Here is a 55,147-nt window from a genome sequence, read left to right as displayed (position 1 = left end):
TGCTGCAGTACGCCACGGCCAAGGTGGGCGCCATCCTGGTCAACGTCAACCCGGCCTACCGTAGCCATGAACTGGAGTTCGTGGTCAAGCAAAACGGCATGCGGACCCTTGTGACAGCCCCTTCCGACCGGAACAGCGACTATGTGGGGATGGCACGGGCAGCGCTCGCCAAGTGCCCGGACCTACGTGAACTCGTGTTCCTGCCCGCCCCCGGCGGCGGGGAATCCGCCGACGCCGCCGTCCCGCTCAGTGACGCGGAACTGACCTATGCCGAACTGCTCAAGCGCGCTGACGCCGTCGGACATTCCGCCCTCAAGGACCGGATGGCAGAACTGGACCCGCACGATCCCATCAACCTGCAGTACACCTCCGGCACGACAGGTTTCCCTAAGGGTGCCACCCTGACCCACCACAACATCCTGAACAACGGGTATGCCATCGGGGAACTGCTGGGCTACACCGAACACGACCGGGTGGTCATCCCGGTGCCGTTCTACCACTGCTTCGGCATGGTGATCGGCAACCTGAACGCGCTCAGCCACGGAGCCGCCACCATCATCCCCGGCCGCGGCTTTTCGCCCGCCGCCGCCCTGGAAGCGGTGCAGGATTTCGACGGGACGTCCCTGTACGGGGTGCCCACGATGTTCATCGCCGAGCTCGCCCTGCCGGACTTTGACACCTATGACCTCTCGACGCTTCGCACGGGCGTAATGGCTGGTTCCCTGTGCCCGGTCGAGGTGATGACCCACGTCATCAACGACATGCACATGAAGGACGTGGCGATCTGCTACGGCATGACCGAAACGTCGCCGGTGTCCACCATGACCCGGCAGGGGGACACGCTGCAGCACCGGACGGAAACTGTGGGGCGGACCATGCCGCAGCTGGAGAGCCGCATCGTGGATCCGGCCACCGGGGAGGTCCTGGAGCGCGGCCAGGTCGGCGAGCTGTGCACCCGCGGGTACGCCGTGATGGCGGGGTACTGGGACCAGCCGGACAAGACCTCCGAGGCCATTGACGCCGAGGGGTGGATGCACACCGGGGACCTGGCCCGGATGGACGACGAGGGCTACCTGGTGATCGAGGGGAGGATCAAGGACATGGTGATCCGCGGCGGGGAAAACATCTACCCGCGCGAGATCGAAGAGTACCTCTACACGCACCCGGCCATCCAGGACGTGCAGGTGATCGGGGTACCGGACGCGAAGTATGGCGAGGAACTCATGGCCTGCATCATCCTCAAACCGGGGGCCGAGCCGCTGGACGCAGCGGCGCTCGCCGAGTTCTGCCGCGGCCATTTGGCGCACTACAAGATTCCCCGCTACGTGGAGGTCCGCAGCAGTTTCCCCATGACGGTTTCCGGAAAGATCCGCAAGGTGGAGATGCGCGAGGAGGCGGTGGCCCGGCTTGGGTTGTAGCCCTCAGCGGATGTCGCGGCCGATGGTCCTGATGCCCACCACAAGTCCGACGGCGGCAGTCGCCGCGGCTGCCACAAATCCCCCGAGCGTGTCCGCCCCGAGGTTCCCGGCGAACAGTTCGCGCTCGGCGTTGACCAGGTACGTCAAGGGGTTGAACAGGCTTGCCGTCTGCATCCAGGCCGGGCCGGCCTCGATCGGCAACATGATTCCGGACAGGATCATCAGCGGGAACAGCAGGGTCTGCTGCACGCCCCAGAAAATCCATTCCTTGTTCTGCGACACCAGGGCCAGCGCGTAGGACAGCGCCCCGAGCCCGATCCCGAAGATCCCCAGGATAACCAGCCCGAGGAGCACATGCAGCGGGTAGAAAACGAAGCCGAACGGGATGCAGACCAGGGCGATGAGCAAGCCCTGCACCACCAGGGGTGCCCACTCCTTCAGCGCCCTGCCGATCATCAGGGACGAGCGGGACAGGGGAGTGGCGAGGATCCGCTCGTAGGAGCCCGTCATCAGCTCGTACTGCAGGTTCGAACCGGTCATCGACGTTCCGAACAGGGCGATCATCACCACCACGCCGGGGAGGAACCACTGCAGCGTCGACTGCCCGCCGAAAGCCGGGGCCCCCACCGAGGCGCCGAGCAACGGACCGAACAAGCCCAGGAACACCAGTGGCTGGAGCAACGAAAAGATCAGCGAAAACGGGTCCCGCAGCGGCAGCAGCATCTCCCGCCAGAACACGTACCTGGTGTCGCGCAGGACCCGCCCCAGCCCCGGCGTTTTGGCCACGTAGCCGGAACCCGCCGCGCGGGCCGCCCCGGTGCTCATCGGTTCGCTCCTTCCCGCAGGTTGCGCCCGGTCAGTTCCAGGAACACGTCATCCAGCGTGGGCGGCTTCAGCTCCAGGGACTGCGCGGGAGCACCGGCGTCGTTCATCTCCTTCAAAAGGCCCGGGGCGATCCTGGCGCCCTCGGGAAGGCGCAGCCGGAAGGTCACGACGCCGTCGAGCCGGTTCTCCTGCACTTCGCCGCCCGCCGCGGCCCTGCCCAACAGTCCGCGCACGCCGGCAGCTGCATCGGCCGCCACCTCGACGGCCAGCAGGTCGCCTGCGAGATTCGCCTTCAGCCGCGCCGCCGTGTCGTCGGCGATGATCCTCCCATGGTCGATGACAATGACCCGCTCGGACATGGAATCCGCCTCATCCATGTAGTGGGTGGTGAGGACGATGGTGGTGCCGTGCTCCTGGCGCAGCCGCGTGATGTGGTCCCACAGGTTGGCCCGGTTCTGCGGGTCCATTCCGGTGGACGGCTCATCAAGGAAGAGCAGGCCGGGGGAGTGCATCAGGCCCAGCGCCACATCCATCCGCCGCCGCTGGCCTCCGGAAAGTTTGATGACCGTGCGCTTGGCCAGGTCGGTGAGGTCCAGGGACTTGAGGAGTTCCTGCGCCCGTACGGTGGCGTCGGTGGTGTTCATACCGTAGAAGCGGCCCTGCATCACGAGTTCGTCGATCACCCGGAAGCTGTGGCCGCCGCCGTTGCCCTGGCCGATGTAGCCGATCCGCGCCCGCACACCCGCAGGGTCGGCCGTGACGTCGACGCCGGCCACGGTGGCGGAGCCGGACGTGGGCCGCAGCAGGGTGGTGAGCATGCGCAGCGTGGTGGACTTCCCGGCGCCGTTGGGTCCCAGGAACGCCACCAGTTCGCCGGCGGCAATGTCGATGTCCACGCCCTTGACGGCCTCCACGGTTTCCTTCTTGGCCGTGAACGTCTTGGTCAGTTTTTCCGTGTGGATCATGCTGGCTCCAGGGGATGCTTGCGGGGTTAGTGCCGGCGGTGGTCCTGGATCGTCATCCGGGGGCCGAACGTGGGCTTGCGGAAGCCGGTGCTCTGGATCATGCGGACCACGCGCTGACGGTGCCCGCTCCACGGCTCGAGCAGCCGGAGCATGCCTGCGTCATCCGTCCGCCGGCCGGTCAGAGCCGCGCCCACGTACGCTGCCAGGTGGTAGTCGCCCACCGAGATCGAGTCCGGGCAGCCGTGGGTCCGCTGCACCACCTCGGCGGCGGTCCAGATACCAATCCCCGGGATGGTCTGAAGTTTGGCCCCCGCCTCGGCGGCGGGCAGGGCTGCCAGGCGTTCAAGCGCGACGGCGGAGCGCAGCGCGCGCATCACCGTTGCCGAGCGCTGGGGTCCCACGCCCGCCTTGTGCCATTCCCAGCTGGGAATGCGAAGCCACCCGTCGGCCGTCGGCCCCACCACCAGGCCCGGCGGCGTTGAGGCGCCGGCCCGCGGCGCCGGCGTTCCGTACCGGTGCAGCAGGTACCGGTAGGCCCGCCGCGCCTCGATAACCGTCACCTTCTGCTCAAGGATGATGGGCACCAGCTGGTCCACCATCCTGCCCGTGGCGGGAAGGCGCAGCGCCAGGTTCCGCCGCCGGGCCTCCCGGACCATCCGTGGAAGGGTGGCGTGAAACGCGGGCTCGTCGAAAGCGGCCCAGTCGTCGTCGGCGCCCAGCATCCGGGGGGCTGCCTCCGCGGCCAGCGCGGCACCGGGCCCCCAGGCCTGGATGTCCACCCGGACAGCCAGTGGCGTCCCGCCGTAGGCATCTTCTCCTGCCATGCCCCCGCCCGGGCTGAACCGAACGGTGGCCGGGCCGTCCGGCGTCGTAAAGGCGCTCCAGATGACGTCCCCCTGGACGCTGAAGGAAGGATCGCTGCTGCCGCGCAGGAGCGGCCCAAGGGTGCGTGCCAGGCTGTAGGGGCTGTCCGGGAACCAGCAGAGGGACACGTCCGCAGCGGCCGCAAGCCGGGGAGGTGCCTCTGCAATGGTCATGGTTCAATCGTCCCACGCCCCTGCGACAACGGACCCGCCGGGGATCAGCAGACTGCCGGCAGGTGCCGGAAAATGCCCCTTATCCAGCACCGCCGCCGGGACTAGACTCCACACTGTGGCGCGGACCGCCGCGCCCGGAGGCTCGAAAAACCGGGAGGCAACAATGGGTGGAGTAGTGCATTTCGAAATTCCCGCGGACGACCAGGAGCGGGCTAAGAAGTTCTACCAGGAAGCCCTCGGCTGGCGGATCGATCCCGTGCCGGGCATGGACTACAACATGGTGGTCACGACGCCAATGGACGAGTCCACCGGGGCGCCCACGGAGCCCGGTGCCATCAACGGCGGCATGTTCGCCCGTGAAGACGCCCTCAAAACCCCCGTCATCACCGTGGACGTTGAGGACATCAACGCCACACTGGCCACTGTTGAAGCCCTCGGCGGCGCCGTGGTCAAACCGCGTGAAACCATCCCCGGCATGGGCTCCTTCGCCTACTTCAGGGACACCGAAGGCAACGTGATGGGGTTGTGGGAGAACCTGCCCGCGGGGGACACCGGCGGGGGTGCGGGCACTGGATCAGCCGCGGACGGCTTCTCGATCTAGGCGCCGACGGAGCAGGGGCGAAGACATGGGCATCGTCGCGCAGGTGCTGGCGGTCATCACCGGTGTCCTTTTGATCGTTGTGGGCCTCCTTGAAGCCTTCCGCTACAAGGACCAGCGGCTCTACCCGATCTTCCTCATAAAGCCGGAGGACACCGCGGCCGTCCGGCTGTGGACGGTCAACGTGGGGTTCCACAATATGGTGTGGGGTGTGTTCGGGATCGTCGGCGTGGTGCTGGTGAACGCCGGGGAAGTCACGGTGGGCCGGACGATCGTGGCCATGATGTGCGTCGCGCACGTCATTGAGGGCATCGTCCTGATCATCAGTGAACGCCGGCTGTGGCTCAGTGGAATCGGGCAGGCGTTCCTGCCTGCAGTGATCCTCCTGCTGATGTTCGCCGGCTAGGCGGTAGCTTTGTATCCATGAAGTACGCCCAGTCCATCCTGGACCTCATCGGCAACACCCCGCTCATCAAACTCAACCACGTGACCGAGGGCATCAAAGCCACCGTCCTGGTGAAGCTGGAGTACCTGAATCCCGGCGGCTCCATCAAGGACCGGATCGCGGCGCAGATGATTGAGGACGCCGAACGGGAGGGCAAACTGCAGCCCGGCGGCACCATCGTGGAGCCCACCTCCGGCAACACCGGTGTGGGGCTTGCGCTGGTGGCCCAGCAGAAGGGCTACAAGTGCATTTTCGTGGTGCCGGACAAGGTGGGCGAGGACAAGCGCGCCGTGCTGGAGGCCTACGGCGCCGAAGTCGTGGTCACCCCCACCGCCGTGCCGCCGGACAGCCCGCAGAGCTACTACGGTGTCTCCGACCGCCTGGTCCGGGAGACCCCCGGAGCATACAAGCCGGACCAGTTCTCCAACCCTGCCGCTCCCGGCAGCCACTACAAGACCACCGGCCCGGAGATCTGGCGCGACACGGACGGCAAGGTCACCCACGTTGTCATCGGCGCCGGCACGGGCGGCACCATCACCGGCACCGGTCGCTACCTCAAGGAGGTCTCGGCCGGCAGGGCGGATGCCGACGGCGGACCGGTCCGGATCATCGGTGCGGATCCGGAGGGCTCGGTCTACTCCGGCGGGACCGGGCGCCCGTACTTTGTCGAGGGTGTCGGGGAGGACATGTGGCCGGCCAACTATGACAAGTCCGTCCCGGACGAGGTGATCGCCGTCAGCGACGCCGAATCCTTCGCCATGACACGCCGGCTCGCCAGGGAAGAGGGACTCCTGGTGGGCGGATCGTCGGGCATGGCCGTGGTGGCTGCGCTGCGGGCGGCGCGGGACCTCCCGGAAAGTGCCGTCGTCGTCGTCATCCTCCCGGACTCGGGCCGCGGCTACCTGGCGAAAATCTTCAACGACCAGTGGATGCGCTCCTACGGATTCCTGTCCGGCGGCGAGGAAACCTCAGTGGGCGAGGTGATCAAGTCAAAGAACGGCGAACTGCCGGACCTGGTCCACATCCACCCCAACGAGTCCGTCCGGGACGTCATCAACATCATGAACGAGTTCGGCGTCAGCCATATCCCGGTGCTGTCACAGGAGCCGCCCGTGGTCATGGGCGAGGTCCTGGGAGCGGTGGACGAGCGGACGCTGACCGCCAAGCTGTTCCGCGGCGAGGCCAAACTGACCGACAAGATCTCCGAGCACATGGGCCCCAAACTGCCCGTGATCGGGTCTTTGGAAACCATCTCGGCCGCCCGGGAACTGCTCTCGGACGTGGACACCGTCATGGTCACGTTCGTGGGTGCCCCCATCGGCATCCTTACCCGGCACGACCTGCTGGCCTACCTCAGCAACTAAAGGAGCATCATGTCCGCCAGTGAAAACCAGGGCTTCAACACCCGCGCCGTCCACGCCGGCCAGGCCTTCGAGCCGCGCACCGGTGCCGTGGTCCCGCCGCTGCACTTCAGCTCCACCTATGCCCAGGACGGCATCGGCGGCCTGCGCGACGGCTACGAGTACGGCCGTGGCGGCAACCCCACCCGCGATGCTCTCCAGGAACAGCTCGCAGCCCTCGAACTTGGCACCCACGCCTACAGCTTCAGCTCCGGCCTCGCCGCCGAGGACGCCCTCATCCGGGCCCTGACCCGGCCCGGCGACCACATTGTGCTTGGCAATGACGCCTACGGCGGGACCTACCGGCTGATCAGCCGGGTCCTTGGCGACTGGGGGATCGGCAACACCCCCGTGGACATGGCCAACCTGGACACCGTCCGGCAGGCCGTTCGTGCGAACAAGACCCGCTTCCTGTGGGTGGAAACGCCTTCAAACCCGCTCATGAAGATCACGGACATCGCAGCGCTCGCAGACATCGCGCACGACGCCGGAGCCCTCCTCGTCGTCGACAACACGTTTGCGTCTCCATACCTGCAGAACCCGCTCGCCCTGGGTGCCGACGTCGTGGTGCACTCCACCACCAAGTACATCGGCGGGCACTCCGACGTGGTGGGCGGCGCCGTTGTGGTCAAGGATGCGGAGCTCGCGGAGAAGATCGGCTTCGTCCAGTTCGCAGTCGGCGCGGTGTCCGGTCCCATGGACGCCTTCCTCACCACCCGCGGACTCAAGACCCTCGGCGTGCGGATGGACCGGCACAGCCTCAACGGCCAGGCCGTGGCCGAATGGCTGCTGGAGCGGTCGGAGGTGGAAGCCGTGCTGTATCCGGGCCTGCCGACCCACCCCGGCCACGAACTGGCCAAGCGGCAGATGCGGAGCTTCGGCGGCATGGTCTCGGTGCAGTTCAAAGGCGGCGAGGCGGCGGCGCGCAAGGTCGCCGAATCCACCACCGTCTTTACGCTGGCCGAGTCCCTGGGCGGCATCGAATCGCTGATGAACTACCCCTCCGAGATGACCCACGCCTCGGTCAAGGGCACCGAGCTGGCTGTCCCGGTCAACCTGCTCCGCCTCTCCTGCGGCATCGAGGACAAGGAAGACCTGATCGCGGACCTGGAACAGGCGTTCACTGCCATTCGCTAACGGGCAGGCCGATGCTGGCTTTCTTGAAGAAAGTCAGCTAGGGTTGCCGCTATGCCCCTTCGCTCCGACTGGTCCCTCCGCAACTGCAGCATCGCGCGCGGCCTCGACATCCTGGGGGACCCGTGGACCCTCCTGGTGCTCCGCGAGGTCTTTTTCGGCAACGGGCGGTTTGACGTCATCAAGGCGCGCCTCGAGGTGGCGGACTCCGTGCTCACCAGACGCCTGGCCGGGCTGGTTGACGCCGGGCTGCTGGAGAAACAGGCGTACGACGACGGCGGCCGCGCCCGCCTGGAGTACGTCCTCACGCCCAAAGGGGAGGATGTACTTCCGGTCCTGAACGCGGTCAGCATCTGGTCGGAGAAGCACCTGCCCGCGCCTTCGGGTGAAGCACACCTCGCCGTCATCCACTCCGGGTGCGGGAAGAGCACCACCTCGGCCGATACCTGCACCGCGTGCGGGGAGCGGCTCACCGCCGCCACCACGAGCTGGCACAGCCGGACCCGGTCCGAACAGCCCATCCAACTGTCCACCGCTGCCGGGAAGGGAGCCGCCGCGTGAGCACCCTCCCCGACGAAGCGGCCGACCAGCAGGAAACAACGCTCAGTCCCGGCACCGTCCCGGGCCGGCGGCGCCTGCACCCCGCCTGGATCGTCGCCGCTGTGGCCTTCCTGGCCCTGGTGGGAGCCGCCGGCTTCCGGGCAGCACCCGGCGTCCTCATGGTCCCGCTGCAGCAGGAGTTCGGCTGGTCCACCACCGTGCTGTCCGCGGCCGTGAGCATCAACCTGGTCCTCTTCGGCCTGACCGCCCCGTTTGCCGCCGCCCTGATGGAGCGGTTCGGCATCCGGAAGGTCACCGCCACCGCGCTGGTACTGATCGGCCTGGGCAGCGCGCTGACCGTCCTGGTCAACCAGTCCTGGCAGATCCTCCTGACCTGGGGACTGCTGATCGGCCTCGGCACCGGCTCCATGGCACTGGTCTTCGCCGCCACCATCGCCAACACGTGGTTCAGCAAAAGCCGCGGGCTGGTCATCGGCATCCTCACCGCCGGCAGCGCGGCCGGCCAGCTCGTGTTCCTGCCGTTCATCGCCCTGCTCGCCCAGGACCCCGGCTGGCGGCAGGCGTCCCTGCTGATCGCCGCCGGAGCCCTGGCGGTAGTCCCGCTGGTGCTGAAGTTCCTGCGAAACTCCCCGGCCGACGTCGGCGTCCTGCCCTACGGCGCCGACCCCGCCGTCGGGGCGCCCGTGCAGGCAGCCTCGGCGGACAACGGTCCGCGTGCAAACGCAGCCGTCCGTGCACTCCAGGTGCTGCGCCGGGCCAGCCGTGTCAGGACCTTCTGGGCGCTGGCGGGCGGGTTCGCCATCTGCGGCGCCACCACCAACGGGCTGATCGGCACCCACTTCATCCCGTCCGCCCATGACCACGGCATGCCCGAAACCACCGCCGCAGGCCTGCTCGCCGTCGTCGGCATCTTTGACATTGTGGGGACCATCGCCTCCGGCTGGCTGACCGACCGGTTCAACCCACGCATCCTGCTGGCCGTCTACTACCAGTTCCGCGGCATCGGCCTGCTGGTACTGCCGATGCTGCTGAGCGCCGAGGTCCAGCCCAGCATGATCGTGTTCGTGGTGATCTACGGCCTGGACTGGGTGGCCACCGTTCCGCCCACCGCCGCAATCTGCCGCGAGGTGTTTGGCGCGGACGGCAGTGTGGTGTTCGGCTGGGTGTTTGCCGCCCACCAGCTCGGCGCCGCACTGGCTGCACTCGCCGCCGGCGCCCTCCGCGATGCCACCGGCCACTACACGTACGCGTGGCTGGGGGCTGCAGCCATGTGCACCATCGCGGCGGTCATCAGCGCCACCATCCGCAAGCACCACGGTTCCGCTGATCGGAAGGCAGCGCGGCCGGCCGCGTGAACCGGGGGCGCCGCCGGCAACGTTAGGCTGAATCCCATGGAACCCGTGCCTGCAGCCCCTGCCCGCAACGTTGCCCTCATCACCGGGGCCGGCCGGCTGGCGGGCATCGGTGCAGGCATTGCCCGCCAGCTCGCGGCTGACGGCTGGGACCTGGTCCTGTCCTACTGGCAGGAGTACGACGAGCGGATGCCATGGGGGAGCGAACCCGAGGACGTGGTCCGCCTGACCGCCGAACTCGAAGCGATCGGTGCCCGGGTGTACAGCCTCTCCGCGGACCTGCAGGATCCCGGGGTGCCGGACAGGCTGGTGGCCGAGGCCGTGCAGCTTGCCGGGCCGCTGCAGGGGATGGTGCTGAGCCACGCGGAGTCGGTGGACTCGGGCATCCTGGATACCACCCTCGAATCCTTCGAACGGCATTTCGCCGTGAACACGCGTGCCAGCTGGCAGCTGATTGCCGCGTTCGCCCGGCAGGCAACGGACGACGGCGGCGCGATCGTTGCGCTGACCAGTGACCACACAGCCTTCAACCTGCCCTATGGCGCCTCCAAGGGAGCGCTGGACCGGATCGTGATCGCGGCGGCCCGGGAGCTGGGTCCGCGCGGCATCTCGGCGAACGCCCTCAACCCGGGCCCCGTGGACACGGGCTGGATGAGCGACGAAGTCCGGCAGGCCGTCGTCGAACGCCAGCCCACCGGCCGCCTGGGCACTCCGGCCGATGTCGCCGGGACGGTGGCGTTCCTGCTGTCCCCGGCCGGCCGCTGGGTATCCGGGCAGCTGATCAAGTCCGACGGCGGCTTCTCGGCGTAAATAAGTCCCGCCCCGGCCCACCTTTTCCCTGCCCCACCCAACTAGGTCGCAGTTGTTGTCGTTTTGAGCCCCCAAAACGACAACAAATGCCAGTCAGTTGGGGGGGGGGGGGGGGGGGGGAACGGGTCAGCGGAAGGCGGGGAGGCCGGTGATGTGCTGGCCGAGGACCAGGGTGTGGACCTCGTCCGTGCCCTCGTAGGTCCGCACCGACTCCAGGTTCGCGGCATGCCGCAGCGGCGAATAGTCCAGCGTGATCCCGTTGCCGCCCAGGACGGTCCGGGCCTCGCGGGCCACCTTGATGGCCTCGCGGACGTTGTTCAGCTTCCCCAGGGAGATCTGCTCCGGCCGGAGGGTCCCCGCGTCCTTGAGCCGCCCCAGATGCAGTGCCAGCAGGGTGCCCTTCTGGATCTCCACCAGCATGTTCACCAGCTTCTCCTGTGTGAGCTGGTAGCCGGCCAGCGGCCTGCCGAACTGCTGCCGCTCCAGCGAGTACGCCAGCGCAGCCTCGTAGGAATCGCGGGCAGCGCCCATGGCGCCCCAGGCGATGCCATAGCGGGCCTCGTTCAGGCAGGTGAACGGACCGCGGAGCCCAAACGCTCCGGGGAGCAGCGTCTCGGGACCCAGCCGGACGCCGTCGAACACCACATCACACTGGATGGAGGCGCGCATGGACAGCTTCTGCCGGATGGGCGTTGCCGTCACGCCGGGCATTCCGGCCGGGACCAGGAAACCGCGCACACCGTCCTCCGTCATGGCCCACACCACCATCACGCCGGCCACCGAAGCCAGGCCGATCCAGCGCTTGGCGCCGTCCAGCACCCACCCGGCGTCCTCGCCGGTACCGTCCCGGCGGGCCGTGGTCGCCATGGAGGACGGGTCCGAGCCGGCGGTGGGTTCGGTCAGGGCAAAACAGCCAATCACTTCGCCGGCGGCCATCCGCGGCAGCCATTCCTGCTTCTGGTCCTCCGAACCCCACCGATGGATGGCCGTCATGGCCAGCGAGCCCTGCACGGACACAAAGGTGCGGATTCCGGAGTCGCCCGCCTCCAGTTCCATCGCCGCCAGGCCGTATTCGACGGCGGAGCGGCCCGGGCAGCCATAGCCGTCAAGGTGCATGCCCAGGACGCCGAGCTCACCCAGTTCCGGCGCCAGCTCGAGGGGAAAGGCCCCGTCCTCGTACCACTGGGCGATGTCCGGCCGGATCCGCTGGTCGGTAAAGTCGCGGATCCTTTCCCGCAGGGCCAGCTCTTCTGCAGTGAGCAGGAAGTCCAGGGCCAGGAGGTCCGAAGCCGACGTCACGGCTTGGCCAGGAAGTAGCCGCGGGTGGACGGCGCGAACCGGCACACAACGGCCAGCACCACACCCAGGGCCAGCAGCACCACGCCGCTGACGAAGGCGCCGCCGACACCGAAGATCTCCGTGTCGCCGTAGGCCGGGTCCCACATCTGTACAGCCGAGACGAAGAACGCAGCGGTGAGTAGCACGGCGCCCAGCAGCGGGAAGACGCCCCGGAACCACAGGTTGCGGGCAGAATCGCGGAGGGTGCCGCGGAAGTACCAGAAGCAGGCGTATCCGGTCAGGGCGTAGTAAAACGCGATGAAGAGGCTGATGGCGCTGATCGAGTCCGCGAGCAGGTTTTCGCTGAGGAAGCTCATGGCCACGTAATAGGCGATGGCTGCCGCGCCCATGACCTGGGTGGAGAACCCGGGTGTCTGGTTCCGCGGGTGCACCTCGCCGAACTTCGCCGGCAGCGCCCCGTGCACACCCATGGACAGGGTTCCGCGGGCGGTGGGCAGGATGGTGGTCTGGGTGGAGGACAGCACCGAGGCGAGGACCGCGACGACGATCAGCCAGCCCCAGGGCCCCAGCACCACGTCCTTCATCGCCACGAACACGTCGTCCTGGTTGGCCTCGTTGCCCAGGCCGATGCCGTCGCTGCCGACCGTGGCGTACATCATCACCAGGAGCGCCACCGACACGTAGATGACCACCAGGACGAAGGCCGAGATGACGGCCCCACGGCCGGGTGTGGTGGTGGGGTTTTCGGTCTCCTCGTTGACGGCCAGGCAGGTGTCCCAGCCCCAGTAGATGAACAGTGCCAGCAGCGCCCCGTGCACCACGGCGCCGGGATCGGCGAACGCGCCCACCGGGTTGAACCACTCGAAATCGAAGGCCTGGATGGTGGTGTCTCCGACGGACGCGCCGCCCACAATCCGGATGACAATGGCCAGCGCAAAGATGCCCAGCGCGATGTACTGCACGTAGGTCAGCACCCGCTGGACGTGCTCGCCCAGCCGGATGCCGCGGTAGTTCACCAGGGTCATGACGGCGATGAACAGCACCCCCGTGGCGGTGACCAGTACCGTGTTATCCGCCAGCGAGCCGTCACCGACCAGGAGCCACAGGTACTGGCCGGCCACCTGCGCCAGGTTGGCCAGCACCACGATGCCGGCGAGGGCCACGCCCCAGCCGCCCAGCCAGCCCGCCCAGGGGCCGAAGGCGCGGCGCGACCAGGTGAACGTGGTGCCGCAGTCCGGGATGGCGCTGTTCAGCTCGCGGAACGCGTAGGCGATGAACAGGACGGGGATGAACCCGAGCAGCAGGATCAGGGGAGTGTAGTTGCCGTTCACGGCCACGATGAGGCCCAGGGTGGCCGCCAGCGAGTACACCGGGGCGGTGGACGCCAGGCCCAGCATCACCGAGTCGCCGAGGTCCAGGATGCCGGCGCGCAGTCCCTTTGCCGGGACCGTGGTGCCGGGCGCGCCGCCCTGGCCTCCCGCCGTCGTCATGTCTGTGCTCATAAGCTGATACCTGCTTTGCTGGAGGAGGCCACGGCCGAAAGCGGCGCCGGCGCGTCGATGGTGTTAGGCACGAAGCGGCAGAAGTAGTCAGTCACGGGGCCGTCCGATTCACGGATGCCGCAGCCCACGGACTCGCCGTCCACCACCCAGAGGCCCAGGACGGGATGGTTGCCGTCGAAGTCGGGCAGCTGCTGGTACTGCTGGTAGCACCAGCCTTCGCGGCCATACCCGCCGGGTTGTTCCAGGTTGATGCCGTTGGCATGGATCCTGATGTTGTCGCCTTCCCTGCCGTGCAGCGGCTTGGCCACCCATTCCTTCAGCGGGCCCGGCCCGTCGAGGTAGGCGGGCAGCAGGTTCGGATGGTCCGGGTACAGGTGCCAGAGGGCGGCGAGCAGGGCCTTGTTGGAGAGCAGCATCTTCCAGGCGGGCTCCACCCAGCGGGGGTTGTGGGCCCGTTCCAGCAGCCGGTGGCCGAATGGTTCCTTCATCATCAGCTCCCACGGGTAGAGCTTGAAGATGGTGCTGATCATGAAGTTGTCCAGGTCCACGAACCGGTTGAGGTTGGGGTCCCAGCCGATATCGGACATGTTGATGCCGATGGTGGTCCACCCGGCCTGGCCTGCCACGTCCCGCATGTAGGCGGCGGTCATCCAGTCCTCCCCGGATTCCTCCACTTCGGAGTGGGCCACGTGCAGGGTGCTCATTCCGGTGCGGTACTGGAACTTCTTCCACTGCCGGATCAGCGCCTCGTGGATGCCGTTCCACTGGTCCTTCTCCGGGAAGACATCCTGGAGCCAGAACCACTGCACGACGGCGGCCTCAATCAGTCCGGTGGGGGTGTCGGCGTTGTATTCGAGCATCTTGGCCGGCCCGCCCTGGCCGTCGTAGATGAAGTCGAACCGGCCGTAGACGTCCACGTCCCCGGCCTGCAGGGACTCGGCGGCGAGTTCAAGCGCCTGCGCGCCGATGCCGATGAGGCCCATGGCGCCGGTGGCCAGGTATTTGGCCGCCTCGATGCACATCCGGTGCATTTCCTCGGCGGTTTCCTCGAGGGCCTCTACCTCGTCCATCGTGAACTCGTAGTAGGCGGACTCGTTCCAGTACTCGATCTTCCGCCCGTCATCCATCGTGGTGGTGGAGAAGACCAGGCCCTGCTCTTCGATTTTCTGCTTCCAGCCGGGCCGGGGTTCAGACAACAGCCGCTTCATGCTCAGCCTCCCGAAACCTTTCCGCCGCCGCTGGTGCCGCTTTTGGCGCTCGTTCCGAAGCCGCCGCGGCTGACGGTGCCGCCCTGGGTGCTGTAGCCGGTGGAGGTTTTGGCGCCGCTGGGCACGGTGCGGGTGTAGTTGGGTGCGGTGGACCGGTTCTGGCCGACCGGTGGAACGTAGGCGCCGCGGGAGAAGAAGTACCAGGCGTAAACCCCGCCGCTGCGTCCGGCGGAGCTGTCGCAGTTGCGGTCTTCCACGCGCTCGCCGGTTTCGTCGTTGAAGCACACCTGCGCGTACTCGGGATCGTCCTGGTTGCTCGCTACGATGGCTGTGATGGTCCCGGCCAGCAGGGCGGTCACGCCCAGGCCAACGACGACGGTGCGGCGTTGGGAGCGCTTCTTCCGGGCCGCTGCCTCGTGGGCCTGCCGTTCCCGGTCCCGCGCGAACGGGTCCACGGGTTGGACGGGTTCGTTGAGCAGTTCCGGACGCAGTTCCGGCTTGGGCACCTGCCACGGTGGAGGCTTGGGACTGCCGCCCCCGCCAGGGGTCGACCCTCCGGCATCCGGTTTTCCGTCCGGCCCTTTGCTCTCCGGCCCTTTGGCGTTCGGATCCTCGGTGTTCGGGTCCACGGCGTCCCCCTCAGTTGTCAACGTGAATTGGGCACAGCGCTGCACCCCCAATTGCAATCCTGGAATCAGCGTAGCCCCTGCCCGTGTCTGCTGCGAGCAATGTGCAGGGGAGAACTGCCCACCGGCCGGGGGACGGATTGCTGACCCTAGACTGGAGCCATGGAAACCGCGTCCTTGCTTGCCGTCTGCCGTGTCCACCAGCTTCTGCCGGACGCGTCGAACGTAGGCGTCACGGCCATCGACAAGCGCCCGGCCGACGGCCCGGTCAAAGTCCATCGGCTGGGCCTGCAAGGCGACATCCAGGCGAACCGGGTCCACCACGGTGGCCCTGACCAGGCGATCTACGCCTACTCCCAGGCGGACGCCGACTACTGGGCCGGCCTGCTGCAGCGGGACGTGCCGCCCGGGGCGTTCGGTGAGAACCTCCGGGTCGCGGGGATCGACGCCACTAACGCGGTGATCGGCGAGCGGTGGCGGATCGGGCTCGACGTCGAGCTTGAAGTCACCTCGCCGCGGACCCCGTGCGCCACGTTCCAGCGGCGGCTCGGCGAGCGGCAGTGGGTCAAGCGCTTTGCCGATGAAGGGCGGGTGGGTGCGTACCTGCGCGTCATCAAGACCGGCAGCATCCAGGCCGGCGACCACATCCACCGGACCTACGTTCCCCGGCACGGGGTTACGGTGGGGAAGTGGTTCAGTGAACCTGACCTGGAGTCCATGGAGGCCCTGAAAGACGCCGACGCTGAAGGCGAGATCCGCCTGCAGCAACCTGAATTCGGCAAAAAGTTCGACGCCCTGCGGCGGCAGCTCGGCCTCTGACACGCTTAGCACGACGGCGGGAGGCGGGCGGTGTGCCCAACCTCACCGCCGCCGTCGTACTTTGGATTTAGGTACCGCACGCCCGGTGCCGTACACTTGAAGCATCCCCCACTCCGGAAATCCCTTTTTCCTGCCCAATTTTTGAGGCAGGACTGGCAAGTGTTGGGGCCCGCAACTGTGATGCGGGCATTTTCATAGGGAGAGCCGGCTAAAGAAAACGCTGTACAGACTGCTGGGATAGCAGCCAAGAGATGCAGCGCGAAGTCCTGCCACGGGATTGCGAAAGCGCCGGACTTCTGTGACCGGCCGGTCAGTGTTTGCCCGGCACCCACGGCACACGTACTGCGGCTCTCCTCACCCTGGGTAGTGCCGCCTGGCCCCCTATGGATGAGGAATATTCCCCTATGCCCGACATTGGGAACGACACCATCGACGCAGCCGTCATCGACGAAGCAGGCGCACCCGCAGTGCAGGACGAAGCCCCTGCAGCCCGTCCCGCAGAGGACTCCGACGACAACACCGTGAAGTTCGCGGACCTCGGCATCGACGGCCGCGTCCTCGCCGCGCTCCAGGATGTGGGCTACGAAAAGCCGTCCCCCATCCAGGCAGCCACCATCCCGCTGCTGCTCGAAGGCCGCGACGTCGTCGGCCTGGCGCAGACCGGTACCGGCAAGACTGCAGCATTCGCAGTGCCGGCACTGTCCCGCCTCGCCGAGCTGCACGACCTCAACGGCCCGTCGCGCAAGACCCAGGCCCTGGTCCTGGCACCCACCCGTGAGCTCGCGCTCCAGGTGGCCGAGGCGTTCACCTCCTACGCCAAGCACATCGACGACTTCACCGTCCTGCCCGTCTACGGCGGCTCCGCCTACGGCCCCCAGCTCGCCGGACTGCGCCGCGGCGCCCAGGTTGTCGTGGGTACCCCCGGCCGCGTGATCGACCACATCGCCAAGGGCTCCCTGGACCTGTCCGAGCTCCAGTACCTGGTGCTGGATGAGGCCGACGAGATGCTCCGCATGGGCTTCGCCGAGGACGTTGAGCAGATCTTCCAGCAGACCCCGGAGGACCGCCAGGTGGCGCTGTTCTCCGCGACTATGCCGGGCCAGATCCGCCGCATGTCCAAGCAGTACCTGAACAACCCCGAAGAGGTTTCGGTCAAGACCAAGACCTCCACGGGCTCGAACATCCGCCAGCGCTACCTGCAGGTCATGGGACCGCACAAGCTGGACGCCATGACCCGCATCCTCGAGGTGGAAGAGTTCGACGGCGTCATCGCCTTCGTCCGCACCAAGATGGCCACCGAGGACCTGGCGGACAAGCTGAAGGCCCGCGGTTTCCAGGCTGCCGCCATCAACGGCGACATCCCGCAGCAGCAGCGTGAACGCACCGTTGATGCGCTCAAGGAAGGCCGGATCGATATCCTGGTGGCCACCGACGTCGCCGCCCGCGGACTGGACGTCGAGCGCATCAGCCACGTCATCAATTACGACATCCCGCACGACACCGAGTCCTACGTGCACCGAATCGGCCGCACCGGCCGCGCGGGCCGCAACGGCGACGCGATCCTGTTCATGACTCCGCGCGAGAAGTACCTGCTGCGGGCCATCGAAAAGGCCACCCGCCAGCCGGTTGAGCAGATGCACCTGCCCACCGCTGAAACGGTGAACACGCTGCGCCTGGGCAAATTCGCCGACCGCATCACGGAGACCCTCGAATCCGAGGACGTGGCGATGTTCCGCGACCTCATCGCCTCCTACGAGGAAGAGCACAAGGTGCCGGCAGCCGAAATCGCTGCGGCACTGGCCGTGATGGCCCAGGGCGGACAGCCGCTGCTGGTCAAGGAACTGCCGGCAGCTCCTGAGTTCCAGAAGCGCGAGCGCGGCAAGGACGGCTTCGGCTCCCGCGGCCCGTCCCGCCAGCTCACCGAGGGCAACGCCACCTACCGTATCTCCGTGGGCCGCCGGCAGCGGGTCATGCCGGGCTCGATCGTGGGCGCCATCGCCAACGAGGGCGGCATCTCCTCCTCGCAGATCGGCGGCATCGACATCCGTTCGGACCACTCCCTGGTGGAGCTGCCCGCGGACCTGAGCCCCGAGCAGCTGCGTGCCCTGTCCCGCACCCGGATCGGCGGCGAGCTGATCCACCTCGAGCTGGACACGGGTCGCAAGCCCTCCGGCGACCGCCCCAGCTACCAGGGCAACCGCGGCGGCAACTTCAAGGGCAGCGGCGGGTTCAAGAAGGAGTTCCGGAAGAACGACGGCGAGCGGTCCTCAGCTGACCGCGGCGGCCGTGCGTACAGCGAGCGCCAGTCCAGCGACTCCCGCTACGGCGGCCACGGCGACGGCTCCCGCAAGCCGCGCCACGGCAGCGACGGCGGACACCGCGATTACAACCGCAAGGGCAAGTGGTAAACCTCCCTGCGGGTTGATGGGGTAACGACGGCGATGGGCCGGCTTTCGAGCCGGCCCATCGCCGTTTAACTTCCGGACGGGTGTGGGGCTGGACACATTTGCGCCCCGGAAGGCTCCCGGTACCCGCCCCGCAGGGCGTACCGGGGCGGCTCCCGAAGGCTGTTCCTCCCTGTATTGGCGCGGATTCTGGGGGTATTTTGCGGCCGGTACGCAACTGTTGCGCCGGCCCAGGACCGCACCGGCTCCCGATTTGTTGGTGCGGAAATCTTCCGGTAGAGTATTTACTCGTTGCCCCCCTAGCTCAGTGGTAGAGCGCGTTCTTGGTAAGAACGAGGTCACCGGATCGATTCCGGTGGGGGGCTCTGAATGAGGGCCTGTGTCAAGGCGGTTTTGACCGGCTTGACACAGGTTTTTCTCATTCGTGGCGGTGTAGCTCAGTTGGTTAGAGCGCACGACTCATAATCGTGAGGTCGGGAGATCGAGCCTCCCCACCGCTACAGGAAAAGCCTCCAGGATCCGCCAGGATCCCGGGGGCTTTCCTGTTTCCCGGATCCGCAGTAGCTTGGCAGCATTCGCGGACGGGGGACTGGATGGACTTCTTTGGTGAAGTGATGGAGCCGTTCAGGTGGCTGGTATCCGCCATCATGCTGGCCTTCCATGACGGCCTGGCCGCCCTGGGGATGCCCGCAGGAGGCGGCTGGACCTGGACGCTGGCCATCATCGGGCTGGTCCTGGTCATCCGGGCAGTCCTCATCCCGGTGTTCCTGGCGCAGGTACGGGCCCAGCGCCGGATGCAGGGCCTGCAGCCGGACCTGAAGGCGCTGCAGGAGAAGTACAAGGGCAAGACGGACCAGCTCTCCCGGCAGGCCATGGTGCAGGAGCAGATGGCCCTGTACAAAAAGCATGGCACCAACCCGTTCTCGGCTTGCCTGCCGGTGCTGATCCAAGCCCCGTTCTTCCTTGCCCTCTTCCAACTGCTGGCGGGTATTGCCGATGCCAGCGCCCAGGGCCGCGGCATCGGTGCAATGAGCCATGCCCAGGCTGTCCAGTTCGACGAGGCGGACATCTTCGGCGCGCCGCTGTCCGCCTCCCTGCTGCGCGGGGCCGGAGACCAGGCCGCCGTGGCGATCCTCGCCGTCGTGATGATCCTGGTGATGACCGCCTGCCAGTTCCTCACCCAGAAACTCGTCATGGCCCGCGCCATTGCGGTCCAGGGTGCGGAGAGCCCGTTCCAGCGGCAGCAGAGGATCCTGCTGTATGTTCTGCCGGTTGTGTTCGGCGCGGGCGGGATCATCTTTCCCATCGGCGTCCTGATCTACTGGACCGTCTCCAATCTCTGGACGCTCGGCCAGCAGTTCCTGGTGGGCCGGGCGCGCGGGCCGCAGGGGGCGTGACGCCCCGCTGGGGGCAGAATGGGTCCATGACCAGAATCGCCATCATCGGCGGCCACGGCAAAGTGGCCCTCCGCCTGTCCGCCCTCCTCACCGAAGAGGGCCACAGCGTCACCTCATTCATCCGCAACCCGGACCATGCGGCCGACGTTGCGCAAACGGGCGCCACGCCGTCGGTCCTGGACGTGGAAAACACGACGACGGCGGACCTCGCCGGGGCGCTGAAGGGCCACGACGCCGTGGTCTGGTCCGCGGGCGCCGGCGGCGGCAACCCGGCGCGCACATATGCCGTGGACAGGGACGCGGCGATCCGTTCGATGGACGCTGCTGCGCAGGCCGGCGTGGACCGCTACGTCATGGTGTCCTACCTGGGAGCAGGAAAGGACCACGGGGTGCCGGAGGACAACAGTTTCTTTGCCTACGCGGAAGCAAAAGCAGCCGCGGACGAATACCTGCGAAGGTCCGGCCTTGCCTGGACCATCCTCGGCCCCGGCTCATTGACGGACAAGCCGGGTACAGGTGCGATCGACGTCGACCCACCACGGAACGGCGGCAGCGAGACCTCCCGCGCCAACACTGCCATCGTGGCCGCCGCCGTACTCGACCTGCCCGGGACGGTCGGCCGGACCATCCAGTTCCGGGACGGCACACTGCCGGTTGCGGCGGCGCTGGGCAGCCTCAGCCAGTAGCCCGGGGGAGTTCCAGGTCCAGGGAGTGCTCTTCGACGTAGTCCAGCGCCTTCCGGACTGCCCCCACCGTGACCACCGAGCTGCCCAGCGGCGAGACGGCGACCCGGGGAGGCGTGGCCGTGTACTTGCCAAGGCGCGCGCCGATGGGCCCCAGCATTCCGCCCGCCGACGTTGCCACGCCGCCGCCGATGACCACCAGTTCCGGATTCCACATGGTGGACACCGTGCCGATTACCCGTGCCATCCGGTCCGCCAGCCGGTCCAGGATGGCCAGCGCCACCGCATCACCGGCCCCGGCCGCCGCAAAAACATGCTCGGCTTCGACAGGTTCCGGGGCGATGGCACGCAGCGTGGAAGGGGCAGGGCCGGCCAGCGCTTCGGCGGCCCAGGCCCGCGCCAGGTAGGCGAGGCCGAAGGTGTCACCCACCCCGTCCACCAGGTCGAGGTAGGCGAGTTCCCCGGCGCTGCCGCGGCTGCCGTGGACAAGCCGGCCGCCGTCGACCACCCCGGAACCCAGGCGTTCGCTGGCAAGGATCACCACGACGTCGTCCACCCCGCGTGCCGCGCCCAGCCAGCGGTCGCCGAGGGCTGCCAGGTTGGCGTCGTTTTCCAGCAGCACCGTCCAGCCCCTGCGCTCCTTCAGTGCCAGGCGCAGGTCAAGGTCGAACAATCCCCAGAACTCCTGGGTTGCCACCACGTCACCATGCCTGTCCACCGGAGCGGGCACACCCGCGCAGGCGGCAAGGACCGCCTCCGGAGCGGCTGCCGCACCGTGAAGCGCATGCATGGCCACGCGGTCAATGAGCCCGATGCGCCCTTCGGCGGTCAGCCCGGCAACATCGAACGGCAGGCTCGCGCGTCCCACCGTTTCACCCCGCAGGTCGGACGCCGCCGCCGTCACCTTCGAATAGCCGATGTCCAGGCCCAGGACCACCCCGGCGCGCTCATTCAGCTCGAACCTCCGGGCCGGGCGGCCCTTCTGGTAGTCCCCGACAAGACGCTGGTTCTCCAGCTCCCGGATCCAACCACGTTCCTTGAGGTCCTCGCAGACGGCAATGCCCGTGGCGCGGGTCAGCCCGGTAGCGTCCATGACCTCCGTGACCGTGACCGCACCGGCGGACCGCATGAATTCGAGCACGGCTCCGGCGCTGACCCTCCGCAGCAGCCGGGGAGTTGCAGGAACCCAGTCGGGCATGGTGTTGACCTTTCCGCAGACGGCGACTGATAATACTTGGGCAAGTAAATTTAGATCCAAAATAAATATACCGCGACGAGAAGAAAAGGATCATCCTTGTCCACCACCGCCACCCTGGCAACCCTGTCCGACTCCGATCGTCTGGCCGATCCGAACTGGTGGCGCCAGGCTTCCGTGTACCAGATCTATCCGCGCAGCTTCGCCGACTCCAACGGCGACGGCATCGGCGACCTGAAAGGCATCACCGCCAAGGTCCCGTACCTCAAGTCGCTGGGAATCGACGCCGTTTGGCTGAGCCCCTTCTACCCCTCCGCGCTGGCCGATGGCGGCTACGACGTGGACGACTACCGCGACGTCGACCCCAAACTGGGCACGCTTGAGGACTTCGACGAAATGGCCAAGGCCCTGCACGAGGCCGGCATCAAGCTGATCGCCGACATCGTTCCCAACCATTCGTCGGACCGCCACCAGTGGTTCCAGGAAGCGCTCGCGTCGCCCAAGGGGTCCCCGGCCCGCGACCGGTACATCTTCCGCGACGGCAAGGGCCCCGACGGCGAGTTCCCGCCGTCGGACTGGGACTCCGTGTTCGGCGGACCGGCCTGGGAGCGGATCACCGAACCCGACGGCACCCCCGGCCAGTGGTACATGCACATTTTCGCCAAGGAACAGCCGGACCTGAACTGGTCCAACCGGGAAATCCGCGACGACTTCCTCAAGACCCTGCGCTTTTGGTCCGACCGGGGCGTGGACGGCTTCCGGGTGGACGTGGCGCACGCGTTGACCAAGGACCTCACCGAGCCGCTGCTGTCCAAGCTGGAACTGAGCGCAGCGAACACCGGCGTTGACGGGTTCGACGACGGGACGCACCCCTTCTGGGACCGCGACGAAGTGCACGAGATCTACGCGGAATGGCGCGAAGTGTTCAACGAGTACAACCCGCCGCGCACCGCCGTCGCCGAAGCCTGGGTGCACGCCACCCGCCGCGCCCGCTACGCCAGCCCCGAGGGCCTGGGCCAGGCCTTCAACTTCGACTTGCTGCAGGCCGACTTCGACGCCGCCGAGTACAAGGAAATCATCACCCGCAACCTCGCCGAGGCCGCAGCGACAGGTGCCTCCTCCACCTGGGTGTTCTCCAACCACGACGTCGTCCGCCACGCCACCCGCTACGGCCTGCCGCAGGTCGCCAAGGAGAAGGCCGGAGCCAAGGGCCAGGACGGCAAGGACTGGCTGCTCGCAGGCGGACCGGCCGACCAGCTGGACGTGGAACTGGGCGAACGCCGTGCACGTGCCGCAACCCTGCTGATGCTCGCGGTCCCGGGCTCCGCGTACCTGTACCAGGGCGAGGAACTGGGCCTGCAGGAGGTCGCGGACATCCCGGAATCGGAGCGCCAGGACCCGTCCTTCTTCCGCAACAAGGGCGTGGAAATCGGCCGCGACGGCTGCCGCGTGCCGCTGCCCTGGAAGGTCGAGGGAACCTCCTTCGGCTTCGGCGACGGCGGCTCCCACCTGCCGCAGCCGGACTGGTTCAGCAAGTACGCCGTCGAAGCCCAGGACGGGACCGAAGGGTCCACCCTCGAGCTCTACCGGGCGGCCCTTAAGCTGCGCCGCGAACTGCAGACCGGCGAGGACCTCGAATGGGTCGACGCCGGCAACCCCGACGTGCTGCACTTCAAGCGCCCCAACGGCTGGCAGTCGGTGACCAACTTCGGCAACACCCCGGTCGACCTTCCGGCAGGAACGGTGCTGGTTACCAGCGCACCGCTGGAGGACGGCAAGCTCCCGGCCAACACCACCGCGTGGCTGCGCTGATGCCGGTTCCCGGCGCAACCGGGGAGTCCGCATGCAGGAGCTGATCTACGGCTGCATGGGCCTGGGCGGCAGCTGGTCGGACGAGCCGCATGGCCCAGGCCATGTGGACGAAGCCGCCACTGCCGTCCAGGCTGCCCTGGACGCCGGCATCACGCTGTTCGACCACGCCGACATCTACCGCAGCGGCAAGTCGGAGGCGGTCTTCGGCGAGGTGCTTGCCGCCACGCCCGGACTCCGGGACCGGATCCGGCTGCAGACCAAGTGCGGCATCCGGCTGAACGAACGCGGCCTGCAGACCCACTACGACCTCAGCCGGGACGCCATCCTGGAACGGGTCAACGGCAGCCTGCAGCGCCTGCGGACCGACCACGTTGACATCCTCCTGCTGCACCGCCCGGACCCGCTGGCGGACCCCGCAGAGGTGGCGTCCGCCGTCGGGCAGCTCATGGCTGAGGGAAAGGTGCGGCAGCTGGGCGTGTCCAACATGTCCGGATCCCAGATCGAGGTGCTGCAGGACAAACTGGAAACCCCGGTGGTCGCCAACCAGCTGGAGATGAGCCTGCTGAAGCGGGCCTGGCTGGAAAGCCAGGTGCTGGTGAACCATCCGGAGCACCTGGACTACAGCTTCCCGCACGGGACCGTGGAGTACTGCACCCGCAACGCCATCACCCTGCAGGCCTACGGGTCGCTGGCCCGCGGCCTGTACACCGGAGCCGAGCCGGAAAGCCCCACGTCCGCAGAATCGGCCACCGCTGAGCTGGTGTCCGAGCTGGCAGCGGAGCACGGGACATCGGGGGAGGCCATCCTGCTGGGCTGGCTGATGAAGCACCCGGCCGGCATCGCCCCGGTCATCGGCACCATCAACCCGGACCGGATCCGGGCCTGCGCGGACGCCGCCAGGGTGGCCGCTGCCCTGTCCCGGGCGGACTGGTACCGGCTCTGGGTCACCGCGCGCGGCAGCAACATCCCCTGACCCGCCCAACTGACTGGCAGTAGTTGTCGTTCTGAGGCTGCAAAACGACAACTACTGCCAGCTGGATTCCCCGGCGGCGGTCATATCGCGTTTAGTTCGTATTGAACCTCACACGGAGGGCATTTTCTTCGGCATGCCGGTTCCCGGCCGGATACGGTAGATACATGACGTCTACCATCGCCACCGAGACCGTGCGGCCGGAGCGCAACATCCCGGCAGAAATCGCCCGCTCCTGGCTCCTCGTTAATGCCATGAAGCCCGAGCTTTTCGACCAGTCAGCAGTGTCCCGCGCCGACTCGATCATCCTCGACATCGAAGATGCCGTGGACCCGTCCCAGAAGGACCAGGCCAGGAACAACGTCATCGACTGGCTGACCGCCGGCGGCAAGGCCTGGGTACGCATCAACGACGCCACCAGCCCGTTCTGGGCCGCCGACCTCGCCGGCCTGCGCGGCACCCCCGGCCTGCTCGGCGTGATGCTCGCCAAGACCGAATCCGCGGACCAGGTCACCGAAAGCTTCCACCGCATGGACGGCAAGACCCCCGTGATCCCGCTGGTGGAATCCGCCGTCGGCATCGAGGAAGCCAACAACATCGCCAAGGCACAGGGCGCCTTCCGCCTCGCCTTCGGCTCCGGCGACTTCCGCCGCGACACCGGCATGGCCGCCACCCCGGAAGCCATGGCGTACCCGCGCGCCAAGCTCGTGGTCGCCAGCCGCGTCGGCAACCTGCCCGGCCCCATCGACGGTCCCACCGTCGGCACCAACCACCCGATCCTGCGCGAGCAGACCGGCATCACGGTGATGATGGGCATGACCGGCAAGCTGTGCCTGGCCATCGACCAGACCCCGGTCATCAACGAAGTCATCAGCCCCACCCCGTCCGACGTCGCCTGGGCCACCGACTTCATGGCCGACTTCGAAGCCAACGGCCGCGTCATCCGTGACGGCTCCGACCTGCCCCGCCTGGGCCGCGCCGAAAAGATCATGAAGCTCGCAGTGGCCTTCGGGGTGCAGCCCGCGCTGTAATGGCCGCACCCGCCGCTTCAGAAGGCCCCGTGACCGACACCCGCTGTCTGGTCCACGGGGTCTTTTGGGATGGGCAGCCGGCCCAGGAGGAAGGGCACGACGGCGGCGCCCCCGTTTTGCGCCTCCAGTCACCGGCCGGGGACTTCCGGGACATTTCCCTCCACCCCGGCGCGAGGATTGGTTTCCGGGTGGAAGCTGAGGTGAAGTCATGCCTGGGGCACATCCGCGTCCAATCGTCTACGCGGCGCAGCCACGTTCCCTGTACTGCCGGCGCCCCGGCTGCCAGGGGCAGGCAATGTGAGCGCTGTTTTGTGCTGGACGAAGCCCGGCTGATGCATGACTTCCACCGCGGTGGCCGCGTCACACCCGGGCTGCACGACTACCTGATGCAGGAACACTGGCTCTACGTGGCCACCTTCGCCGGAGGTGCCTCGAAGGTGGGAACAGCCTCCGGCCCCCGCAAGTGGAACCGGCTCGCGGAGCAGGGAGCGGCGGCAGCCCGGTACGTGGCCCGGGCTGCAGACGGGCGTGCAGTGCGGATCCTTGAAGACCTCGTCACGGCGCAGGCGGGGCTCACCCAGCAGATCCGCTCCGCGGCAAAGGCTGCGGCGCTCCTGCGGCCGTTGCCTGCCGGCGAACTGGACGCCCTCAACGCCCGCGCAGCAAGCGAAGCGCGGGGCCTGCTGGCACGCACCGCCATCGAGGGCTGTGTCCCGGCGGATGACCGCTGGACCCGTCCCCGCCAGGCCGCACCCCTCTACGGGGCTGGGGCCCGCCACGGGTACCCGCACGCGTTGGACCGGGGGGAGCATGGCTTCACGGTCGCAGCGCTCAGCGGGCCGAACGCCCTGGTCCGGCTGGACGGGACGGACGCCTCGTTCGTGGTGAACCTGGGGCAGTTGTCCGGCCGCACCGTGGTCCTGGGCGGCTTCGCTTCGGCGGTGCCGGCCGTCCAGGAATCCCTGTTCTGATCGTCTGTCCTGGCGGCCGGTAAACTGGGACGGTGCTGAACGAATTCTGGAACACCGCGCCAACCCGCTACAAAGTCCTGGTCTTCGGCGCGATGGGCCTGATTGGCGTCGGCATCATCCTGAACCTGGTTGGCAACACCAGCGGCAACCAGGCACTGGCCATGGCATCCCTGCCGCTGATCGGGCTGGGCCTGGTCCTGCATGTCGCCGGTATGGTGGTCCGCGGGCAGGCCATCCGCAAGAACCTGCGCCGATAGGCCCCGCTGCTTTTCTGCCGCCTCCAGCCCGGACGATAGGCTGGAGGCCATGACTATCAATCCGGATCTGCAGGGCCGAAGCTACCCTGCCGCAGAGGTGTACGACGTTGGCCGCGAGAAAATCCGCGAATTCGCCCGCGCCGTGAAAGCCACCCACCCTGCACATTTCGACGTCGATGCGGCAAAGGCCCTGGGCCACAGCGACCTGGTGGCCCCGCCCACCTTCGCCATCATCATCGCCCAGCGCGCTGACGCCCAGCTTATCGAGGATCCGGAAGCCGGCATCGACTTCTCCCGCGTTGTCCACGCGGACCAGCGCTTCACCCACCACCGGCCCATCTTCGCCGGTGACCGCCTGGTGGCCGAACTTCACGTTGACGGCGTCCGTGCCATGGGGGGCGGGGCCATGATCACCACCCGCTCGGAAATCTTCGCCCTCGGCGATGGCGACGCCCGTGAGCAGGTCACCACCACCACGTCATCCATCCTGGTCCGCGGAGAGGGACAGTAACCATGAGCCCCAAGATCAGCGAACTCAGCGCCGGCCAGGAAATCGGCAGCCGCACCGTCGAGGTCACCCGCACGGACCTGGTCAAGTACGCCGGTGCCTCCGGCGACTTCAACCCCATCCACTGGAACGAAGCCTTCGCCACTGGCGTGGAGCTGCCCGGCGTCATCGCGCACGGCATGTTCACCATGGGCACCGCCGTGCAGCTGGTGACCGACTGGGCGGGCGACCCTGCCGCCGTCGTCGATTTCCAGACCCGTTTCACCAAGCCGGTCGTCGTCAGCGACACCACCGGTACCGGCGAGCCCGGCGCCACCATCGAGGTCAGCGGCACGGTCGGAAAGCTCGACGCCGATGCGGGCACCGCACGCATCGACCTCACCGTCGTCTCGGCGGGGCAAAAGGTCCTGATGAAGGCCCAGGCCGTCGTCAAGCTCTCCTGACCCTTGAGCGCTCAGACGGGAACCGGGACAACCTCCACCGAGGTTCGGAACTGGCGCAACGCCGTCGTTGTGGCCTACGCGGCCAGCGGCCTGGCGTTCGCCTCTTGGGTTTCCCGGCTCCCGGCCATCCGGGACGCCCTGGACCTGACCCCTGGTAACGTCGGCGTGCTCCTGCTCTGCATGACACTGGGATCGTTCGCGTCCGTGTCCGCCTCCGGGCTGATCGTGCTGCGGCTCGGGTCCAAACGGACCATCCGCACCGGCAGCATCATGGTGGGGGCAGGCCTGCTGCTGACAGGTCTTGGCACGTCCGTCCTTGCCAGCCCGGTGGCAACGGCGGTGGGCCTGGCGATCATCGGGCTCGGCACCGGCAGCTGGAATACCGCCTCCAACGTGGAGGGTGCCGCCGTCGAGCGCGCTGTCGGCCGGCACATCATGCCCCGGCTGCACGGGGCCTTCAGCCTCGGCACCGTGGCAGGCGCCGGTCTGGGGGCGGCGGCAGCCGCAGTTGCCCTGCCCGTCGCCTGGCACCTCGCGGCCGCCGGGCTGGTGGTCGCAGGCTCGGTGGCGACGGCGGCATCCTGGTTCCGCGCCGACGCCACCCCGGTTGCCGGTGAACGGAGCTACGCCCCGGATAATTTCGAGGACCCCAGCACCGGTCCGATCCCTGTCCTTCCTGCTGGTAACTCCTCCTCTGCGGAGGAACCGCTGGACAACAAGCGCAAGATCGCCCAGGCGTGGCGGCACCGCCGCACCCTGCTCCTGGGCGTGCTGGTGCTCGGGCTTGCCCTTGCCGAAGGCGCTGCGGGGGACTGGGTGGCACTGGCGCTGGCCGATGGGCATGGCCAGACCGACGCCGCGGGTGCCGCGGGCTACGGCCTGTTCGTCACGTTCATGACCATCGGCCGGTTCGCCGGAACCCTGGTCTTGGATCGGTTCGGCCGGGTGCCCGTGATGCGCTGGTGCGCTGCGCTGGCCGTCGCCGGCCTGGGGCTGTTCGTCTTCGCCCCGGCTCCATGGCTGGCCTTTGTGGGCCTCGCCGTCTGGGGACTGGGCGCTTCACTTGGATTTCCGGTCGGGATGTCCGCCGCGGCCGACGACCCCGCCAAAGCCGCAGCCCGGGTATCAGTTGTATCCACCATCGGCTACGGCGCCTTCCTCTGCGGGCCGCCGCTGCTGGGCCTGCTGGCCGAACACGTGGGCATCCTGCACTCGCTGCTGGCCGTCATGGTGATGCTCGCGGTGAGCTTCCTGCTGTCCCCGGTGGCCCGGAAGACTACCTAGCTTTCCCTAGTATTGTGGACGGGTGACTCCCACCCTGCTTTCCTCCCTGACAACGTCCGCCGTCGGCGGCCCGGCCGGCACGTTCATCGAGGCGCGGACCGAGGCTGAAATCATCGACGCCGTGCGGTCGGCCGATGCGGCGGGGGAGCAGGTCCTGATCATCAGCGGCGGCTCGAACCTCCTGATTTCCGACGACGGGTTCCCCGGCACGGTTGTGAAGATCGCCTCTGAAGGGCTCACCGTCAACGCCGAGGACTCCTGCGGCGGAGTGGCAGTAGTGGTACAGGCAGGACACAACTGGGACCAGCTGGTGGAGCACGCCGTCCGCCACGCCTGGTCCGGGATCGAAGCGCTGTCCGGAATCCCCGGGTCCACAGGCGCGACGCCGGTGCAGAACGTGGGTGCCTACGGCGCCGACGTCTCCCAGACCATAGCGGCCGTGCGCACCTGGGACCGGGAGCGCAATGCGGTAAAGACCTTCACCAATTCGGAGCTGAAGTTCGGGTACCGGGACTCCATCCTCAAGCAGACCACCGTCAACGGCTCGCCCCGGTACGTGGTGCTGACCGTGGAGTTCCAGCTGCCCCTGGGCCGGATGAGCGCCCCCATCCGCTACGCCGAACTGGCCCGTGCTCTCGGTGTTGAACCCGGCAAGCGTGCCTACGCCACCGACGTGCGCCGGGAAGTGCTGCGGCTGCGGGCCTCCAAGGGGATGGTGTGGGACGCTGCGGACCGGGATACCTACTCCACGGGGTCATTCTTCACGAATCCTGTTGTGGCTGCTGACGTGGCCGACGCCCTGCCCGACACAGCGCCCCGCTATCCGGCCGGCGCCGACGGGCTGGTGAAGCTCTCGGCGGCGTGGCTGATCGACCAGGCAGGTTTCGGCAAGGGCTTTGGGCTGGACCCGGACAGCGTCTCCGGCGGTCGTGCCTCGCTGTCCACCAAGCACACGCTCGCAATCACCAACCGCGGCTCAGCCAGGGCGGCGGATGTGGTGGCTGTGGCGCGCGAGGTGCGTGCCGGCGTCGTACGCCGTTTCGGCATTGAATTGCATCCGGAACCCCTGCTTATCGGCCTGGAGCTGTAACTTCCGGGACGTCCCGCCGGGCCTGCCGCTGTGTTGCCGCCGCCCCCATCAGGGCGGCCGCCCAGCCGGCCAGGACCAGGTAGAGGCCCATGAACAGCCAGACCAGCAGGCCCGGCGCCAACGGATTCACCGCCCCTGCCGCGATGCAGGTGGCCAGGCCCGCCACGGCGGTGGCGAGCGAGAGGACCCAGAGCAGGCGGCCGGACCGGGGGTGCTGCCGCCAGTCCCGGGCGACCCGGAGCCCATCGCCGCTTGTTCCGATCCCGGGGAACAACACCGCGTAGCCGCCGCCCAGGCTCAGGGCCAGGGACGGAAGGAGCAGCAGCGGCTCTGACTGTCCGTGGCGAAGGAAGGCCGCAAGCGAGGCGATCCCGAGTCCCGTTCCCGCCAGGACACACACTGTCCCGCCGACCATCCACCGCCTGGTTCCAGGCGCGAGCAACGGCCACAAACTCCCCAAAGTCATGGCTCCACCCTAGCGTCCCGTCGTGCCCGGTCAGCACGACCATAGGATGAGGGCATGACGGCACAGGGGCGGAAGGGCCTTGACGGCAAGATGGCGGGCCGGCTGCGGCTGGTGTCGCAGGGGTTGCTGCCGGCGGGGGAGCGCACGTCCAGCCCGGCCGAGGTCGTGCGGTGGATGACGGCGATGCAGGCGCAGGACCTGCAGGCGGCGCTGTGGGCCATCGGTGTCCGGTTGCCCCGTGCCGGTCTGGAGGGGGTCCGGGCTGCCCTTGATTCCGGTGCCGTGGTCCGGTCGTGGCCGATGCGCGGAACCCTGCACCTGGTGGCACCGGAGGACCTGCGCTGGATGCTCGACCTCACCGCAGAACGGCTTACGAAGGGGATCGCCGCCCGGCACCGGGAACTCGGCATTACCTGGGCCGACGTGGAGAAGAGCCGCGATGTTGCCCTGGCACGGATCGCTGCCGGCGGACCCGTCAGCCGTACCGATTTGTTCAAAGAGCTTGAGGCCGCAGGACAGGCAACTGCCGGGCAACGCGGCATCCACATCCTGGGAACCCTCTGCAGGCACGGCTGGCTGGTCCAGGGGCCGCTGGCCGGGAACCAGCAGCTGCTGGTGGCCTTCGACGACTGGATCCCGCACTCCCGGCGCCTGGACCGGGACGAGGCAGTGGCCGAGTTCCTGCTCCGCTACCTGCGCAGCCATGGACCGGCGACGCTGCGTGACTTCGCCTGGTGGACTCAGATCCCGCTGACGGAAGTCCGGGCAGCCTTCGAAGTGGTCAAAGGCAAGCTGGTGGAGCTGGAATTTGATGGCACCAGCTACTGGATGTCACCCCACACTGCCGCGCTACTGGATACCGGGGTTCCCGGTGCCCGCACGGTTCTGCTGCTGCCCGGCTTCGACGAGTTCGTTCTCGGATACCAGGACCGGAGCCTTGTCCTGCCGCCGGAGCACGCCAACAGGATCGTTCCCGGCGGCAACGGGGTGTTCAGGAAGGCGGTGGTTGCGGCCGGCGAGGTGGTGGGCACCTGGGCGCGGGAAAGCACCAGCCGGGCTGCCGCCGTCGTACCCGAACTCTTCGATGATGCCCAGCCGCTTGGCCCGGCAGCGCAGGCGGCTTTCGACCGCGCCGCCCGCCGCTACCTGGAGTTCCTGGAAACCTGACCGCACGCGCGCCAAAACCGGCCCTGTCCCGCTTAACCGTTGCCGGCCAGCAACGGTTAAGCGGGACAGGGCCGCTCAAGCTGCAGGCAGTCTCCACATACGGGAGGAGGGTTCTGGCAGCCCGCCTGCCGGCTGGGCACGCTGGCACCATGAAGCCCAACAAGATCCGTCACCTGGTGGAAGAGCGTTGGCCGAAATGTCATGTTGCCTCCGCCGCGCAACTGGCTGGCGCCGGGCTGGAAAGCCGGATGGTCGCCGCGGCGGTGGAACACGGAATACTTCTCCGGCTTCGCCGCGGGGCCTACGTCCGGCGGGCCTACTGGAACACACTTAAACCCTGGGACCGGGACCTGCTGCTGGTCATCGCGCACTACGAATCAACGGGCGGTTCAGCCCGCTACACGCATGCAAGCGCGGCAATGCTTCATGCCTGTGACGTCTGGGACATCGGCCCGCTCGTGCATGTGACAACGCAGTACTCCAACTCACGGACCAGCGCCGGAAGCGACGTCCGGACCCACCGGTTTCCGCTTTCGGAAGATGACCTGACGTCCTTGTGGACTCCGGATGGCCGCGAGATCCTGACCACCACACTCGAGAGAACAGTGCTGGACTGTGCACGGATACTGCCCCGCGACAAGGCTGCCGTCATTGGCGACCATGCGCTCCGAAACGGCGGGTCCATAGCTGCAATGAGACAGCTGCTGGCTGAAAGCACCGTGAAGCGCGGGAGCCGGCGCGCTTCGGACCTCCTCGACGTTCTGGACGGGCGATCGGAGTCAGCGGGGGAGACGCGGACCAGGCTGCTGCTCGCCTCGTTCGGCTTGACCGCGTTTACGCCGCAGGTGGAAATACGAACTGCCGAAGGCCTGTTCCGTGCGGACTTCGCGGACCCGGACGCTCGGGTGATCATCGAATTCGACGGCCGGGCGAAGTACAGCGATTACGCTCCCACGGAAGACGTGCTGCTCGCCGAGCGCGGCCGGGAGAACGCGCTGCAGGAGCTGGGCTGGAGGGTCTTCCGGATCAACTGGAAGCAACTTGACCGGCCAGGGGAGCTGCGGCACAGGTTGTTTGCGTTCCTCGACATGCAAAAGCGGCCCTGCCCCGCATGACCGTGGCTGGGCAGCAACGGTTATGCGGGGCAGGGCCGCTCAAGCGGGCAGCGGTTACAGGTTGCCGGTGGCGATATTGAGCATTCGGCGCAGCGGCTCAGCGGCACCCCAAAGGAGCTGGTCGCCGACGGTGAAGGCGCTGATGTACTGCGGGCCCATCTCCATCTTGCGGATCCGGCCAACCGGGATTTCCAGGGTGCCGGACGCGGCCACCGGGGTCAGCTCGGCCATGGAGGCTTCCTTGGTGTTCGGCACAACCTTGGCCCACTCGTTGTCCTCGTCCAGGAGCTTCTCGATCTCGGCGACGGAGAGGTCTTCGCGGAGCTTGAGGGTAAGCGCCTGGGAGTGGGAACGCATGGCGCCGATGCGGACGCAGAGCCCGTCCATGATGACCCGGTTTTCCGCGGAGGTGCCCAGGATCTTGTTGGTCTCCACCCCGGCCTTCCACTCTTCCTTGGACTGGCCGTTGCCCAGGTCCGCGTCGATCCAGGGGATCAGGGAGCCGGCCAGGGGGACACCGAACTGGGTGGCGTCGATGTTGGTGCGCTGGTGGGCCAGGACCTTGCGGTCGATGTCCAGGATGGCCGACGCCGGGTCGTCCAGTTCCGTGCTGACCTCGGCGTTGAGCGTGCCGAACTGGCTGAGGAGCTCACGCATGTGCCGGGCGCCGCCGCCGGAGGCAGCCTGGTAGGTCATGGAGGTGCCCCACTCCACCAGGCCGTTCTTGAACAGGCCGCCGAGGCCCATCAGCATGCAGGAAACGGTGCAGTTGCCGCCGACGAAGTCCTTGGTGCCGTTGACCAGGCCCTTGTCGATGACGTCGCGGTTGATCGGGTCCAGCACGATGATCGAGTCATCGTTCATGCGGAGGGTGGAGGCGGCATCGATCCACAGGCCGTCCCAGCCGCGGCCGCGCAGTTCCCCGTGGACCTGCTTGGTGTAGTCGCCGCCCTGCGCGGTGACAATAATGGGCAGCTTTGCCAGGGCGTCGAGGTCGAACGCGTTTTCGAGCTTGCCGGCACCGTCAGCGAACGACGGGGCGGCACCTCCCGCGTTGGAGGTGGAGAAGAACACCGGGTTGATGTTGGCGAAGTCGCCCTCGTCCTGCATGCGCTGCATCAGGACGGAACCGACCATGCCGCGCCATCCGACCAGGCCGACGGAGGGGGTAGCTGCTGTAGTCATCCGTCCATTTTAGACGCCGCAACCGGAAGGGCGCAGTCGGTTACGTCACTTGGCAAGGGCCGGATTACGACGGCGGGAGGCGCCTTGGCCAGGCGCCTCCCGCGGAACGTCTCCGGGGCCGCAGGGGCGGTGCCGTTAGTGCCGGTCGAACTGCCGTGCGGTGGGTTCCGGAATGCCCCGCTCGGCACGCAGGCGCTTGGCTTTTGCTGCGACGCCGGCCATCCGCGCGGCGTAGAGCACCCCGCCCGCGCCGGCAACCGTGAGGACCAGGGCACCCCACATCGGATCCTGGCCCCTGCTGGCAGGGCCCGCCACCAGCATGAGGGAAAAGACTGCCAGTGCAGCGAAGAAGACGGCCATTACCACAAAACCGCCCGCGGACCGCACCTGCGGGTGCGAACTGGCGGTGACCACTCCAAGTTCGTCACGGGCGTAGCTGTGCAGCCGGCCGTCGACGGTACGGAAGAGGACCCGCTTTTCGCCGCGGGCCACTGCCTGGTCATGGTTGAGGCGGACCTGGTCCTCTGAATCGGAGCCTGGGTTGTTGCCTGGAAAGCCGTTGTGCACGTTAGTCCTGTCGGATCGATCGGATGTGGTCCAGCACCTGGTCGCTGGTGAGGCCCGCAACTTCCCGGATGGGTTCGGCAGGCGCATCAATGCTGCCGTACCCCACTGTCCACTCCTGGCCATTGCGCTTGATCAACAGCTGTTTGTCCGTGCCGTCTGCCAGCAACCGGACAGTGGCTCCGCCGGATGGATTGTCCTCAAGGTGCTTGCGGACAATGAAGAAGGTGGCTTCCGCTGGCGTGGCATCGGGGCGTTGGGCCATCGCGAACCAGCTGAGGTAGGCGCGGGGCTGGAGCAGGATGCGGTAGTCCGGCGACTCGACAACCAGGACATTGTCCGTCGAGTCCGCTGTCAGCAGGTTGATCTGTACCCGTTTTGTTGCCTCGGTCAGGGCGTGGGTAACAGCTGCAACCGGCCCGTCTACGGACAGCTCGCCGCCCGGGCTGGCGGTCGCGGCGCCTCGGGCCACCAGGGAGGAAGCTCCCGCGGAGAGCAGGGCGGCGTCGTCGAGTTCCTTGCCAAGCCGCAGTGCCTTGGCCGAGGCTTCGGCTGCGGGGCCCCGGCGAAGGTTCAGGAGCACCAGGAGTTCCGCGAAACCGAAGCCGATGGCGTCCGGGAAGCTCTTTTGGGCGGCAGATGGAGCGGCCGTTGTTGTTTCAGTCACTGGTTGTTCCCCTTATTTCCTCAGAAGCCGAAAAAGTCGCCGACTGCGTCGACGCCGTCGCTGATGGCACCGCCGACGGCCTCCGCGCCGTCCGCGATCTTGTCCCCGACATAGTTCACGGAGTCATGGATGACGGGGACGTTGTCGTACAGTGCCAGGGCTCCGCTGGCCACCATGCAGACGGTCCCGGCCGGAGGCGGCAGGAACGAACCGGCGCCGAGCAGGGCCTTCGTGGTGGAGTATGCGGCCGACCCGTAGTCGCCCTCCTGGAAGTTGTTGAAGGCGTCCAGGCTGTCCAGGCCCACCCCCACAACACCCAGTCCCTTGCTGAAGACGTCGACGTACTGGAAGGCCCTCGATCCTTCCGCGAGGTTCAGGACCTCGTGGAACTTGCCTTCAAAGAGGCTGTTGGACATGTTGAAGAACTTGCTGAACTCGTTGGAGTTCTGGAATGCCCGCCAGGCGGCCGGGTCCAGGAAATCGCCGATGCGCGACTTGTGGAGCATGCCGGCAATGTCGAACAACCCGGCCCGCAGGTTAGGGAAGGCTTTGGTCAGGCCGTAGATGTCCCAGCCGTCCCGGAACGGCGAGTCGGGATCCGTCAGCCAGTCCGGACCCCAGGGGTTGTTGGTGCCCTGGCCGGGGACCATCCCGCCGGGACCTGTGCTGCCGGGGGTGCCGCCGGGACCGCCGGCTGTTCCTGCGTTGCTGGCCCTCTCCTGCTCATCGGCATGGGTGAGGAGGAGCTTAGACTCCTGCTTGAGGCGTGCCGCCGTCTTTTGCAGCAGCGTCCTGTGGTTGCTGTTCCAGTCCGAGCGGAAACGCACCGCGTCCTGGCCCTTCCAGGCTGGACTGTTGTTGATGTGGCCGCTCAGCTGGGCCGACTGCTGCAGCAGCAGATCGGCTGTCCTGCTGAATTGCTGCGCGAGCGTGCGCAGCTGCGCGACGTCGGCTCCCCACAATGTTCCTGCCACCGGGCATCCCCCAATACGTGTCTAAAACAGTCCCTGCTGCCGCTCCAGCCTAAGGGAGGTCCGGCACTCCCGCGATGGGCTGGTCTCCCCATGCGGGGAAACAGGGCAGGCTAGCCGCGCTTTGACTCTTCCACGACGGCGGCCTTCCGGGCCCGCAGGGCGAAGAACGCACCGAAAGCGAATACCTGCGTTACTACCACCAAAACAATGGCGCCGGCGATCTTGTTGCCGCCCAGGATCATGGTGAGACCGACGATTGCGGACAGCAGCGCGAACAGGGGCAGCAGCATGTAGCCCAGGACAAAGAGGGTTTCCGGTTTCTTCAGCATGTTCCTAGCCTTCGGTCCGTGACCACTTGGTGAATCGGTAGCGGGTGCCGTTGGCACCGGTGAGCCAGCCGTCCGGCGGGACGGAGGCGGTGGCCTCCCAGCTGGTGCCAAGCTCGGGCGCGAAGGTGTCGCCGTCGGCCTGCACGTCGATGGTGGTGACCACCGCGACGTTGGCGAGTTCGGTGGACTGGCGGAAAATCTCGCCGCCACCGAGGATCCAGACGGTATCGCCGCCGTCGACGAACTGGGACTCCAGTAGCGCGTCGTCCAGGGAGGGCACCACGACGGCGCCTTCCGCCTCAGGCGTGTCGGCCCAGCTTTTGTTCCGGGTGATGACGATGTTGGTACGGCCGGGCAGCGGCCGGTACTTGTCCGGGAAGGACAGCCAGGTCTTGCGGCCCATGATGACGGGGTGCCCCGTGGTCAGCCGGGTGAAGTGCTTGAGGTCCTCGGGAAGGTTCCAGGGCATGTCCCCGTCCTTGCCGATGACGCCGTCGGGGGTCTGTGCCCACACCAAGCCAACGCCGGTAATGGATGCGGCCAGTTCCTCGGTGAAGGACTGCGGGTCAGTGAAGTTCTCGGTGCTCATACGGCAATCGGCGCCTTAATCGTGGGGTGGTGCTTGTAGCCCACCACTTCGAAGTCCTCCAGGGTGTAGTCGAAAATCGAGGCCGGCTTGCGGTTGATTTTCAACTGCGGGTATTCGTATGGTTCCCGTTGCAGCTGTTTGAGGACCTGGTCCATGTGGTTTTCATAGATGTGGACGTCGCCGCCGGTCCAGACGAATTCGCCGGGTTCGAGCCCCACCTGCTGGGCCAGCATGCAGGTGAGCAGCGCGTAGGAGGCGATGTTGAACGGCACGCCCAGGAACATGTCGGCGGAGCGCTGGTAGAGCTGGCAGGACAGCTTGCCGTCCGCGACATAAAACTGGAAGAACGCGTGGCACGGCGGCAGAGCCATGTCCTGGAGTTCGGAGACGTTCCAGGCTGACACGATGTGCCGGCGGGAATCCGGGTTGGACTTGAGTCCCTCCACCAGTTCAGCGATCTGGTCGATGTGGCCGCCGTCGGGGGTTGGCCAGCTGCGCCACTGGACGCCGTACACGGGACCGAGGTCGCCGTCCTCGTCCGCCCATTCGTCCCAAATGGTGACGCCCTGGTCCTGCATCCACTTCACGTTGGTTTCGCCGCGCAGGAACCACAGGAGTTCCACCGCCACGGACTTGAAGTGGACGCGCTTGGTGGTGATCAGCGGGAAACTCTTGCCCAGGTCAAAGCGCATCTGGCGCCCGAAAACACTGGTGGTTCCGGTGCCGGTCCGGTCCGACTTGTGCGTGCCGGAGGCCAGGACATCGCGCAGGAGGTCTTCATAAGGCGTTGGGATGCTCACGCCTAAAGTCTATCGGGGTGGCAAGCGGAGCAGTGAAGCCACGTCAGTCGTCGAAGGGCCTGAACTGTTCCACGGCGACGATGCGGTGCTTCCCGCCCGCCGCCACGTGGCAGACCACCAGTTCGCCGGGGGAGAGGTAGGGATCTTCGGACGGCAGGACGCCGTTCAGGGCGGCGGGCATGTGCGTGGCCAGCATGGCGAAGACTGTTGGCAGCGCCGGCCGGTGCGTGCACACCACCACCGGCCGCTGCTTGTCGAACAGCGACTCGATCACCGCCGCGGTCTTTTTCGGACTGCGTTGATGCCGGTGCTCGGTCAGCGCTTCCACCATTTTCACTTTGGCGCCGGCGGCCTTGGCGTAGGGGGCAACGGTCGCCACGCACCGCAGCCAAGGGCTTGTCACCACCCGTGCAGGCTTCCAGGTCTGCAGGAGCCGTTTGACCGCCTGCGCCTGCCGGGTTCCGGTAGCGGCCAGCGGCCGCTCCCCTTCGGCCTTGGTCCAGGACGAGCGCGGCTTGGCCTTCGCATGGCGCAAAATCATCAGCGGCCAGGTATCCAGTTCGTGGCGTTCATGGGCCTCCCGCAGATGCTGCAGCGGAACGACGTCGGTGGGGTTGGACAGCAGCTTGGCGGCCTTTTCCGGGCTGCACCACATGACGCTGTCCACCTCCTTGCCGTCCGGAACCAGGCGTGCGCCGTTGACCTTGACGGACCAGTAGTAGACGACCTTCAGCCCGGAGGCCACGTGGTAGTGGATGGGAGGCAGGGGGATTCCCAGGGGCGCGTCCAAGCCGATCTCCTCGCGCACCTCACGTATCGCGCATTCGGGGATGGTTTCGCCGTCGTCGATCTTTCCCTTGGGCCACGACCAGTCGTCGTAGCGGGGGCGGTGGATCAGCAGGACTTCCAGCTTGTCCTTGGTGACCCGCCACGGCAGGGCGCCGGCAGCAGTGACTGCTACTGGTTCCCCCGGATGGTCTGTCTGGTCAGCTACGAGTGCATCGCTCGACAAAACTTTTTCCCTTACCGCCGGCTCAGGCTGCGCTGCCGGGGGCGGGACGCCAACAGCCAGGACTGGACGTCTTCAAGGGGCTTGCCGTCCTCGGCCAGGTGGTGCCGGGTCCAGTTGCCCTCGTTGTCCAGGTGCCAGCTGGCGGTTTCCGGGGCGAGATAGCGCCGGAGGAGGTCCAGGACGTAGTTGATGTCGTCGGCGCTGGCCAGCTGCACCAGCGCTTCCACCCGGCGGTCCAGGTTGCGGTGCATCATGTCCGCGGAGCCGATGTACACCACCGGGTCCCCGCCATTGGCAAACGCGAACACCCTGGAGTGTTCCAGGAACCTGCCCAGGATGGAACGGACGGTGATGTTCTCGCTCAGGCCGGGAACACCCGGGCGCAGCGAACAGATGCCGCGGACCACCACGTCCACCTTCACACCCGCCTGCGACGCGCGGTACAGGGAGTCGATGATGGCTTCGTCCACCATGGAATTCACCTTGATCTGGACCCGGCCGGGCACCCCGGCGCGGGCGTTGCGGATCTCGGTTTCGATCCTGTCGATCAGCCCGGACCGCACGGAACGCGGGGCCACCAGGAGGCGCTTGAACGTCGACTTCGGGGCGTAGCCGGAAAGCTGGTTGAACAGCTTGGACAGGTCCTCGCCTACCTGGTCGTTGGCGGTCAGCAGGCCCAGGTCCTCGTAGTAGCGCGCGGTCCGCGGGTGGTAGTTGCCGGTGCCGATGTGGCAGTAGCGGCGGAGTCCGTCCACTTCCTGGCGGACCACCAGGGACAGCTTGCAGTGCGTCTTCAGGCCCACGATCCCGTACACCACATGCACGCCGGCCTGCTCGAGCTTTCGCGCCCAGGAAATGTTGGCCTGCTCGTCGAACCTGGCCTTGATCTCCACCAAAGCCAAGACCTGTTTTCCGGCCTCCGCGGCGTCGATGAGGGCGTCAACGATCGGGGAATCACCCGAGGTGCGGTACAGGGTCTGCTTGATGGCCTGGACCTTGGGATCGGCCGCGGCTTGTTCCAGGAAGGCCTGCACCGAGGTGGAGAACGAGTCGTAGGGGTGGTGCAGCAGGATGTCCCGGCGGCGCATGGCGGCGAAGACGTTGGCGGCCTTGGACGTTTCGGACTCGTTCAGGTACCGGGAAGTGTGCGGGACGTGCTTGGGGTAGTGCAGGTCCGCGCGGTCGATGCCCGCTATGACGGACAGGCCGCGCAGGTCCAACGGAGCGGGCACCGAGTACACCTCGGATTCCTCCACACCCAGTTCACGGATCAGCAGCGCCCGGATGTTCGGGTTAATGTCGTTGGTGACCTCCAGCCGGACGGGCGGGCCGAACCGCCGCCGCAGGAGTTCCTTCTCCAGCGCCTGCAGGAGGTTCTCGGCGTCGTCCTCTTCGACCTCCACGTCCTCGTTGCGGGTGACGCGGAAGGAGTGGTGTTCCAGGACCTCCATTCCGGGGAACAGCTTGTCCAGGTGGACCGCGATGACTTCTTCCAGGGCGATGAACCGGGCAACCCGGCCGGCGACCGCGCCCGCCCGGGGGCCGTCGATGGAGATCAGGCGCGGCAGTTGGTCCGGCACCTTGACGCGGGCGAACAGTTCCTTGTCGCTGACAGGGTTGCGCACCACGACGGCGAGGTTCAGGGAGAGGCCCGAGATGTAGGGGAACGGGTGGGCCGGGTCCACCGCCAGCGGCGTCAGGATCGGGAATACCTTCTCGGCGAACATGACGCTGAGCTGCTGCTGGGCGGCGTCGTCCAGTTCATCCCAATGCATGAGGTGGATGTGCTCGTACGCGAGCGCTGGGCGGACGTGGTCCGCGAACACCTGGGCGTGCCGCTGCTGGAGCCGGTGGGCTTCTTCGCTGATCTGCTCCAGGACTTCCACCGGGCTCAGGCCGGCGGGGGAAGGAACGGCCAGGCCGGTGGCGATGCGGCGCTTCAGCCCGGCAACCCGGACCATAAAGAACTCGTCAAGGTTGGACGCGAAAATCGACAGGAAGTTCACGCGCTCCAGCAGGTGCAGGGAGGGATCCTCGGCGAGCTCCAGCACCCGGGCATTAAAGGCGAGCCAGCTGAGTTCGCGGTCCAGGAAACGGTCCGGCCGGATGTCGCCGTCGGGCTGCAGGTTTGGCGCGAATTCGGGAATGTCGATGCGGTCCTGCGTGGCCCGTGAGGCGGGAACCTCGGACGAGCCGAAGCGCGCGCGCACGGGGACTGCGACGTCCTGGGACGTAGCTGTTCCGGAAGGTTCCGGGTTCATGGCATCTCCTTTACCTGGCGCTCGATTTTGGCGCCTCCGGCCTGCGCGGTTCTGCTTCAACCTTACAAGCTTTCAGCTCCGCGCAGCCCGTGATTTCGCGCGACCCTTGGCCCGGATGTCAGGCGACTGGACTAACCGGTTGCCACCGGGCCGTACATCACGTCCATGTCCCAGCGGGTAAAGCCCAGGCGGCGGTAGAGGGACACGGCCGGGCCGTTGTCGGCGTCCGTATACAGCATGACGGCGTGCAGCCCAAGATCCTGCAGGTGCCGGATGCCCGCAATCGTCAGCGCCTTGCCCAACCCCATGCCCTGCGCCTCCGGAGTCACGCCCACCACGTAAACCTCGCCGATGGCGGGGTGGGAGCCGTGAGCGGGGTGCACCTTGGTCCAGTGGAAACCCAGCAGGCGCCCGTCGCGGTCCTCGGCCAGGAGGAATCCGGCGGGGTCGAACCAGTCTTCGGCCATGCGGGCATCCAGGTCCGCTCGGGTGAGGCTGCCCTGCTCGGGGTGGTGGGCAAAGGCTGCCCGGTTTGAGGCTAGCCACGCCTCCTCGTCCCGGCCCGGAACAAAGGAACGGATGGACACCCCGTCCGGCAGACCGACGTCGGGAAGGTCCGCTCCCGCCGTCGTCATCCGCATCTTCCACAGCTCGCGGACCGGCGCGTACCCGTAGCGCGCGGCGAGGTCAGCTGCGGCCTCGTGGTTTCCGTGGGACCAGGCCTTCAGCCCGTCGAATCCGCGGACCTCCTTGAGCGACCCCACCAGGCGGTCCGCAACACCCTGGTTGCGGTACGACGGGTGCACGGCGATTTCCAGGATGCCGCTGCCGTCCGCTTCCTCCACCACGACGGCGAAACCGGCCAGGTCCTGCCCGGTGGCGGGATCGGAGTCCTCGTCCGGGGCGTACAGGGCAAGCGTCAGCAGCGAATGCGCGGCGGAGTCACCGGCGCGCATCGTCACGAGGGTCTGTTCGGAGATGGAAGGATTGCCGTCCGATTCCTCTGCCGCAGCCAGCAGGTCACGGCAGTCCTTCAGGAGCTGCTGGTCAACCCCGCCTCGGACAACATGGACGGGCCACTTTTCAGGGTGCGCTGGTGTCATGAGGCAAGGCTATACGGGATGGCCGCCCGCCACTCAGGCCTCGGTGAGCTCGTCTTCCTGCTGCCGCACCAGGGTGAGGCGGTAACCGACGTTCCGGACCGTGCTGATCAGGTTCTCGTGGTCGGCGCCAAGCTTGGCGCGCAGGCGCCGTACATGGACGTCGACGGTGCGGGTGCCGCCGTAGTAGTCGTAGCCCCACACCTCCGTCAGCAGCTGCTGCCGGGTGAACACGCGGCCGGGATGCTGGGCCAGGTACTTGAGGAGTTCGAATTCCTTGAAAGTCAGGTTCAGCGGTGCGCCGTTCACGCGGGCCGTGTAGCTCGCCTCGTCGATCACCACGCCGGCTGCCCGGATCTCGCTGGGCGCGTCCTCCTGCTCCGGAACGGCGCGGGCCACGGACAGCCTGATGCGGGCTTCCACCTCGGCGGGACCGGCTGAATCAAGGACGATATCGTCCACCGCCCAGGCCGAGGAGACGGCGGCCATGCCGCCTTCGGTGAGGATCAGCACCAGCGGGGCGCTCAGCCCAGTCGCCTTGAGGAGCTGGGTGAGCGATCGGGCGCCCACCAGGTCCTTCCGTGCGTCCAGCAGCACGATGTCGCACGGGTCGGTCTCCAGCAGGGCGGTGGGCTCGGCGGGGAGGATGTGGACCCGATGGTTCAGCAATTCCAAGGCAGGCAGGATGTCAACCGACGAGCCGGTGCTGTTCGTCAATAACAGGATGTGCGACATTGTTCCTCCAAGGGCTGTCCGCGCATCGTTGGGCGACTGAACCGGATTTCCACCGGCCGGTACTGGCCCCCGGCGGAAATTTCCGGCCGGTAAAGATCTCCCGGCCGGCCACCCCTGCAGGGAGCGTAGCTGAACCATGAGTATACCGTGCACCCCTTCCGGAGCCAGAGATCCGCGCCCCGCAAACATACGTTTTGCGACATATCCCGTTCACATAAGGCAGGATTGAGGCAGGGCGGCATGCCCTGCCGTGAAGGGGCGCACTGCGCCCCCGGTCGACGCCAGGACGGGGATTTCAGCGCAGTGAGTGCAGAGACAAAGCACAGGCCGGGTTCCGCATGACCGCAGAACTGCAGGCGCCCGTGCGTTCCCTCGGCTCCTGGACCATCGGCCTCGTGGGCATCGCAGGGCTCGCGGCGATCATCGCCGGCGTCTACACCTCGCGCGAAGCCCTTGTGGCGGTGGCCGCCCTGTGCGCTGCCGCCGTCGGCATCGGTTGGCCGCACTTCCTCCGCATCCCTGCCAAGAAAACACTCGCCGCCGTCATCGCGCTCCCCGGAGCCGGGGCGGCCGTGGCCGCCGCGCTCAGTCCCGCCCCTGGATTCATGGACTGGACTCCCGGGTTCATGGCGCTGGGAATGATGGCGGTCTTCGTGGTTCAGCTGCTCCGCGGTACCGGGCAGGCGCAGCGGCTGGAATCAACGCTGGGCTGCTGTGTGGGTGTCCTGCTGTCCTGCCTGGGTGCAGGCTGGGTCGCCGGGGCACGGTTCAACGGGGTCCGGGAAATGTTGCTCGTGGCTGCCATCAGCGCAGCTGTGGCGTTGCTCACAGGGCTGATCCGCTGGCCGGACCGGCTGGTGGCGCCGCTGGGCATGGTGCTTGCAGGCCTCGCGGGACCCCTTGCGGGCCTGGTCTTCTCGGACATCGCCGTGCTTCCGGCCGCAATTTTCGGCCTGGTCGTGGGCGCGGTGCTGGCGAGCTTCCGCCGGATGGCGACTCTCCGGGGCGCCCCGCTGAACGCTGCGGCCGCCGTCGGGATGGGCCTTGCACCGGTCCTCGCCGTGGGTTCCCTGGCTTACTTCATAGACAAACTCCTTATCTACTAAGCGTTAGGATGGCACCATGTCCGTACTTGCATTTGAAATCTTCTTCCTTGTCCTGCTCGGCATCGCCAGCCTGTCCATGGCCTGGTTCGCCGGCTTTGTGGTCTACCGCCTCTTCAAAGGCCAGAAGTAGACCGTCCTTTTCACGGAGCTAGCAATCCCTCGAGGTAAACGCTGTGCCCATTGAAATCCCTACGGATCTGACCCCAGAACTTGTTCCCCTTTCCTGGCTCATTGGCGAGTGGGAGGGCCGCGGCCGGCTTGGCAGCGGGGACGAGGACTCGGAACACTTCCTGCAGCATGTCTCCTTCACCCACAACGGCCAGCCGTACCTCCAGTACCGCGCGGAGAGCTGGCTGACCGACGACGACGGAACGCGCCTTCGGCCACTCACCGTCGAGACCGGCTTCTGGGCGCTGGAGCGCAAACAGCTGGACGCCGACGGCGGCCCAGGGCTGGTACCGGCCGATATCGTGCCCGTGCTCAAGAGCGCCGACGAGGTCGAGGCACTGCGCAACAGCGAAGGCGGCTTCGACATCTCGGTGTCCATCGCACACCCCGGCGGGATCTCCGAGCTCTACTACGGGCAGATCAAAGGCCCGCAGATCCAGCTCACCACCGACATGGTGATGCGCGGCAGCCACTCAAAGGACTACAGTGCCGCTACCCGTATCTTCGGGCTGGTGGACGGAAACCTTTTGTGGCGGTGGGACGTCGCAACCGGGGGAGACGCCGGCAAGGGCCTGGAACCCCATGCTTCCGCCTTCCTGAAACGAGTGTCATAGCCAAAGGGGCAGTGCGGTGGACAATGCAGGGCAATTCCGGGACTACAGCGACCTCAAAGCTGTCTTCTTTAACGGCACCCTGAAGAAGTCGCCGCAGACATCCAACACGGACGGGCTGATCACCATCAGCCGGCTGATCATGGAAAAGCAGGGTGTCACAACTCAGGTGATCCGGACCGTGGACCACGACATCGCCTCCGGCGTCTACCCGGACATGACCCAATACGGGTGGGCCACGGATGCTTGGCCGGACCTCTACCCCACGGTCCAGGAGGCGGACATCGTGGTGGTGGCCGGGCCGATCTGGCTGGGCGACAACTCCTCCCAGACCAAGAAGCTCATCGAACGCCTGTACGCCCACTCCGGTGAGCTCAACAGCAAGGGCCAGTGGGCGTTCTACCCGAAGGTGGGCGGCTGCCTGATCACCGGCAATGAAGACGGCATCAAGCACTGCTCCATGAATATCCTCTACAGCCTGCAGCACATCGGCTTCAGCATCCCGCCGCAGGCGGACGCCGGATGGATCGGACCCGTGGGGCCCGGGCCCAGCTACCTGGATGAGGGCTCCGGCGGTCCAGAAAGCGACTTCACGAACCGGAACACCACCTTTATGACCTGGAACCTTCTGCACCTCGCCCGGACCCTCAAGGACGCCGGCGGCTACCCGGCCTACGGCAACCTGCCGAAAGAATGGTCCGCAGGCACCAGGTTCGATTTCGAAAATCCGGAATATCGCTAGCCACCAAGGACTTCTACTACATATGACTAACCCCAGCCCCCTTTTGTCGCGCCCCGGAGCGGTCGAGGCTGCCGGCGCCGACGAAGGCGTCGCCGCCCACTACGGCGAGCCCCTCCGGGAGCAGCGGGCACTCGCGGCCGGAAGCGCCGTCGTCGACCTCTCCCACCGCGGCGTGGTCACCGTCACCGGACCCGACCGGCTCAGCTGGCTCAATACCCTGTCCTCACAGCAGGTCACCAACCTTGCCCCCGGCGAGTCCAGTGAGCTGCTCCTGCTCAGCGTCCAGGGCAGGATTGAATTTGATGCCCGCGTGGTCGACGACGGCGCCACCACCTGGCTGATCGTCGAGGCCGCCGAGGCCGTCCCGCTGGCGGAGTTCCTTAACCGGATGAAATTCATGCTCCGGGTGGAGGTGGCCGACGTCTCCGATGAATGGGCGGTCGTTGGCAGCACCAGGACCGTCCCCGAATGGTCCGGCCTGCTGGCTTGGGAGGACCCGTGGCCGCACGTCGGCGCCGGCGGCTACTCCTACGCCACGGTGCCTGAACAAAGCCACCCAGGCCTGGAACGGCCCTGGTTTGAGTACCTCATTCCTGCTGCCGCGCTCGAGGAGACGGTTGGGGACCGGCCGCTCGCCGGCACCCTCGCTGCCGAGGCCCTGCGGGTGGCCGCCTGGCGCCCGCGCATCGGTGCCGAAACGGATGATAAGACCATCCCGCATGAGCTTGACCTCCTGCGTACCGCCGTCCACCTCGCCAAGGGCTGCTACAAGGGCCAGGAGACCATCGCCCGAGTCCACAACCTGGGGCACCCGCCGCGGCGGCTCGTGTTCCTGCAGCTGGATGGATCCCAGCACACCATGCCCGCAGCCGGGAGTCCGGTGCTGGCGGGCGAACGCAAGGTGGGAACGGTGACCTCTGTTGCGCAGCACTACGAGATGGGCCCGGTGGCGCTGGCGGTCGTAAAGCGTTCCGTAGCCCCGGATGAGATACTGACGGTCCTGGACGGGGACGAACCCTACCCCGCCAGCCAAGAACTCATCGTCGCCCCCGACGCCGGCCAGGTGGTGGGGCGCCAGACCGGATTCCTCAGGGGGCCACGCTCATGACAGAACAGAACGCCGAAGCAACGGCAGCGCCCGACGACGACGCCGTCGCCCTCGCGCACACGCTCTTCCAGGCGGCCAGGGAGGGGAACACGGAACTGTTGCGTGCCTATCTGGACGCAGGTGCCCCCGCCGGCCTGACCAACGCCGCCGGCGACTCCCTGCTCATGCTGGCCGCGTACCACGGGCACCTGGCGGCCGTGCAGCTGATCCTGCAGCACGGCGCGGACGCGGACACCGCCAACGACCGCGGGCAGACGCCCCTCGCCGGTGCAGCGTTCAAGGGCTACACCGAGGTGGCACGCGCCTTGCTGGACGCCGGCGCCGATCCCGACGCCGGTACCCCCTCTGCCCGGGCAGCAGCCCAGATGTTCGCACGCCAGGAGATCCTCGACCTTCTTGGCTAGGGTCCGTCGATTCCGGACAACAACTTCGAAGGATGACCCGGTGGACCACGTAACAAAGCCCTGGCCGGCCCTGTGGTCGCTGGTGATCGGGTTCTTCATGATCCTGATTGACAGCACCATCGTGTCCGTGGCCAACCCCCGGATCATGGAGGGCCTGGGCGCGGACATCAACTCGGTGATCTGGGTGACCAGCGCCTACCTGCTGGCCTACGCCGTCCCGCTGTTGATCACCGGAAGGCTCGGTGACCGGTTCGGGCCCAAGAAACTGTACCTCCTGGGCCTGGTGGTGTTCACCCTGGCCTCACTGTGGTGCGGGCTGTCCGGGAACGTGGAGACGCTCATCGCCGCCCGCGTCGTGCAGGGCCTCGGCGCCGCCATCATGACACCCCAAACGATGGCCGTCATTACCCGCATCTTTCCGCCCGACAGACGGGGCGCCGCCATGTCGGTCTGGGGAGCCACGGCGGGCATGGCCACGCTGGTCGGGCCGGTCCTCGGCGGTATCCTCGTGGATGGCCTGGGCTGGCAGTGGATCTTCTTCATCAACCTGCCCGTCGGCGTCGTTGGCTTCGTCCTCGCCCTGCGGAACGTTCCCGGCCTCAGCACCCACCCGCACCGGTTCGACATCCCGGGCGTGGTGCTGAGCGCCGCCGGTCTCTTCCTGCTGGTCTTTGGCATCCAGGAAGGCGAAACGTACAACTGGGGCACCATCACAGGCCCGGTCAGCGTGTGGGGACTGATCATCGCGGGCCTTGCCGTGCTGGCCGGATTCGTGGTGTGGCAGCGCCTCAACAAGGGTGAGCCGCTGTTGCCGCTAGGACTCTTCCGCGACCGCAACTTTTCCCTCGCCAACCTGGGCATCACCATGGTCGGCTTCACCGTGACGGCGTTCGGTCTGCCGTTGATTTTCTACTACCAGCTGGTCCGCGGGCTCACGCCCACCGAGTCGGCCCTCCTGATGGTCCCGATGGCGCTGATATCCGGTGGCCTGGCTCCCGCGGTGGGGAAGCTCGTGGACCGGGTCAACCCCAAGTTCCTCGCCGCCGGCGGCCTCGTCCTGATGGCCGTCTCCCTAGGCTGGAACGCGCTGCTGATGCAGCCCGACACTCCCATCCTGCTGTTCCTGCTGCCCAGCGCCGTCCTGGGCCTGGCCAATGCCGGAATCTGGGCGCCTATCAGCACCACCGCCACACGGAACCTTCCGCCGCGGGCGGCCGGCGCCGGCTCGGGGGTCTACAACACGATGCGGCAGTTCGGTGCCGTGCTGGGCAGCGCAGCCATCGCCGTGCTTATCCAGGCCAGGCTCGCCGCCGAACTGCCCTCCGGCGGCCCGGACGGCCCGGCAGGGGAGGGGATGGCGTTCGGCGGTACCCTGCCCGATGCCCTGCACAGCGGCTTCTCGACGGCGATGGCCCAGTCCATCCTGCTGCCCGCCGCCGTCGTCCTCGCCGGCGCGGCGGTGGCCCTGTTCTTCGCCAAGCCCAAGCCCGTCCCGGGCTGGCATGGCCGGGGCGGCGCGCCGGCTTCAGCCAAGGTGGACGCTGGTCTGGATTCCGCCGGCTGACATGCCCAGCTTGCGCGCCAACGCCAGTGATCCGGTGTTGCTCACGTCCGTCCGCCACTGCAGGGTCAGTCCCGCCGCCAGCGCCTCATGCGCCGCGATGGAAGCGGCGAGTTGCCCGAGCCCGCGGCGGCGCCACTCCGGATCCACCAGGACGCCGAGGTGGGCCAGCAGGCCTTCCCATTCCGTGTACGCCCCGCAGGCGAGTGGAACCCGCCGGCCGTCCACTTCATGGACGATGGTGTACCGGTTTTCGAGGTCGGACAATCCCACTTCGTTGACGTCGTCCGGCGGGCACCTGCCCTCGAGCTCGATGGCCTCGGGATTGCCGTGCGACACCATCAGTTCCTCCGACGGCTGCTGCAGGGGCAGGTCGTCGGCAAAGAACAGGGCCGCGGCGCCCAGCCCGTGCCCGCCGTGGGCCCGGGTCAGGGTCAGCAAGGTGACATGCTGGGCCATCTCCTCATCCGGGATGCCTGCGGCGGCGTCAATGACCGCCTGGGGGCCGATGAGCGCCGAACTGCCAAACAGCCGAACGAAGTCAACCCTGCGGGATGATTCGTCAGCCCGGACGATCCGCTCGCCCGAGGCCAGGGCGTCACCGAACGCGTCGTCATCCAGGCCAAGCCGCCGTGCCCACGCAAGCTGGATGATGGCCGCGGAACCGGGGTCGAGTGTCATGCTTCCAGCCTAGGGCGGGCAGGCGGCCGCGCCGAACAGGACACTTCGAACGGGCTTAGCCGAAGAGGACCGCGGCCTCGTCGTAGCGGCGCTGTGGGACGGTCTTGAGCTGGCCGAGGGCCTCCTGGAAGCCGACGTGCTGGATGTCGGTTCCCTTCAGGGCTACCATGGTGCCCCAGTAGCCCTCAACGACGGAGTCGATGGCAGCCATGCCGAGGCGGGTGGCCAGGACGCGGTCGTAGGCGGAGGGGACACCGCCGCGCTGGATGTGGCCCAGGATCGTCGCGCGCGTTTCGATGCCGGTCCGGGCTTCCAGTTCGGGGGCGAGCTGGTCGGCGATGCCACCCAGGCGCGGCCTGCCGAAGGTGTCCAGGCCCCGTTCGGAGTGCGGGGATTCCATGTGCTCTGGGACGAACCCTTCGGCGACCACCACGAGGGGTGCGCGGCCACGGGCGTGGGCTTCGTTGACCCATTCGGTGATCTGCTCGATGCTGACTTTTTGTTCCGGGATGAGGATGGCGTGGGCGCCTGCGGCCATGCCGGCGTGCAGCGCGATCCAGCCGACGTGCCGGCCCATCACTTCGGCGATCATGCAGCGGTGGTGTGATTCGCCGGTGGTGCGGAGCCGGTCGATGGCTTCGGTGGCGATCTGTACGGCGGTGTCGAAACCGAACGTGTAGTCGGTGGCGTCGAGGTCGTTGTCCACGGTCTTGGGGACGCCGACTATCTTCAGTCCTGCATCGGTGAGGCGCTTGGCGGCGGCGAGGGTTCCCTCACCACCGATGGCAATAATCGCGTCAATGCCCAGGCGGTCCATGTGGGCCTTGATGACCTCGGGGCCGCCGCCGTTTTCAAACGGGTTGGTGCGGGAGGTGCCAAGGATGGTGCCGCCCTGCTTGGCGATACCACGGACCATGGTGCGGGGGATGTCGATGATGTCGCCCTCCACCACGCCGCGCCAGCCGTCGAGGAAACCGACGAACTCGTGGCCGTGGATGGCGATGCCTTTCAGCACGGCGCCGCGGATGACCGCGTTCAATCCGGGGCAGTCGCCACCGCTGGTGAGGATTCCAATTTTCATGATCTGGCTCAAATCCTGGGAGAGGGTTTACTGGCAGAGCGCCACGCTGAGCTCACCTAGAAGTGTAGTGGGAGGTGTGGGGTACGACACAAACCGGTTACATACGGTCCCGTGAAAAAGCGGCAGCCCCCGCCCGGATGGGACAGGGGCTGCTGCCGGAAGGGTTCAGGGACGGTTCAGCGAACGCTGCTCCAGGAACGTCTCCAGCGGGATCCTGTTGTTCTGGTCCGGCAGGATGACCCAGGCCAGGAGGTAGAAGACGACGGCCGGGCCGGGCAGGAGGCAGAAAATGAGGAAAGCGATGCGGACGAACGCAACATCCACGTTCAGCTTTGCCGCGATGCCGCCCAGGACTCCGCCAAGCCACCGCTGCGGGCCGCGCTTCAGGCCGAGGCCCCTGACGATGCTGAAGAATTTATCCATGGCTCAAGACTTTCGTGTTGTGGGGTCGTTGTCACGTTTGCGGGCCGAGAGCAGGCCGCCTACCACCAGGGCAGCGCCGGCGCCGATCATGAGGCCGATGAGGACGTAGGTGCCGTTGAGGGTCACCCATCCCAGCTGGGCGACGATGATCAGCGCTGCCAGCGCGAGGACGATCAGTCCCCACACCACCGTCCCTACCCGTACGGGTGCGGGGCCCGGTTCGTCAGTGTGCGGCGCCGCCGTGAAGTCGGTGGAGTAGCTGCCTGGTACGTAGGGCTCCGGTGCCGGGCTGGTGTTGCTCATCTTGCGTTGCCTTCCTCGATCGTGACGTTGCTGAAGGTGCCGTCGATCCGGACCACCAGGCGGCTGCCCGGTTCGTCCGTGTTGTAGCTGCTTTCCCGGGTGGTCGTGCCGCCGCGCTGTCCGGTTGCCTCGTTGAGGTTGCCCATCGTCATGTCGGCTTTGATGTCCACCGGTACGTTGTCCGGGATGACCACGGTGACGTTGCTGGCCGTGATGTCCAGGGGGACAACGACGTCGGATGGCAGTGGGGCGCTTGCGGCCAGGGAGGTGAGGTCCACGGTTCCGCGGCCTGCGGTGATGTCGATTCCGTCGCGGGCCTCGGCGATGGATGCGGGGCTCCAGTTCACTTCCTGGAACCGCAACCGGTCGCCGTTGCCCACCACGTTGTAGATGCCGCCGGTCACGAGGGCGACGACGGCGAAGAGGCTCATAATGCCGGCCGTCCTGCCGCGCAGGCCGGAGACCAGGATGCCCAGGCCGAGGACGGCTGCAGCGCTGGCCCAGACGATCGCATTCGCGGAGGTGCCGAGGTCGACCACATTTGTGGCGTCGAGGGCCTTCAGGCCACCGCCCACCAGAAGGGCCGCGCCGGCGGCGATGGCAACTGCCGGGGCGCCCGGGCCTGCGGGCCGTGGCCTGGGCGGCTGCGGCGGTGTTGGGGCAGTGCCGTACAGTGTACCGGTGCCATAGGGGGTACCGGTGCCGCCGCCGGACGTGCCGTCGCCGTAGGAGCTGCCGCCCGTCCCTCCCGGGTAGGACGGCATGGAGCCCGACGCCGGATTGGTGCCGTACGTGGCGCCGGCCGCCGCGAAGGAGGACGTGCCTGCAGTGCCCGGGCTGCCGGCGTCGTACGTGCTCGTGTACGGACCTGGCTGGCCCGCCATTGCCGGCCGGGCTCCCTTGTTCCGCTGGGACAGGTAGTAGATGAGGTAGATGGCGCCGCCCACCCAGAAGACCGTCCACAGGAATCCGCCGAAGCCGTTATGGCTCCATCCCCAGAAACCGCCGCCCAGGCCTGTGAGGCCCACGATCGTGGCAATCAGGGATCCGGTCATGCCGGTTGACCACCGGCCGGCGCCTGCTTCCTGCACGTGGATGCGTCCGTCCGGCTCGGGGAGCAAAGCCCAGGCCAGGCCGTACAGCAGCACGCCGATACCGGCGAACAGCGTCAGGACGATGAAAACCCCCCGGATGATGAGCGGGTCCACGCCCAGCCGGTTGGCTACGCCGCTGGAGACGCCGCCCACCCAGCGGTCGCTGCCGCGCCGGATACCGTGGCTCCGGACCCAGGTGAAGAAGTCCGTTTGCTGGGGTGTGGCAGTGGAACCGTAACGCGGACCGGGGAAGGCTCCGGAGGGTGCCTCGTAGCTGCCCGTGGGCTGCCCCGTGCTGCCGGCGCCGCTGGTGCGCTCCTTACCGGCGGGGCCGCTCTGCCGGCCGCTGCTGTCTGCGGGAGCGGAAGGGCCCGCTGAGGGGTCCGGAGGTGTAGGCACGGAGGACGGCAGGGGTTCGGTGGGCCGCTGGCTGCCGGAGGGCAGGGGCTCGGTGGGCTGGCCGTCGTCGGGGGAGGGGGTGTGCGGGTTCATACCTAAATCCTCGCGTCTGGGCTCCACGCCGCTCTACTGGGGGAAACCCTGAGCCGTCCCTGAGCAACCCCCGGTTGGCGCTGGAATGCGGTCCGGGGAACCCTGAACCGTGTTTGGATTGATGCATGACTACCGTCCCGGGAAGGCCACCACTGGCCCGCAGCAGCGACCGCGTAATCGCCGGCGTTTGCTCCGGCCTGGCGCTGCACCTGGGCTGGCCGGTCAAGAATGTCCGGATCGGCATGGCACTGGCAACCCTCGCCGGCGGTGCCGGCCTCGTCTTCTATGCCTGGCTGTGGATCATGGTTCCCACCGCGGACGAGGCCGCGCGGCGCAACGCCCGCCGCCCGGCGTCGCCCATTGCTCCTGCCGTCAGCCAGTCGCCCGCCCCGGGGACGCCGACGTCCCCGCACCGGCTCCCAGACGTTGCCGGCCAGGCCGTATCGGTCGCTTTTACCCCCACTCCGGGGGTCCTCCCCGCCAACCCGCCACCCGTCCAGGCTGGCGGTGCCCCCGGTGTGGCCGGACCCGCCCAGCTCCCGGCCACGCCGTGGTTCCGGTTCCGCAGCATGAGGTACGGCAAGGAGATCCTGCTCGGATCCGGACTGCTGCTGGTGGCCGGCATCATGATTGCGCAACTGCTCGGCGTGGACGTTCCGCTCGGAACCCTGATCCCCGCGGCAGCGGTCCTCGGCGGCGCCTCCATCGCATGGATGCAGCTGGACGAAACCAGGCGCGCCGGCCTGGTGGACAAGACCAAGGCGGACCAGGCCGGCGGGTGGGCGCGGCTCGCCGCAGGGCTCGCCCTGGTGGTGGCCGGAGTACTGGTCATGGTGTCCGGCTCCGGTTCCTGGGAGCAGACCTGGCTGGCGCTGCTGGCCTCGGTAGCCGTGCTGGGCGGAGTGGTCCTGGTGCTGCTGCCCTGGGCCCTGAAGTTCTGGCGGGACCTTGAGTCCGAGCGCGCCGGCAGGATCCGCGAAATGGAACGGGCCGAGATCGCCGCCCACCTCCACGACTCGGTGCTGCAGACGTTGGCCCTGATCCAGCGGCGCGCCGGCAACGAGCACGACGTCGTCCGGCTGGCCCGGGCGCAGGAGCGGGAACTGCGCGGCTGGCTCTTCCAGGATCCAGGCAGGGAGGCAGGCAAGTTGTCGGACCGGATCAAGGCCGTCGCCGCAGAGGTGGAGGACCTGCTGGGTAACGCCGTGGACGTGGTCACTGTGGGCGACGCCGCCATGACCGAGCCGCACGAAGCCATGGTCCAGGCAAGCCGTGAAGCGATGCTCAACGCATCCCGGCACGGCGGCGGACCCGTGTCCGTGTACCTGGAGGCGTCTGACGGCCAGTCGGAGATTTTCATCAAGGACCGGGGCCCGGGCTTCGACCTCTCGGATGTCCCGGAAGACCGGCTCGGTGTGCGGGAGTCCATCATCGGCAGGATGAAACGGCACGGTGGCACCGCAACAATCCTCAGCACCGGCGACGGCACGGAAGTGCGCCTGCGGCTTCAGCCGGCAGGCGCGGACAACGCGGAAGGAAAATCATGAACTCGAGCCTGGGGGCAGCGGCCGCCCGCCCCGCAAACTCCGTCCGGGTGGTCATCGTGGACGACCACGCAATCTTCCGCTCCGGGTTGAAAGCCGACCTCGACCCCAGCATCCAGGTAGTGGGCGAAGCGGCCAGCGTGGAGCAGGCCATCGCCGTGATCGCCGAGCAGCGCCCCGAGGTGGTGCTGCTGGACGTTCACCTGCCCGGCGGCCTGGGCGGCGGCGGGCGTGAGGTCATCGCCGGGTCCGCACCGCTCCTCGGTACCACCCGGTTCCTCGCCCTGAGCGTGTCCGACGCCGCGGAGGACGTGGTGGCGGTCATCCGGGCCGGTGCGCGCGGATATGTCACCAAGACCATCTCCGGTCCCGAGATCACCGACGCCGTCTTCCGGGTGGCGGGCGGGGACGCCGTCTTCTCGCCCCGCCTGGCCGGCTTTGTCCTGGACGCCTTCGGTACCGCCCCCGCGGACATTGCCGACGACGAACTGGACAAGCTGTCGGCCCGCGAACTGGAAGTCATGCGCCTGATCGCCCGCGGCTACAGCTACAAGGAAGTGGCGAAGGAGCTCTTCATCAGCATCAAAACCGTGGAGACCCATGTTTCCGCCGTCCTGCGGAAGCTGCAGCTCTCAAGCCGGCACGAACTCACCAAGTGGGCGGCCGAGCGCCGCCTCCTCTAAACGCAAAGATGCGCTATCACTTTTGGTCCCTATAGATCGGGCGGATTCAAGTGGTCGTTGCAACACGTTCTAGGCTGCTGATTCTTCCAGTATTTGCTGGAGGGCTTGTGCGGGTGTTTTCCAGCCGAGGGTTTTGC

Annotated in this window: 56 protein-coding genes and 2 tRNA genes (1 of these 58 cut by a window edge); 33 read left to right on the top strand and 25 right to left on the bottom strand. The window is 67.4% G+C overall.

Going from position 1 to position 55,147, the window contains the following annotated elements:
• On the top strand, positions 1-1,418 hold the 3' portion of the coding sequence (locus ACYQ1Z_RS08505) for an AMP-binding protein (protein WP_459792077.1). It extends 262 nt beyond the left edge of the window; 1,418 of the gene's 1,680 nt are visible here — the last part of the coding sequence; the start codon falls outside the window, past its left edge; it ends in the stop codon at positions 1,416-1,418.
• A 3-nt stretch (positions 1,419-1,421) separates the two neighbouring features.
• Here the strand turns inward: ACYQ1Z_RS08505 and ACYQ1Z_RS08500 are convergent, their stop codons facing one another.
• From ACYQ1Z_RS08500 to ACYQ1Z_RS08490, 3 genes are read right to left on the bottom strand one after another with little or no spacing between them, the layout of a single operon-like run.
• Entirely contained in the window at positions 1,422-2,243 is an 822-nt protein-coding gene (locus tag ACYQ1Z_RS08500) for an ABC transporter permease (RefSeq protein WP_459792076.1), read from the bottom strand.
• Positions 2,240-3,208 carry an ATP-binding cassette domain-containing protein gene (locus ACYQ1Z_RS08495; protein ID WP_459792075.1) on the bottom strand — a complete coding sequence of 323 codons (969 nt, stop codon included), beginning with the start codon at positions 3,206-3,208 and terminating at the stop codon, positions 2,240-2,242. The genes ACYQ1Z_RS08500 and ACYQ1Z_RS08495 overlap by 4 nt, the downstream gene beginning before the upstream one ends.
• Positions 3,209-3,234: 26 nt before the next feature.
• A complete protein-coding gene (locus ACYQ1Z_RS08490) occupies positions 3,235-4,245 on the bottom strand; it encodes a DNA-3-methyladenine glycosylase family protein (RefSeq protein ID WP_459792073.1) in 1,011 nt (336 codons plus the stop codon).
• A gap of 163 nt (positions 4,246-4,408) precedes the next feature.
• Here ACYQ1Z_RS08490 and ACYQ1Z_RS08485 point away from each other — a divergent pair, with 163 nt between their 5' ends.
• The 7 genes from ACYQ1Z_RS08485 to ACYQ1Z_RS08455 are packed head-to-tail and all read left to right on the top strand — an operon-like array spanning position 4,409 to position 10,545.
• Complete coding sequence (locus ACYQ1Z_RS08485; RefSeq protein WP_459792072.1) at positions 4,409-4,846, top strand: VOC family protein; 438 nt, start codon at positions 4,409-4,411, stop codon at positions 4,844-4,846.
• Between the two features lie 25 nt (positions 4,847-4,871).
• Complete coding sequence (locus ACYQ1Z_RS08480; RefSeq protein WP_459792071.1) at positions 4,872-5,249, top strand: DUF1304 family protein; 378 nt, start codon at positions 4,872-4,874, stop codon at positions 5,247-5,249.
• A 17-nt stretch (positions 5,250-5,266) separates the two neighbouring features.
• A complete protein-coding gene (locus ACYQ1Z_RS08475; RefSeq protein ID WP_459792070.1) occupies positions 5,267-6,652 on the top strand; it encodes a cystathionine beta-synthase in 1,386 nt (461 codons plus the stop codon).
• 9 nt (positions 6,653-6,661) lie between these two features.
• Positions 6,662-7,825, top strand: coding sequence for a cystathionine gamma-synthase (locus tag ACYQ1Z_RS08470; protein WP_459792069.1), 1,164 nt, complete (start codon positions 6,662-6,664; stop codon positions 7,823-7,825).
• Positions 7,826-7,876: 51 nt separating this feature from the next.
• Positions 7,877-8,383, top strand: coding sequence for a winged helix-turn-helix transcriptional regulator (locus ACYQ1Z_RS08465; protein ID WP_459792067.1), 507 nt, complete (start codon positions 7,877-7,879; stop codon positions 8,381-8,383).
• Positions 8,380-9,738, top strand: coding sequence for an MFS transporter (locus ACYQ1Z_RS08460; protein ID WP_459792066.1), 1,359 nt, complete (start codon positions 8,380-8,382; stop codon positions 9,736-9,738). Before ACYQ1Z_RS08465 ends, ACYQ1Z_RS08460 begins: the two co-directional genes overlap by 4 nt.
• Before the next feature lie 36 nt (positions 9,739-9,774).
• Positions 9,775-10,545, top strand: coding sequence for an SDR family oxidoreductase (locus tag ACYQ1Z_RS08455; RefSeq protein ID WP_459792064.1), 771 nt, complete (start codon positions 9,775-9,777; stop codon positions 10,543-10,545).
• A gap of 126 nt (positions 10,546-10,671) precedes the next feature.
• Here the strand turns inward: ACYQ1Z_RS08455 and ACYQ1Z_RS08450 are convergent, their stop codons facing one another.
• From ACYQ1Z_RS08450 to ACYQ1Z_RS08435, 4 genes are read right to left on the bottom strand one after another with little or no spacing between them, the layout of a single operon-like run.
• Positions 10,672-11,844, bottom strand: coding sequence for an acyl-CoA dehydrogenase family protein (locus tag ACYQ1Z_RS08450; protein WP_459792063.1), 1,173 nt, complete (start codon positions 11,842-11,844; stop codon positions 10,672-10,674).
• The gene (locus tag ACYQ1Z_RS08445) at positions 11,841-13,346 is read right to left on the bottom strand and encodes an APC family permease (RefSeq protein WP_459792062.1); all 1,506 of its coding nucleotides are present in this window, start codon (positions 13,344-13,346) and stop codon (positions 11,841-11,843) included. The genes ACYQ1Z_RS08450 and ACYQ1Z_RS08445 overlap by 4 nt, the downstream gene beginning before the upstream one ends.
• Entirely contained in the window at positions 13,343-14,554 is a 1,212-nt protein-coding gene (locus tag ACYQ1Z_RS08440; RefSeq protein ID WP_459792061.1) for a glutathionylspermidine synthase family protein, read from the bottom strand. Before ACYQ1Z_RS08440 ends, ACYQ1Z_RS08445 begins: the two co-directional genes overlap by 4 nt.
• A 2-nt stretch (positions 14,555-14,556) precedes the next feature.
• Entirely contained in the window at positions 14,557-15,183 is a 627-nt protein-coding gene (locus ACYQ1Z_RS08435; RefSeq protein ID WP_459792060.1) for a Tat pathway signal protein, read from the bottom strand.
• A 159-nt stretch (positions 15,184-15,342) separates the two neighbouring features.
• Between ACYQ1Z_RS08435 and ACYQ1Z_RS08430 the strand changes: the two genes are divergently transcribed.
• The 6 genes from ACYQ1Z_RS08430 (at position 15,343) to ACYQ1Z_RS08405 (ending at position 20,487) form a co-directional block, all read left to right on the top strand.
• The gene (locus tag ACYQ1Z_RS08430; protein WP_459792058.1) at positions 15,343-15,999 is read left to right on the top strand and encodes an MOSC domain-containing protein; all 657 of its coding nucleotides are present in this window, start codon (positions 15,343-15,345) and stop codon (positions 15,997-15,999) included.
• 404 nt (positions 16,000-16,403) lie between these two features.
• Entirely contained in the window at positions 16,404-18,407 is a 2,004-nt protein-coding gene (locus tag ACYQ1Z_RS08425) for a DEAD/DEAH box helicase (RefSeq protein ID WP_459792057.1), read from the top strand.
• A 290-nt stretch (positions 18,408-18,697) separates the two neighbouring features.
• Positions 18,698-18,769 (top strand) — tRNA-Thr (locus ACYQ1Z_RS08420).
• 61 nt (positions 18,770-18,830) lie between these two features.
• Positions 18,831-18,904, top strand: a tRNA-Met gene (locus ACYQ1Z_RS08415).
• A gap of 93 nt (positions 18,905-18,997) precedes the next feature.
• A complete protein-coding gene (gene yidC, locus ACYQ1Z_RS08410; RefSeq protein WP_459792055.1) occupies positions 18,998-19,801 on the top strand; it encodes a membrane protein insertase YidC in 804 nt (267 codons plus the stop codon).
• A gap of 26 nt (positions 19,802-19,827) precedes the next feature.
• A complete protein-coding gene (locus ACYQ1Z_RS08405) occupies positions 19,828-20,487 on the top strand; it encodes an SDR family oxidoreductase (RefSeq protein WP_459792053.1) in 660 nt (219 codons plus the stop codon).
• Here the strand turns inward: ACYQ1Z_RS08405 and ACYQ1Z_RS08400 are convergent.
• Positions 20,477-21,682, bottom strand: coding sequence for an ROK family protein (locus tag ACYQ1Z_RS08400; protein WP_459792052.1), 1,206 nt, complete (start codon positions 21,680-21,682; stop codon positions 20,477-20,479). The genes ACYQ1Z_RS08405 and ACYQ1Z_RS08400 overlap by 11 nt on opposite strands.
• A 96-nt stretch (positions 21,683-21,778) precedes the next feature.
• Here ACYQ1Z_RS08400 and ACYQ1Z_RS08395 point away from each other — a divergent pair, with 96 nt between their 5' ends.
• The 9 genes from ACYQ1Z_RS08395 (at position 21,779) to ACYQ1Z_RS08355 (ending at position 30,045) form a co-directional block, all read left to right on the top strand.
• Positions 21,779-23,491 (top strand): glycoside hydrolase family 13 protein, encoded by a 1,713-nt coding sequence (locus tag ACYQ1Z_RS08395; protein WP_459792051.1) that lies wholly within the window; start codon positions 21,779-21,781, stop codon positions 23,489-23,491.
• Positions 23,492-23,522: 31 nt separating this feature from the next.
• Complete coding sequence (locus tag ACYQ1Z_RS08390) at positions 23,523-24,464, top strand: aldo/keto reductase (RefSeq protein ID WP_459792050.1); 942 nt, start codon at positions 23,523-23,525, stop codon at positions 24,462-24,464.
• Between the two features lie 164 nt (positions 24,465-24,628).
• Positions 24,629-25,492: an HpcH/HpaI aldolase/citrate lyase family protein gene (locus ACYQ1Z_RS08385; protein ID WP_459792049.1), complete on the top strand. Its 864-nt coding sequence runs from the start codon at positions 24,629-24,631 to the stop codon at positions 25,490-25,492.
• Between the two features lie 29 nt (positions 25,493-25,521).
• On the top strand, positions 25,522-26,463 hold the full coding sequence (locus tag ACYQ1Z_RS08380; protein WP_459792048.1) for a DUF2797 domain-containing protein: 942 nt from the start codon (positions 25,522-25,524) through the stop codon (positions 26,461-26,463).
• Between the two features lie 32 nt (positions 26,464-26,495).
• Positions 26,496-26,720 (top strand): DUF3188 domain-containing protein, encoded by a 225-nt coding sequence (locus ACYQ1Z_RS08375; RefSeq protein WP_459792047.1) that lies wholly within the window; start codon positions 26,496-26,498, stop codon positions 26,718-26,720.
• A 49-nt stretch (positions 26,721-26,769) separates the two neighbouring features.
• Entirely contained in the window at positions 26,770-27,231 is a 462-nt protein-coding gene (locus ACYQ1Z_RS08370) for an FAS1-like dehydratase domain-containing protein (RefSeq protein WP_459792046.1), read from the top strand.
• 2 nt (positions 27,232-27,233) lie between these two features.
• The gene (locus ACYQ1Z_RS08365) at positions 27,234-27,671 is read left to right on the top strand and encodes a MaoC family dehydratase (protein WP_459792045.1); all 438 of its coding nucleotides are present in this window, start codon (positions 27,234-27,236) and stop codon (positions 27,669-27,671) included.
• Between the two features lie 3 nt (positions 27,672-27,674).
• The gene (locus tag ACYQ1Z_RS08360) at positions 27,675-28,955 is read left to right on the top strand and encodes an MFS transporter (protein WP_459792044.1); all 1,281 of its coding nucleotides are present in this window, start codon (positions 27,675-27,677) and stop codon (positions 28,953-28,955) included.
• A 22-nt stretch (positions 28,956-28,977) separates the two neighbouring features.
• The gene (locus ACYQ1Z_RS08355) at positions 28,978-30,045 is read left to right on the top strand and encodes a UDP-N-acetylmuramate dehydrogenase (RefSeq protein WP_459792043.1); all 1,068 of its coding nucleotides are present in this window, start codon (positions 28,978-28,980) and stop codon (positions 30,043-30,045) included.
• Here ACYQ1Z_RS08355 and ACYQ1Z_RS08350 read toward each other — a convergent pair.
• Positions 30,026-30,511: a hypothetical protein gene (locus ACYQ1Z_RS08350; RefSeq protein WP_459792042.1), complete on the bottom strand. Its 486-nt coding sequence runs from the start codon at positions 30,509-30,511 to the stop codon at positions 30,026-30,028. The genes ACYQ1Z_RS08355 and ACYQ1Z_RS08350 overlap by 20 nt on opposite strands.
• 54 nt (positions 30,512-30,565) lie before the next feature.
• Here ACYQ1Z_RS08350 and ACYQ1Z_RS08345 point away from each other — a divergent pair, with 54 nt between their 5' ends.
• Together ACYQ1Z_RS08345 and ACYQ1Z_RS08340 are read left to right on the top strand one after the other, a co-directional pair.
• Positions 30,566-31,678 carry a winged helix DNA-binding domain-containing protein gene (locus tag ACYQ1Z_RS08345; RefSeq protein WP_459792041.1) on the top strand — a complete coding sequence of 371 codons (1,113 nt, stop codon included), beginning with the start codon at positions 30,566-30,568 and terminating at the stop codon, positions 31,676-31,678.
• A 149-nt stretch (positions 31,679-31,827) separates the two neighbouring features.
• The gene (locus ACYQ1Z_RS08340) at positions 31,828-32,793 is read left to right on the top strand and encodes a type IV toxin-antitoxin system AbiEi family antitoxin domain-containing protein (RefSeq protein WP_459792040.1); all 966 of its coding nucleotides are present in this window, start codon (positions 31,828-31,830) and stop codon (positions 32,791-32,793) included.
• A gap of 54 nt (positions 32,794-32,847) precedes the next feature.
• Here ACYQ1Z_RS08340 and asd read toward each other — a convergent pair whose 3' ends face one another.
• The 11 genes from asd to ACYQ1Z_RS08285 form a co-directional block, all read right to left on the bottom strand.
• Complete coding sequence (asd, locus tag ACYQ1Z_RS08335; protein WP_459792039.1) at positions 32,848-33,978, bottom strand: aspartate-semialdehyde dehydrogenase; 1,131 nt, start codon at positions 33,976-33,978, stop codon at positions 32,848-32,850.
• Between the two features lie 135 nt (positions 33,979-34,113).
• Entirely contained in the window at positions 34,114-34,545 is a 432-nt protein-coding gene (locus ACYQ1Z_RS08330; RefSeq protein ID WP_459792038.1) for a hypothetical protein, read from the bottom strand.
• 1 nt (position 34,546) lies between these two features.
• Entirely contained in the window at positions 34,547-35,209 is a 663-nt protein-coding gene (locus ACYQ1Z_RS08325) for a hypothetical protein (RefSeq protein WP_459792037.1), read from the bottom strand.
• Positions 35,210-35,229: 20 nt separating this feature from the next.
• Positions 35,230-36,183, bottom strand: coding sequence for a WXG100 family type VII secretion target (locus tag ACYQ1Z_RS08320; protein ID WP_459792036.1), 954 nt, complete (start codon positions 36,181-36,183; stop codon positions 35,230-35,232).
• A gap of 110 nt (positions 36,184-36,293) precedes the next feature.
• Positions 36,294-36,512: an NF038396 family protein gene (locus ACYQ1Z_RS08315; RefSeq protein WP_459792035.1), complete on the bottom strand. Its 219-nt coding sequence runs from the start codon at positions 36,510-36,512 to the stop codon at positions 36,294-36,296.
• A gap of 4 nt (positions 36,513-36,516) precedes the next feature.
• Positions 36,517-37,101 (bottom strand): dihydrofolate reductase, encoded by a 585-nt coding sequence (locus tag ACYQ1Z_RS08310; RefSeq protein ID WP_459792034.1) that lies wholly within the window; start codon positions 37,099-37,101, stop codon positions 36,517-36,519.
• Complete coding sequence (locus tag ACYQ1Z_RS08305) at positions 37,098-37,901, bottom strand: thymidylate synthase (protein WP_459792033.1); 804 nt, start codon at positions 37,899-37,901, stop codon at positions 37,098-37,100. The genes ACYQ1Z_RS08310 and ACYQ1Z_RS08305 overlap by 4 nt, the downstream gene beginning before the upstream one ends.
• A 43-nt stretch (positions 37,902-37,944) precedes the next feature.
• Positions 37,945-38,913 carry an NUDIX hydrolase gene (locus tag ACYQ1Z_RS08300; protein WP_459792032.1) on the bottom strand — a complete coding sequence of 323 codons (969 nt, stop codon included), beginning with the start codon at positions 38,911-38,913 and terminating at the stop codon, positions 37,945-37,947.
• Between the two features lie 11 nt (positions 38,914-38,924).
• Positions 38,925-41,174, bottom strand: a complete 2,250-nt coding sequence (locus ACYQ1Z_RS08295; RefSeq protein WP_459792031.1) for an RNA degradosome polyphosphate kinase — start codon at positions 41,172-41,174, stop codon at positions 38,925-38,927.
• Between the two features lie 131 nt (positions 41,175-41,305).
• Positions 41,306-42,277 (bottom strand): mycothiol synthase, encoded by a 972-nt coding sequence (gene mshD, locus ACYQ1Z_RS08290; protein WP_459792030.1) that lies wholly within the window; start codon positions 42,275-42,277, stop codon positions 41,306-41,308.
• 33 nt (positions 42,278-42,310) lie between these two features.
• A complete protein-coding gene (locus tag ACYQ1Z_RS08285) occupies positions 42,311-43,009 on the bottom strand; it encodes a winged helix-turn-helix transcriptional regulator (protein WP_133345752.1) in 699 nt (232 codons plus the stop codon).
• A gap of 338 nt (positions 43,010-43,347) precedes the next feature.
• Here ACYQ1Z_RS08285 and ACYQ1Z_RS08280 point away from each other — a divergent pair, with 338 nt between their 5' ends.
• From ACYQ1Z_RS08280 to ACYQ1Z_RS08255, 6 genes are all read left to right on the top strand, one after another.
• Positions 43,348-44,115, top strand: coding sequence for a permease (locus ACYQ1Z_RS08280; protein WP_459792029.1), 768 nt, complete (start codon positions 43,348-43,350; stop codon positions 44,113-44,115).
• A gap of 173 nt (positions 44,116-44,288) precedes the next feature.
• Positions 44,289-44,897, top strand: a complete 609-nt coding sequence (locus ACYQ1Z_RS08275; protein WP_459792027.1) for a nitrobindin family protein — start codon at positions 44,289-44,291, stop codon at positions 44,895-44,897.
• A 16-nt stretch (positions 44,898-44,913) separates the two neighbouring features.
• Complete coding sequence (locus ACYQ1Z_RS08270; RefSeq protein WP_459792026.1) at positions 44,914-45,636, top strand: flavodoxin family protein; 723 nt, start codon at positions 44,914-44,916, stop codon at positions 45,634-45,636.
• 22 nt (positions 45,637-45,658) lie between these two features.
• Positions 45,659-46,744, top strand: a complete 1,086-nt coding sequence (gene ygfZ, locus ACYQ1Z_RS08265) for a CAF17-like 4Fe-4S cluster assembly/insertion protein YgfZ (protein WP_459792025.1) — start codon at positions 45,659-45,661, stop codon at positions 46,742-46,744.
• Positions 46,741-47,148 (top strand): ankyrin repeat domain-containing protein, encoded by a 408-nt coding sequence (locus ACYQ1Z_RS08260; RefSeq protein ID WP_459792024.1) that lies wholly within the window; start codon positions 46,741-46,743, stop codon positions 47,146-47,148. The genes ygfZ and ACYQ1Z_RS08260 overlap by 4 nt, the downstream gene beginning before the upstream one ends.
• A 40-nt stretch (positions 47,149-47,188) precedes the next feature.
• The gene (locus tag ACYQ1Z_RS08255) at positions 47,189-48,712 is read left to right on the top strand and encodes a DHA2 family efflux MFS transporter permease subunit (RefSeq protein ID WP_459792023.1); all 1,524 of its coding nucleotides are present in this window, start codon (positions 47,189-47,191) and stop codon (positions 48,710-48,712) included.
• Here the strand turns inward: ACYQ1Z_RS08255 and ACYQ1Z_RS08250 are convergent.
• The 5 genes from ACYQ1Z_RS08250 to ACYQ1Z_RS08230 form a co-directional block, all read right to left on the bottom strand.
• On the bottom strand, positions 48,674-49,390 hold the full coding sequence (locus tag ACYQ1Z_RS08250) for a GNAT family N-acetyltransferase (protein ID WP_459792022.1): 717 nt from the start codon (positions 49,388-49,390) through the stop codon (positions 48,674-48,676). The two genes, ACYQ1Z_RS08255 and ACYQ1Z_RS08250, sit on opposite strands and share 39 nt — an antisense overlap.
• Positions 49,391-49,445: 55 nt before the next feature.
• Positions 49,446-50,471, bottom strand: a complete 1,026-nt coding sequence (locus ACYQ1Z_RS08245) for an ATP-dependent 6-phosphofructokinase (protein WP_459792021.1) — start codon at positions 50,469-50,471, stop codon at positions 49,446-49,448.
• Between the two features lie 165 nt (positions 50,472-50,636).
• Positions 50,637-50,894, bottom strand: coding sequence for a PspC domain-containing protein (locus ACYQ1Z_RS08240; RefSeq protein WP_459792020.1), 258 nt, complete (start codon positions 50,892-50,894; stop codon positions 50,637-50,639).
• A gap of 3 nt (positions 50,895-50,897) precedes the next feature.
• The gene (locus tag ACYQ1Z_RS08235; RefSeq protein WP_459792019.1) at positions 50,898-51,197 is read right to left on the bottom strand and encodes a hypothetical protein; all 300 of its coding nucleotides are present in this window, start codon (positions 51,195-51,197) and stop codon (positions 50,898-50,900) included.
• Positions 51,194-52,783 (bottom strand): PspC domain-containing protein, encoded by a 1,590-nt coding sequence (locus ACYQ1Z_RS08230; protein WP_459792018.1) that lies wholly within the window; start codon positions 52,781-52,783, stop codon positions 51,194-51,196. Before ACYQ1Z_RS08230 ends, ACYQ1Z_RS08235 begins: the two co-directional genes overlap by 4 nt.
• 125 nt (positions 52,784-52,908) lie before the next feature.
• Between ACYQ1Z_RS08230 and ACYQ1Z_RS08225 the strand changes: the two genes are divergently transcribed.
• Both ACYQ1Z_RS08225 and ACYQ1Z_RS08220 read left to right on the top strand, forming a co-directional pair.
• Positions 52,909-54,330, top strand: coding sequence for an ATP-binding protein (locus tag ACYQ1Z_RS08225; protein ID WP_459792017.1), 1,422 nt, complete (start codon positions 52,909-52,911; stop codon positions 54,328-54,330).
• Positions 54,327-55,010, top strand: a complete 684-nt coding sequence (locus ACYQ1Z_RS08220) for a LuxR C-terminal-related transcriptional regulator (RefSeq protein ID WP_459792016.1) — start codon at positions 54,327-54,329, stop codon at positions 55,008-55,010. The genes ACYQ1Z_RS08225 and ACYQ1Z_RS08220 overlap by 4 nt, the downstream gene beginning before the upstream one ends.
• Positions 55,011-55,147 lie beyond the last annotated feature (137 nt).

The sequence above is a fragment of the Arthrobacter sp. AD-310 genome (assembly GCF_054656615.1).
The sequence above is the reverse complement of the archived record's forward strand: the minus strand, read 5'-3'. Positions and strand labels throughout refer to the sequence as shown.

Coding starts and splice junctions, on each gene's coding strand:
- ACYQ1Z_RS08225 (WP_459792017.1), top strand. CDS start 52,909: ATGACTACCGTCCCGGGAAGGCCACCACTGGCCCGCAGCAGCGACCGC.
- ACYQ1Z_RS08295 (WP_459792031.1), bottom strand. CDS start 41,174: ATGAACCCGGAACCTTCCGGAACAGCTACGTCCCAGGACGTCGCAGTC.
- ACYQ1Z_RS08455 (WP_459792064.1), top strand. CDS start 9,775: ATGGAACCCGTGCCTGCAGCCCCTGCCCGCAACGTTGCCCTCATCACC.
- ACYQ1Z_RS08490 (WP_459792073.1), bottom strand. CDS start 4,245: ATGACCATTGCAGAGGCACCTCCCCGGCTTGCGGCCGCTGCGGACGTG.
- ACYQ1Z_RS08480 (WP_459792071.1), top strand. CDS start 4,872: ATGGGCATCGTCGCGCAGGTGCTGGCGGTCATCACCGGTGTCCTTTTG.
- ACYQ1Z_RS08220 (WP_459792016.1), top strand. CDS start 54,327: ATGAACTCGAGCCTGGGGGCAGCGGCCGCCCGCCCCGCAAACTCCGTC.
- ACYQ1Z_RS08365 (WP_459792045.1), top strand. CDS start 27,234: ATGAGCCCCAAGATCAGCGAACTCAGCGCCGGCCAGGAAATCGGCAGC.
- mshD (WP_459792030.1), bottom strand. CDS start 42,277: ATGACACCAGCGCACCCTGAAAAGTGGCCCGTCCATGTTGTCCGAGGC.
- ACYQ1Z_RS08475 (WP_459792070.1), top strand. CDS start 5,267: ATGAAGTACGCCCAGTCCATCCTGGACCTCATCGGCAACACCCCGCTC.
- ACYQ1Z_RS08445 (WP_459792062.1), bottom strand. CDS start 13,346: ATGAGCACAGACATGACGACGGCGGGAGGCCAGGGCGGCGCGCCCGGC.
- ACYQ1Z_RS08260 (WP_459792024.1), top strand. CDS start 46,741: ATGACAGAACAGAACGCCGAAGCAACGGCAGCGCCCGACGACGACGCC.
- ACYQ1Z_RS08430 (WP_459792058.1), top strand. CDS start 15,343: ATGGAAACCGCGTCCTTGCTTGCCGTCTGCCGTGTCCACCAGCTTCTG.
- ACYQ1Z_RS08230 (WP_459792018.1), bottom strand. CDS start 52,783: ATGAACCCGCACACCCCCTCCCCCGACGACGGCCAGCCCACCGAGCCC.
- ACYQ1Z_RS08245 (WP_459792021.1), bottom strand. CDS start 50,471: ATGAAAATTGGAATCCTCACCAGCGGTGGCGACTGCCCCGGATTGAAC.
- ACYQ1Z_RS08285 (WP_133345752.1), bottom strand. CDS start 43,009: ATGTCGCACATCCTGTTATTGACGAACAGCACCGGCTCGTCGGTTGAC.
- ygfZ (WP_459792025.1), top strand. CDS start 45,659: ATGACTAACCCCAGCCCCCTTTTGTCGCGCCCCGGAGCGGTCGAGGCT.
- ACYQ1Z_RS08400 (WP_459792052.1), bottom strand. CDS start 21,682: ATGCCCGACTGGGTTCCTGCAACTCCCCGGCTGCTGCGGAGGGTCAGC.
- ACYQ1Z_RS08385 (WP_459792049.1), top strand. CDS start 24,629: ATGACGTCTACCATCGCCACCGAGACCGTGCGGCCGGAGCGCAACATC.
- ACYQ1Z_RS08350 (WP_459792042.1), bottom strand. CDS start 30,511: ATGACTTTGGGGAGTTTGTGGCCGTTGCTCGCGCCTGGAACCAGGCGG.
- ACYQ1Z_RS08235 (WP_459792019.1), bottom strand. CDS start 51,197: ATGAGCAACACCAGCCCGGCACCGGAGCCCTACGTACCAGGCAGCTAC.
- ACYQ1Z_RS08465 (WP_459792067.1), top strand. CDS start 7,877: ATGCCCCTTCGCTCCGACTGGTCCCTCCGCAACTGCAGCATCGCGCGC.
- ACYQ1Z_RS08440 (WP_459792061.1), bottom strand. CDS start 14,554: ATGAAGCGGCTGTTGTCTGAACCCCGGCCCGGCTGGAAGCAGAAAATC.
- ACYQ1Z_RS08240 (WP_459792020.1), bottom strand. CDS start 50,894: ATGGATAAATTCTTCAGCATCGTCAGGGGCCTCGGCCTGAAGCGCGGC.
- ACYQ1Z_RS08340 (WP_459792040.1), top strand. CDS start 31,828: ATGAAGCCCAACAAGATCCGTCACCTGGTGGAAGAGCGTTGGCCGAAA.
- asd (WP_459792039.1), bottom strand. CDS start 33,978: ATGACTACAGCAGCTACCCCCTCCGTCGGCCTGGTCGGATGGCGCGGC.
- ACYQ1Z_RS08370 (WP_459792046.1), top strand. CDS start 26,770: ATGACTATCAATCCGGATCTGCAGGGCCGAAGCTACCCTGCCGCAGAG.
- ACYQ1Z_RS08345 (WP_459792041.1), top strand. CDS start 30,566: ATGACGGCACAGGGGCGGAAGGGCCTTGACGGCAAGATGGCGGGCCGG.
- ACYQ1Z_RS08390 (WP_459792050.1), top strand. CDS start 23,523: ATGCAGGAGCTGATCTACGGCTGCATGGGCCTGGGCGGCAGCTGGTCG.
- ACYQ1Z_RS08470 (WP_459792069.1), top strand. CDS start 6,662: ATGTCCGCCAGTGAAAACCAGGGCTTCAACACCCGCGCCGTCCACGCC.
- yidC (WP_459792055.1), top strand. CDS start 18,998: ATGGACTTCTTTGGTGAAGTGATGGAGCCGTTCAGGTGGCTGGTATCC.
- ACYQ1Z_RS08485 (WP_459792072.1), top strand. CDS start 4,409: ATGGGTGGAGTAGTGCATTTCGAAATTCCCGCGGACGACCAGGAGCGG.
- ACYQ1Z_RS08315 (WP_459792035.1), bottom strand. CDS start 36,512: ATGCTGAAGAAACCGGAAACCCTCTTTGTCCTGGGCTACATGCTGCTG.
- ACYQ1Z_RS08425 (WP_459792057.1), top strand. CDS start 16,404: ATGCCCGACATTGGGAACGACACCATCGACGCAGCCGTCATCGACGAA.
- ACYQ1Z_RS08500 (WP_459792076.1), bottom strand. CDS start 2,243: ATGAGCACCGGGGCGGCCCGCGCGGCGGGTTCCGGCTACGTGGCCAAA.
- ACYQ1Z_RS08250 (WP_459792022.1), bottom strand. CDS start 49,390: ATGACACTCGACCCCGGTTCCGCGGCCATCATCCAGCTTGCGTGGGCA.
- ACYQ1Z_RS08495 (WP_459792075.1), bottom strand. CDS start 3,208: ATGATCCACACGGAAAAACTGACCAAGACGTTCACGGCCAAGAAGGAA.
- ACYQ1Z_RS08310 (WP_459792034.1), bottom strand. CDS start 37,101: ATGAGCACCGAGAACTTCACTGACCCGCAGTCCTTCACCGAGGAACTG.
- ACYQ1Z_RS08405 (WP_459792053.1), top strand. CDS start 19,828: ATGACCAGAATCGCCATCATCGGCGGCCACGGCAAAGTGGCCCTCCGC.
- ACYQ1Z_RS08280 (WP_459792029.1), top strand. CDS start 43,348: ATGACCGCAGAACTGCAGGCGCCCGTGCGTTCCCTCGGCTCCTGGACC.